The organism is Sphingomonas sp. TREG-RG-20F-R18-01, assembly GCF_022662475.1.
Classification (GTDB): domain Bacteria; phylum Pseudomonadota; class Alphaproteobacteria; order Sphingomonadales; family Sphingomonadaceae; genus Sphingomonas.
The window spans coordinates 1-54069 of record NZ_JAKNQQ010000014.1; the positions used below are offsets into that span (position 1 = coordinate 1).

Genomic DNA, 54069 nt, shown 5'->3' on the forward strand with positions numbered 1-54069 from the left:
CCGTAGATCTGGCTGCGGGCAACGTCATGGCGCCGCGCCACGTCGCAGACCCGCGCGCCCGACTGGAACGCCTCTGCGACAATCTGCTCGCGCTGCTCATCACTCCAGCGACGGCGACGCTCCGGTCCCGCCAGTATCGTTACCTGCGCCATGATCGAAACCGACGTCCTTACGTGCGACTGTAAGGACGTCCTCTAGCTCCAGCTCACAATCAGCAAGGCGGCCCCCGCCGGATGGCTACAACGAGGAAGCCGCCCGCCCCGATCTCGCCACTGTCAGTATGGCTTACATATTGGTAATTCCACGTTCGTAACTAACTGCATATCTCCAAACTTGGCACGAAACATGCTCCTGAAATCCTGGGGCGGGGGCGCTTAGGATTGAGGACAACATATATGAAACTTGCCTATCTTCTTGCAGCCGGTGCGGCGTTCGTTGCAGCAACCTCGGCAGAAGCCGCGACGCTGATCAGCGCCGATGTGACGGGACCTTCGGGAACGATCTGGACCACACGTCATACCGGTAACTACACGGTATTCCTGCAAAGTCCTGGCCTGGGTAACTTCCTGAATCCTAACGACGAGTCGATCAACTTCAACGTGGCAAATACGGGTGTCACGCGTGTCCTGCTTGCAGGTGAAGGCTACACTCCTGGCACGAACATCGACTCGGATCCGTTGTATAACCTGACGCTGAAGTTTGACGGCGGCCAGACACTGACTGGCGTTTATACCCCGGCCACGAACACGTTTGACGGAGGTACCTCGTTCGTTGACGGCAATACGACGTACTCGCTTATCGAATTCTCCTATCGTCGTTTCCTTGGTGACGCGGTGCAGCCTAATGTCGCTGTTCCAGGCGGCGACGGCAACGATTACGTCGGTAATTTCCGCATCAGCGCGGTAAGCCCTGGCGCTGTACCTGAGCCGGCCACCTGGGCGATGATGCTGATGGGTTTTGGCCTTATTGGCGCTGGCGTGCGAGCCAGCCGCAAGGGTAGGGTTGCGACGCGGATCGCATATGCCTAATCTCACTGTCAGCTAGACTTACAGGAAGCCGTCGATCTCAATGGAGGTCGGCGGCTCTTCCTTTTGTGTCGTGATTGACGCACCAGTGATCCGCTCTCGAAATGTCCGCTTTTAAGCGTTCCGAACTGCCCGTTTTCTCGCCCTATAGCTGCCGGTCGGCTTTCAGAATGATGTACGCGCTGGATCGATGCCGGAACGGCGATAGATGGTAGTTTGCGATCTGGCGGCTTCCATCGGTCAAAACACTTGCCGACCGCAAGCCACTATTCGTGGCCGTAAACGAAGCCATCGTGGGCGCCGCGGGCAAAGTCCCGAACATCGTGCCCAAAGCTGCTTGTAAAGCCGAAATACGCGATCAACCCGAACAGGGCTGCCATCATCGCAATATTACGCTTCGTCACGCTGCGGCCCGTCTCCGAAACACTCCGCATAAATCCTCCCTAGGCCTGCGATCCGAGAGTTTCTGATCCGCAATCCCCGGGTAGGTCATCTCCTGCCGCGTGACCTCGCCTCACGTATACGTTCGATTCTCGTAGATTTTATTTATAAACGGCTTCGGCAAGGAGCGCAAAGCGACGTAAGCCGTTAACGCACGATTACGTCCTGAATATACTAACAGAGCGCCGCTATAGATATATCTCACTCAAGCCTGGTAGCCCGATATGGAACAGAACCACCGTGATCGCTGTAGCGCAGGTGACGCATAACCAATAGGCGACAGGCTCGCCTCTGCGCGTAATGCCTGTTCCATCTGCACATAGCGCGCCGGACGCAATGGCGCGACCGGTGGTAATCAGCAGCCCGCTACCAATGATGACCGGCATGAGTTCCATCTGTTAGATCATACGGCAAATTGTGAAATAACAAAGAGCTACTTAGGCGGGTAAAAGGGTATGCGGCCTGCCGGCAGGTTTTCACACACTGCTCGTAAAGGGTTGACCGTGTGCAGGTAGGCTTCCAAAGTCCGACTGCGCATGCCCGGCCCGGCTTACGTCGAAGCTACGCCAGAAACGTGGCCAAAACTCATCGTATTTGAGTTGGAGTAGCTTAAATGATCGTACTGGTCCTCTGCGCCGCTTTTCTGCTGACCGTTGTCCTGGGGCTAGCGAGCATAGCGGCAAGGCGTATGTCGAAGCAGCTGGTCGAGCCGAAATCCTCGGTCATACTTCGCAGCGGATCGGCGGGGTTTTTCATTCTTACGGTTGTAGCGTTGGCGGCTACTGCAGTTGGTTAACCTAATCCACTATGAAAGCGTCGGAACTACCCAGACCGACCCAATCCGGCACAGTTCCCGTATTGTTTCAAAAACCTTCGTTGTGCTGGTCAGGCATACGCCTACACGACCTGGAACCGCGCACTTCTCGGAAGGTATGGCGCGGCTAGGGCTGCAGTTACGGTACAAACTAAACTGCAGCCCGCTCCCGTTCGCTTAAAAATTCAACGTAACTCGTTGACTCGATTATCAATTGGCCTAGCTTGTGGGGCAACCGGTCTCGTCCCCCCAATAGGTAGGATCGGCCAGGGTCGCAGTATGATTCCACTGCTGCGGCCCGCCTCCCGCAGGTGGAGAAGCTATGCCATACAGTCCCATCTGCCGAGTGCAGAACGTCTACGCGTCGTTCAACTGATTCTAGTGCAGCTGGCGAAGTCCGAGACTTGGCACAATTGCGATGGACCGCCTGGTCGATTCCGTGGCAATGACCCCTTTACGGCTTCATGAACTGTTCGATAGCCAGCTGCTTAGGCGCGTCAACCTGACCGCCGTATTCCTGCGCCCCCACGCGCCGTACTTGCTGATCGGATCGACGTCGTTGAACAGCATGACCAGGTCGGCCTAAGCCGAGATAGCCTTCAGGTACTGCGCATACATGTCGCCCATGAATTGGCTCCGCTCAAGCGTTTCGAACTGATTTTGTGGAAGCAGCGCTGTCGGCAGCTCGTGTTGGCCTCCCTCGTAGGTGATGCAGCGGATATTTGGAGCGCTCGCGCGGGCGATGTCGCAGGTCGTCTTGAGCGTGGCTACCGCATCGGTCACGCTGGCCTGCAACAGGGCGTCGCTGTACGGCCCCTGCCGGTCATGGCTGAAATACGGCGCGCCGGCGATCGCGTCGACGTGATCCGCAATCCCCGGGTAGCTCATCTCCTGCCGCGTGACCTCGGGGTAGGCGGACTGAGTGCCGAGCACACGCACCAGGTCCTTCGGGCGATCGGCGAATGCGGCTTCCCAGATCTTGAACATGTCGATGGCTCGACGCGAATAGTTCTGCCACGCGCCGTAGCCGTTGTTCGGGTTGATCTTCAGCGTGGTCGCCTGCGCGAGATTGTCCTGCGCTTGCCAGAACTGGAAATTCCAGACCTCGTTGCTGAGCTCGACGTAGATCTTGTGCCCAGCCGGCAGCGTGTCGTGCGCCTGTTTCGCGGCCCACTGCATATAGGTCGCATCGTCGTTCCACGAGTGGTTGAACCACGGATCAGCATCGGCCAGCTTGGCCAACCGCATCTGGTTCTCCAGCGCCTGACCCGGATTGTCGAGCGTCCGCGGATCGGGCCGGTTGGCTGCCGTGCGCGCCGGGCTACTGTTCGTCTCGTTCCAGTCCATGAAGCGCAGGACGGCGTACTTGCTCGAGCTGGCGATCACCTCTTTCGAAAACTCGTTACCCGAGGCGTTTTTCGCGTCGTGGCATTCGAACTCGCGGAACGGATCGGCCGCGTTCACCCCGTAAAGGCTGAACCACGTATTTTTCACCGCGCCGCCCCATGATGGCATATCGAACGTCAAGGTGTGGTCGCCCTTGACCTGATTGACGCTCCCGCTGTGCGTCAAGGCACCGCTTCCCTTCCAGCTGCAGGCGATGCTGGTCTGGTTCACCCAGCCGCCGGTCGGCGCGCCGACCGGAGCCGCCGCAGGTCCGGCCGCGAGCTTTTCGGTAAGGCTGGTCCGGTCGGACGCATCATACAGAGCGCGGATCGAGCCGATGCAGCCAAGGCGCCTGGTGACTTCGCAGCACAGGCAGCATCTGACAAAGCTGCGAAAGACGCGGCCAAGGCCGCCGCCGACGCCGCGAATGCTGCTGCTGCGGCAGTGCAGGCGGATTCCGACAAGTCCGCCAAGCAAGCTGATGGCGCGGCGAAGACTGCGCAGAAGGCTGCGGCAAAAGCCGCTGCCGACGTCGCAAAACAACAAGAGCAAGCAGCGAAGGAGCTGCAAAGGCAGCCAACGACGCGGCCAAAGCAGCGGCTGCGGCCGCGAAGGACGCCCAGAAATCGACCGATGCTGCTGCTAAAGCCGCGCAAGACGCAATCAATGGCAATGGCAAAGGCAACAACGGCAACGGTAAGGACAACGGTGGGCCCAATGGCGGCTGATGGCCGAGCTCGCGTGGGCTCAGAGCAGGATCCGTTTGCGTTCCGGACACCCATAGAGGGCCGGATGCGCATCTTGACCGGGCGAAACGACTTGCGCGCAGCGCGTCTCTATAAAATCTTCAAACCTGGCTTCTTCGCTCGCAAAGGTACGTCGTCTTCAATTCATCTTCTCAACATTTCCAAGTCCGGCGCCAAAGCTCACGCGGAGCAGCCGCCGCGCGAGGGAGATCGAGTGATGATCGAATGCGACTTTCCCTTGGGAGAAGCTCGTGTTCCTTGGGTTTCGGCCAATCGCTTTGGTCTACAATTCGTTATTCCGCTAAGCGAGAACAGTTTGGCCCAAGTGGTGGGATGACGATCCGGAAGAAAGGTTGATCTGACATAGTCGAGACTGCGATGCTCATGAAGGTAATGACCTCGGGGATAGCTACCCCCTTAAAATGTTCCTCTTTGCTGACGCTTTCATGCAACTTTCGGGATTGCATCCGCCAAACTCTGCAACACTGGCAGAGGTGGCATGCGCCCGGCCGGGATGACCGCTTCTGAGCGAAGCCGTCGTTCGGTGAGCCGGACCTGAATGACTAAAATGTCCCAAAACACGGTGAAGAGGCCCCTCGCCGGAGGCGAGGAGCCGTCGGGTCAGATTTCGGTGTTCTCGGCAAGGGCAAGTGCGTCTTCCACGTCGATGCCGAGATAGCGCACCGTGTTCTCGATCTTGCTATGGCCGAGAAGGATCTGGACGGCACGGAGGTTGCCTGTCGCCCTGTATATGATCGAAGCCTTCGTTCGGCGAAGCGAGTGCGTGCCATACTCGCTTCGCATCAGACCGACGCCAGTCACCCATTCATCGACAAGCCGTGCATACTGGCGGGTGCTGAGGTGCCCGCTATGATCAATCCGGCTGGGAAAGACATAGTCGTCCACTGCGCCGCCCCGCCGTTCAAGCCACGCCAACAGGCTGGTCCGAGCGTCCGGAAGCAACTCGAACTGAACCGGCCGACCGGTTTTCTGTTGCATCACGATTGCACGCGTTCGGATCTGTCCGCCGCTGACAAGGTCGCGGATCTTCATCTGCACCAGGTCGCAGCCCCGGAGTTTGCTGTCGATCGCCAGGTCGAACAGCGCCCGATCTCGCAAGCGGCGGCGCTGATTGAGGTAAAATCGGATCTCCCATATTTGCTTCGGTTTCAGCGCGCGCTTCGCGCCGACGGTCCGTCCGGCATTCCAGACTGGGCGTTTTGTCGCGGTGGGTTCGGTTTCAGGCATCTCCATGATCATTCTCCGATGGCCAGAATGGCCGTCCGAAGAACGCTTTGGCGCCTGATAAGCAGGAATGCCCCGAGGCACCTGCCGACCAGATCTCGCCGTTCCCCCGTGACGGCGCAAACGTCCTGTTCTGACAGGAGCCGCCGACCGAGCGTCGTGAAGCTGCCAATGTCGGTCGTCCCGCAGATCGCGAAAGCCTGCTGTAACCGGTCACTTGAGGCACTCGCAGCAGTCCGGTTTCTCCATGTCCAACTGGTAATTTCGGGAAAGCACATTCGGGAACACATTTTGGGAAAGCGCCTCGACGAAGCGCCTGGAAAGGCTGATCCGCCCCCAAGGCTTCCCATCGGCCCTTTCAGTTGAGAAGGTCGATGGATTAGTTTGACGCTATGAGGAGCGCCCGCGCCAACGCGGTGTCCCGCCCGGCTTTTAGATCGGCTGTTAGGGCCGGCACGATGAGATCCGGCATGATCCCCGCGTCCGGCTGCGGCGTGTCGGGCCAATAGGCGATCAGCGGCAGATCCACCTCGACGCTTGATCCCGGCAATCCGACGAAGAAGAAGGCGCCGCCGTTGATGCCGCGACGGTTGCCGCCGGTCTGCTCGCCGATGAGCGTCCCCAACCGATGCCGCCGCATGAGGCTCGCGAAGCCGAAGGTGGCTGAAGCGTTCTTCGGCCCGACCAGCACGGCGACCTTGCCTTGAAACCGTTGACCGGTGGGCTGGATGGTGTCGGTATCGGAAGCGTCGCCGGGGCGGGTCAGGGTGTAGAAACCGGCCGCGTCGGGGCCGATCACCGACTCTCCCCAATCCTTGAAACTACGATCCCAAGTCTTGAGGTGCGGGGCCAATCGATCAGGTATCTTGCGATAGCGCACATGGCGGGAATAGCTGTCGGCAGACAGCGGCGCTTCGATTAGGCGGGAGATGATCGCCGACCCGCAATCGAGCCCTCCGCCGTTGTCGCGAACGTCGATGACGATGCCCGAGAGATTGCGGTCGACCGCGGTGTCCACGCTGGCGTCGATGAAGCCCCGCCAATCCCATTTATCGTGAAACACCGCCCAGGTCGGCATGGTGAGGACGCAGACATGGCCACGCACGTCGAATGTCCAGCCATAGGGAGAGTCCGTAAACGGACGCCGCAACGCCGCGTCCCGCGCCGCTGCGGTCATCAACGGGCAAGTAATCATGACGGTTCTGCCATCGGCTCGGACCACGACACGCGCAGAGGGGCGTGACGATGGGAACAGCAATGCCCGCAGCACGTCGAACGCCGGCTGATCGGCATCGCCCGGTATGCCGAGGTCGGCTACCTTGCGCGCATCGTTACTTCCATCCGTGCGGGCATAGGGAAGCATCTTGGTCAGGATGTCGCGCGCGCCGATGCCGTCGATCGCGACGACTTCGCTTCCAGCCGGCAGATGGTGCCCGCTGCCGAGATCGGCGGTGACGATCATGCGCCGGTCTAGCCATACGAAGGCGAAGGGCAGTCGATCGGGCTTGCCGAACAGCGCCGATGCGACGGCGGGCGTCTGGTTGGCGGGATTGGGATAGCTGTGGCCGCACCGGATGCTGGCGGTAAAAGCCGTGAGTGCCAGATAGAAGTCTCCCAAGGTGCGGGGCGTGCCCGCGAACCGATCCAGACGTTGACGTCCCCGCTGGAATTCCAACGGAGTCAGGTAGCGGTAGAGGCCAGGATGCAGGCTGGCGTAAGCATCGAACAGGATGGCTATGTCCGCCTGCATCGCCGCAGGTGCCAGCAGCTCGTCGGTTGCCTTGGCGGGTGCCGGCAAGAGGGCGGTGGCGAACAGTCCCGACGCTCCCATCAGGACGTGGCGGCGATCGAGATATGTCATGCTGTTGCTCCGGGTGGGTATGCCCCACACCGATGCCGATCATGTTCAGGCCATGCGCTGCGAATCCGGGTGTCCCACGTCGTTTTTGCCCTTTGAGACGCGGCGATAGGCCGAGGGCGTGACGCCGAACCGGTCCTTGAAGACGCGGTTGAAGGTCGCCTTCGATCCGAAGCCGGCATCGATCGCGAGCGTCAGGATATCGCCGTCGGAACCGTCCAGAAGCCGTGCGGCGACCTGCTCGACGCGCAGGCCATTGATCGCCTCGGCGAATCCCAGCCCGAGGCCTTCGTTGAGGCCGCGCGACAGATAGGCTGTGTTTGTCCCAAGCCGGCGAGCCAACCCGGCAAGGTCGAGGTCGGGATCGCGCCACCATCCCTGATCCTCGATCCGGCGGATCCATTCGGCCGCGATCGGACGCCAGTCGCGCTCGATCGGCTCCACGATAGGCTGCGGTCGGGCGTCTGCCTGCCGCCACCCCTCGATCGCGAGATAATTCCCGACGATAGCCAGCAAAACATAGAAGCCGAACATGTCGAAGTAGGAGAGCGGTGCGATCAGGGTATCGGCGACCAGATATGCAGTTCGCACGGCCGCGATCACGGCAAAGGCGATCAACACCGCCTGCACCCGCTTGGCCGCAGCGAGATCCGATCGGCGCGCCATCAGCCAACCGCGATGCTGGCGCAGGGCACGCAATGCGGCAACGGCATAACCAGTCATCGACGCGACCAGCAGCACTGCCAGGATCGGGTCGAGCCAGGGACGTTGTATCTCCCGGTCGAACGTACCTCTCAAACCGAGCGGGAGGCAAAAGGCCACAGCCTGATAGGCGAACTGACCCACGGGCAACGCAGCGTGCCAGCGTTGTATCGGCCGATCGAAGATCAGGGCGTTCAGATGAACATATAGCAATGGCCCCATTGCCAAGGGTACGGCGAACGGCGCGAAGGAAAGCCACGGCCAGCGATCGTAGAAGCCGGCATAGCCGATGGTGAACGGCGTCAGCATACCGCACAGGACGATCAGCAACGCGCCGAGAGAGCGTTGCGCGGCCCCGTGACGCCAGATGATGATGGCGGTAGCCAGCACGAGCATCTGCACTTCGAACAGACCGAGGATGAGGGACATGGGACTGATGCTCACATGACTATCAGCCTCGCCACAGTGGCAACGTCAATGGGGGATGGGCTTCACCAAGGATGACAGCATCCGGCCGAAGCTGGCGTTGGGGCAGCCTGGCTTGATCGACGGCTTAGTGCGAAGTCCTTACGGCAGCGGTCGACCACAGTCGGTCGTCCAGCCGAACTGCGTCGATGGCCGCTATCGCCATAAGCGGACGTAATCCCGAAGCCGATCGAGCCGTCTGATTTCCCTCGACCGCCAATGAGCCTGCACCTTTAAGTCAAATATCAGTCGATTTTTACTTATCTTGACGCTCGAACTGAAGAGCCGTAGATTACGCTATGCCCAGCCGTGTCGGGCGATTTCCACTGATGTCAACCGGAGCCCCGGGGGGGGGGGGGGATGGGATGTCCAGTCTGTGCGGGCTATGGCTGCTATTTCTCGGCCTAGCGGTTCCCTTCGCGATTTATGCTATAGCGGCCCTTGTTGGCGCTTTGCGACGTTCGCCGGGAGACGGGTCGGAACTTGACGATCCTCAATTATTATTTATGACTCCGGCATGCGTCCGGGCTCTGGGACGCTGCGCGCGCTTAGAGCGCCTGTCGAAGCTGTCGCCAAAATGGATCGGCAAACGTCTCAGACGAGCCCGCTTTCCCGATGGGGAAGAGCCGCCCTCTGAATGGCAGTACTCTTCATGGCCGTTGCAGGCGTCGCTTATTCTAGCGGCTAAATGGCATGAACTTCGGGCACTTCAATCCGAGCTTGTCGATCGATCTGGGCAGGTCACACAACGCGATGCTGTCGATGACGAATTGCCATTTCACGAAGAGGCGCTTCGAAAACTTGGACGTCGCGTTGTGCTACTCCCCGCAGCCCTCGCCCTCATCTTGTTGATCCTGTCGCTCGTCGCGTGGCGAGCGGCGGCTGCGTCGGACCAATGTAAGTGCAGTGGCGGGGGACCGATTACCGACATCACCGTCATCCCGCCGCCGCCTAGTGCGCGCTTTGAGACCGTTGAACTTTCGACTGACATGATATTTGACTATGATCGACCGAAAGCGGGAGAGGAAGGTTGGAGGAGTTCATTTCATGAAGCAAACGCAATCAATCAGTTGAGAAACCTATTCTCTGGTTTTGGCGGCATAGTCATCAAGTCAATAAGCGCGCATACCGATCCCATTGGCGGCAAGCAAAAGAACGAAATACTTGGAAGTCGTCGCGCAACTGAAGTTGCTCGCCTAATAGACAAGATAAAGACCGAGCAACGTTCTGACATCAGCTTCCTGGGTCAGCCCTCGGCGGTATCGAATGTCACAACTAGCGGACCAACGCCTCACGACTCCGATTTCTGGAAATTCTGCTTTGGAAAGTACTATCTGTCGCAACCTCTCGCGCGCCCCCTCCAGGATCTTGATGCACGCTTCAACGACGATAGAAGAATGCCCTGCCACTTGGCAAAGGCAGATACTATATATCCGGCGTGCGCCCGGATCGATGTCCCAAAACCGAACCGACGTCCCTCTGTAGGCTACGCTCAAGCAGCGGAGAACCTGCGCGAACTGACGGAATGTTTGGCACCGATGCGCCACGTTGCGATAACCTTCAGCTATCAACGCCTCTTGCCACCCACTCAACACTGAAGCCTTGATTCAAAGGACGCGCGTTATGAGCCTCCACAAAACCCTGACGGGAAGATTCAAGTTCGCGGCTGATGAAGCTGGTGGCTCGAGCGCCGCCCAGGCTGAGTTTGATCTGATCTTCAATCTCTTGACCCAATCATACCGGGGCGTCGTTCTTAGTCCCGTTGCTGGCAAGAATGACGTGCCGCCGTCAGCGCAAACACTCCCATTCACGGTCGTGCTGAGCTTTGAGGAGCGCTCCGGCGTCAATCTCATTGGGAAGATCGAGGCGCAATTAAAGTCCCTGTTCGACAAGCTGCTCACCGTTGCAACAACAGTAGGCGGCCCAGTAGGAAATAGCGCGTTGCTGATCAAGACGCTCGAGGCTTTCCTATCGCAGAACCCTAGCGCTCCCGAGGCAGCCGCCGTCAAGGATCTCAACCTCGACAAGCAAGGCGACGCCAATTGGGATGACATTGCCCCGCTACTTCAGAAGATGGGATCGGGCAAATATCAACCGCTTCAGATCAAGGAACTCTCGCAGGCCAGCTGGAAATCCTTCCTCGCCAAGCTGAAGGCGAAATATCAGGCACCCGCCGCTCCTCAGGCTGATCAAAAAGCGTCGGGCGACAACACCGGCACGCCTACACCAGCACAACCTAGTCCTGGCGCGCCGCAAGAACCCTTCCATCTCACCCAACTACTGGGATGGTTAACCACCACTGACGACGACAAGACCTCCTACGGGTTCGACATCGAAGGTGTTTGCCGATTTCCCGACAACGCCGTGCAGTATGGCAAGTGGGCGCGGCTCGACGTCTTCGGCCCCGACGGCAGTCAGTTGCTGACCCACAGTGTCGACAGCGTGACGCTCGCAGCTTGGCTTTTCAACACTGGGCGAACCGACCTGGAAGTCCAGGTAGTTCTCACGCCTGAGCTTCGGGCAGCACTCGCTACACCCGCCGCGAAATCGAAAAAATCGACTACCGTGAGCGGTCGGTTCTGGTTGTCCGACGGCCAACTAGTAGGAACCCGGACCGTCGCGATCTACGTTAAACCGGAAGTCGCCCGCTTTGTTGACGAGTGCTGCGCGCCTGACGAGCTTGAGTTCCGCAGTAGTTGTGGGGACGTCATCGACGACCTGCCCATCCTCGAAGTGCCACAGGCTCTCGCGGTGACACAGACGGATCCGTCCGGCTACTTCGAGTTCAGCTACGCCAGCGATGCACCCCTAACGGCCGAATACGCCCTGATCCAAATAAGCGGCGTTGCCGTTCCAATCGCGCTGAAGCTTATAAAAAGCCAAGACGCCAAGCGTCCAGGATCATTTTTTCAAACGCCGGTCCTCCTTCAGATCGAGCGACCTCTTGTCCTACCTGAACGGGGAAAGCCCATTGCGTGGCTTGATGACGCGAACGATGATTGCGGGTGTCAAGGCCTGACCTTCGACGATCCAAACCGCACGCTTGAGGAGTTCAAGGCCGACATCGTCGTGCGTACGACAGATCCGATGGTGGTGCGTGCACGGCTGGCAATCTCGGATACAACTCCTGAGCATCTTCCTGCGCCAAACGACCCGCTCCTCCGGCCGAGCGACAGCCCGCTCAATCGAAATTTTCGAACTGCGGTTTCCAGAGAGGACCAAATCGAGTGGGATGAGAATCCGCTCGTTGCACAAGCGATCACGATCTCACACGGGCGGATCCTCACCATCAGCCAGGTCTGGCGGGCTGATGGATTTTCCCTCGGCGATCTACGCTATTCCCTCCCTCTAGCCCCCCTTCAAAAGAAAAATATCGCCGTTATCGATTGGGATCGCAGTGATAGGCTCTCGATGGATTCCAGCCAAACCTATGAGGAACAACTCAACAATCTTGTCGGCCGCGAGCGTGATATCTCTGAAATCACTAACAGCGCGCTGAAAGAGTCGATCTCCGGGCGATCGGATTCCGGGCAGAGTTCGCAAAGCGGCGGAGGTGGCATCTCGCTCGGCTTTCTCGGCTTTGGCGGAGCGTCTGGCGGATCCTCGAGTGCTTGGTCCAGCTCAAATCAAGACTCAACGCGTGCGCTTGCCGCCAATTATATGAACCAGTTGCGCGACCAGACCGTCCAGTCTGCAAATGCCCTTCGCGCCCAGCGCGTGACGATGGTTCAGCAGGTAAATCAATCAGAGTCGGCCAAAGTTGTCACCGAAACGGTGGCCAACCGGAACGCGTGCCACGCAATCACGGTGCAATATTTCGAGGTGCTGAGGCATTTCAGGGTTGATCACGAACTGAGTGATGTCCGGGAATGTCTCTACATACCGCTTCCGATCAGCGCCTTCACAACCGAGAAGGCTCTGCGCTGGCGCGAACCTATCGAGCGATATCTGCCATCCGCCTTCGACGGTGCGATGGATGCCTGCGCAAGACAGCAGCGGCTGCTAGAGGGCCAGCAGGAAATCTATGCCGACGACGAACTGACCGGACTGTCGATCTCTTTTGGCCTAGTCCTCGACTTTCCACTTCCGCCAACAGCAATCGCGGCCGCGACGATGTGGGATGCGTTCCTTGGCATGACCGTCGCGCCCGCATCGCCGCTGCCCGCCTTGTTTGAAAGCCTCAAGGCGGTAGCCGCGGGCGATCAGCCCAAGTTTTTCGAGAAGAATATCGCGCCGGTCGTGGCCAAGAAATTCGCCGCCAGCCTTCGCGTTGTTGGCGTCGTCAGCGGAGGCGAGATCGATCTCGATATGGTGCCGAGTCTCGTATCGAGCTACGGTGCCGGCGAGCATCACGAGATCATCTTCTCCGAACGCACAAGCCTCGCCGCCCGCCATATCACTCGCCGCAGCCTGACAGCGATTAAGATCAAGACGTCTCTGGCGATTCCCGAGTTCGACACTGTCTCTGTGGAATATGCGGATGTATCGTTTGTCACAAAGAACCTGAGCAGCGCGCTTGCCGAAGGCGCGAGCGACAAGGACAGTCTACGGACGAACAAAGAGGTCGAGTTCCCCCTACCGCTAAGGGCGCACGAACTGGCCGATCGAAATCAGGAGGATAAGCTTACCGCCGAACGGCTGCTTGCGCACCTTAACGGCAATGTGGAATATTATCATAAGGCGATTTGGTGGACGATGGATCCAGATCGCCGGTTTGCGCTTCTCGACGGATTTATCGCACCGAACGCGGGCGGACGCAGCGTTGCGTCAGTCGTCGAAAATCGCCTCTCTGCCATCGTTGGCAATTGTATCGTAATGCCGGTCGCGCCCGGAATTCGTCTCGACTATTTTGATGATGGGGCAAGCGATAATACCGATCAGCATGAGCTGGGTGAGAATTGGCTGCTCGCTCGCTACCGCCCATTAATTCCGCGCCAGTCAACCCGGATTTCGGTCCCCACGCGCGGCGTGTTTGCTGAATCAGTGATGGGAAGTTGCAACGGCTGCGAGAAGATCGACAACACTCGCAACTGGGAATATTGGAAGCACCCGCTTCCCGACGAACCCACCGCTATCGATCCGGTGTCGCTAGCGTCGCGCGCCAAGGATACACCGGTCGCACAATCCCAACCGCTGCCGACAGCAACCGTCATCAATCAGGTTGCCAGTGGCATTCCCCAGGCGCCTGATCCGGCGGGCATCGCCGCCGCGATTACCGGCGTCCTAAATGGGGGTTTCCGAGACGCGACTGGCTTGGCAGGCACACAACAGAACTCCCGCGATGCGCTCGACCAATCGTTCATTACGACCGAACGCTTCGGCATGGAAGCCGGCAAGCTCTCGGAAGAGCAGGGCAAGCTGGCATTCGAGGCCGCAAAGATGGTCTTCTCCGCCTATACCGGCCAGAAATACACGCCGGGCGATATTAGCGGTGACGCGAATGACAGCGCCAGCATCCGGCAAAGCATCGCCGCGGATGCGGCCGCCGGGCGGATTACCAATCAACAGGCGCAAGATCTTACCGGCGAAGTGCATAGCCATCGGATCAAGCGTCTGGCAGGAAACGAACCGTCATTGCCAAACGTGCCCGAGGTCCGCGAGGCTATCGCTCGTGGTCGCGACGAGGGATCGCCTATTTCAGTAAGACATGGGAGTGCCAGTGTCGAAATTGGCGCGCCAACCCGTCCTGCCAAAGAAGGCAAGGGCCGAAGTTCACTGTGGCCCTTCGGCAAACGGTCCCAGGCTACGGATCGTAAAAGCCAAGTGAATGCTGAGAAGCTTCCGACACTCAAGATTGAGATCGTCACCGCGATTCGCGACATTGGTGGGGCGTTCGAGGTCGGTGAGAAGTCTCGGCAGGTCGTACTTCTCGACTGTGAAAAACGCACGCTGACCAAACTGCCGATTGCTCATGGAAAGACCAACATTCTCGGCTTGTCACTGGATTCGGTCCGCAACAACTTTAAGTCCGACCTGTATGATGCGTCCGGTGAAACCTTTAGCCTTTCCTTCCTGGGCCAGACCGCCAGCGGCGTGCGCTTTATGCCCGACATCGATTACAGGCTTCAACTTGTCTTGGACGCGCGGACGCGTCGTGTGCACATCGAAGGAAGCCACGATGGCTTCCCAAGCTATTCGATCCTTGTAAACGGCAAATCCGTGTATGATTTCGAGCAGAACCTGTTCGTTGAATCCGCAACAGAGTTGCTCGGAACCAGTGATGTCACCGTCGACCGGGAAGTGAGTTTCTGAATTGGCATCGCTCACTCGCACCCTACGTTGCTGTCTCACAGCTCAGCATATCTCGCGATCTTTCTACGTGGCGTCGTTTCGCTTGAGATCGTAACAGCAGGCGTGAACTTGTGGTGTGGCGGACAACGTCTCCATGGGACTGTGGGGACGCAAGCTACCAGTTTAGTCGCCGATCGAACGAGTCCAGGCGGTGGAACGTGTGTCAGCGACTCTGGCACTGGCGTGCGCTGCTGCGCTGCTCACTTAGTACGCTTAAGCTTCTCAGTGTCGGCTTCTGGCGGGTGCTGCCATTTGTCGAGGGTGCCGGGAATGGCGGCTAAGTCCCATTTGACGCCATTGGGGACAAATCGCTCGTTCCCAAAAACGATTCCCGCTAGAAGATCGCCGAAAAGGCATTCTCAATAATTACGCAGCTTTGCCTCGCACCATGAGGACGCCTTCGAAGAGCTTGGCGACACGCTCGTTTGGCGGAACGGCCAAAGCCGCGCTGATCGCGGCCTGATTCAATCCAGGCCGACCCGTTGCACGAGCGCCGTTGGTCGCAGCAGGTTCTGAGTGTGTCGCGGCGCCTCGCATCGACGAGGCGTCGTCGGCGGGAGCCTGCGTGGCCTCGATCACCCGAAGGCTGTTAGCAGCGACGGCGGGGTCGACGCGGATCTGGGGCATCTCCGGGGCCGGTATCTTGGTTCGCGCCGAAAGCTTCTTCTCGGCATAGTAACGGACCTTCTTTCCATAGGTCGCGTACATGCCACGCCGGAAAACGATCAGATCGTTCTCCGGCAGCAACTCGACTTCCTGAGGGAGCATCAGCGGCCGGCGCTGATCGGAGTCCGAGGTGGAGCCGCCGCCGCCGCCCCACGTTCCCATCGAGCGCGACCGCGCCTTGAACGTGTAGCTGCCGAGCTGGTCCGAGATCTTCTTCGCTTCGGCCAAACCGGCTGGACGAAGAACAAGCCGGACCGCGCAGTTTCGCTCGATGTCGGCCGCCACCTTGTCCCCATAGACGCCTTGAATCTGTTCGAGCGACTGGAACGCCGGCAGCATCCGCAACCCGTAGCCGGCGACATAGCTGAAGGCGTTCGCGAGCACGGTGCATTTGCCGAGGCTCGCGAACTCGTCCAGGGCGAGCAGCACCTTGATCTGATGCTTGTCGCCCTTCGGCAGCTCGCGGACGTTGCGATCGATGAGTTGCTGGAAGAGCAGGCCGTAGATCGGCGCAACCCGCTCCAGGTCATCCGGCGACACGCCGAGATAGAGCGAGATCCGCTTGTCCCGAAAATCGCTCAGGTCGAAATCGCTCTCTGAGGTCGCCGCATCGACATACGGGTTCAGCCAGCCGTTGATCTTGGACGTAACCGACTGGCGCAATCCGGAGAACGTGTTCGCCGACGAGCCGGTATAATCCTTGATCGCCGAGACGCACCCTTCCGACAGGGGCTTTCCGGCCTTCTTACGATCGGCGATGATCTTCGGGAAACGCCGCTGGGCGTCGCTGGCCGCGAACTGGCGGTACACCTCGCCGAGCGTAAAGGGGAGGGCGTCGTCCCCATCGTCGACGGTCGCCGCGATATAGGCGGTGATGCCGAGGAACGCGGTTCGCGCGCCCTCGGCCCAGAACTTCTCGCCCGTGAGCGGATCGGGATAGAGCATCGCCGCGATCTTCTGAAGCTCGTTGATGACCTCCACCGGATCATACCGGTTGATGTAGCTCAGCGGGTTCCACCGCACGGTGCGGCCGGTGGGATCGAGCGGGTTGAAGAGCAGCACCTGCTGCCCAAGCACCTTCAGCCGATACCCCGCCGTGTTGTCGTAATTCTCCTGCTTGATGTCGAGCACCACTAGAGAATCGAGCCAGTCGAGCAGGTTCGGGATGATGACGCCCACCCCCTTGCCGGCGCGCGTCGGGGCTTCGAGCATCACATGCTCGGGCCCGCCGAAGCGCATCACCTTGCCGCCGAACTTGCCCAGCACGATGCCGGCCGAGGCGAGCATCTTGCCGTTGCGGACTTCGCCGACCCGCGCGAAGCGTGCCTCACCATGGAGCTTTTGCCGCGTGAACAGCGTCGAGAAGATGATGACGACCGTCAGGACGATGCCGATCCCGAAGCCGATCAGGAACGGCTGATAGACGATCGGATAGCCCTTCAGCGCCCACAGCGCGGCCGGCACCTTGCGCCACGGGGTATGGGCATTGAGGAGGTGGGCACGCCACAGGACGGCGAGGGCGCCGATCGCGGCGCTGACGAACATGCCGATGATGCCGAGGAACGCGATCGCGCCCCGCTGCGACCCTTCGTCGCTTCGCACCCATTTTCCGTTCATGCCGGCACCCCTTCAGTCGGTCGGCTTGTTCGCCGGATCGAACCATACTTCGGTCATGCGATAGCGCGCCGGCTGGCCCTCGCCGGGTGGCAGGCGGTGCATCTGCACGACGATATCGACCAGCGAGCGCAGCAGCGCCCGGATGTCGTGGCGGTCGAGATCGTTGCCGCCTTCCGATTCCTTCACCAGCAGCGTCAGCTGCTCGAGCGCGCCCTCGGCCGTATTGGCGTGGACCGTGGTGATCGAACCGGGATGACCGCTATTGACGTTGCGCAGGTAGAAGAAGGCGGTGCCGTCCCGCAGTTCCTGCAGAAGGATGCGATCGGGCCGCATCCGTAGCGCCGATTCCAGCAACTCCTTGGCGCCCGCCTTCTGGAGGCTCTTCCCATCCTTGGCGTACATCATGTGGACGTGGTTGCGCTGGGGTACGACGAGCTCGCGCGTGTCCTCGATCGTCAGGATCCGCTCATAGTCCGGGATCAGCTTGATGAGACCCTTAGAGAAGCTCGTCTTGCCGGAGCCCGTCGCGCCGGAAATGAGGATGTTCTTGCGGGCTTCGACCGCCAGCTTGAAGAAGGCGCGCCAGTCGCCCGCCTCGCGCAGTCGCAGCAGATCGGGGTCGACCTCCTCGTACAGGCCGTGCGCGCGGACCTCGCTGAACAAGCCGGCCCGCTCGAAATCGTCGATGTTCATCGTCACGCCCGACGCTTTGCGGATCGTGATCGAGATGAAGCCTTGCTCGACCGCCGGGGGAACGACGACCTGTGCGCGCTCGCCGCCCGGCAGGACCGAGGAGCAGATCGGATATTCGGAGTTGATGTCCTGCTTGGTCAGCCCCGCGATCAGCTTCGCCAGCGTCATGAGGGCCGCATTGTCCAGTGCGGGCTCCTCGTGCCACTCCCAGCCGTTTCGCGTTTCGAGGCCGATCATCCCCGGCTCGTTGATGACCAGCTCGGTCACATCGTCGCGCAGAAGGTGCCGTCGGATCGGCTCGGCATTATGCTCGTAGATCAGCGACGTCGGACTGGATGCCACGGCTTTAGCGCCTCAATCCCACGTCATAGACCGAGCGGAAATCGAAGTCCTTGGCGACGAAGATCGCCGCGGAGTCGCCCTGATTCTTCTTCAAGATCGGCTTGATGTTCATGGTTTGCTGAAGGACCGTCTGCCCGGTTTGGCCGGGGACCTGCGTGGTGTTGCTCCCCTCGTTGGCAAGCGCCCGACCGGCGATCTGCGAGGCATCTTCCAGAACCGAGATGACGAGCCCAACGCCGAAACGTGCCCAGAACTGGGTATCGACGCCGCCTGGCAACCCGGCCCGGCCAAGGCTATCCGCTGCCGGCGACCCGAGGTCGATCGCGACGCCGCGCGGCGTCAGGGCGCGCGTCCACAAGACGAACAGGCGCGCTTGCCCCTGCGTGATGCCGCCGGAATATTGCCCCAGCACCTTGGTCCCCTTGTCGAGTAGGACGATGCGACCGTTCTCGGAATAGACATCGTGGTTGATGACGCAGGACACGAACCCGGCCTGCGTCGAGTTGATCGCCGTTTGGAGCGTGCAGGGGATGACCGTGCCCGCACTCAGCAGAAGGTTGCGGTCCGCGACCATCGTTGCCCGGACCGTCTGGATCGCGGCATGGCCGAGCTGATCGCTGAAGTCGGTCGTGCCCTTGCCCGCCTCGGCCGGACTGTCTTCGCCCGGCGCTCCGAAGCCACTGGCACCAAGGCCCCGCCGCGCGACGGTGGATTGTCCAGCGCCGCGCGGCTGATCGTCAAGCCCCGTTCGCTGTTGTGCGTCCGCACCAGGCGCGGAGGCGGGAGGAGCGGCCGAGGCCATTCCGGTGTTGCCAAAGGCCATGATCGGCGATCGCCGCGCCGCATCGGCCATGGCACGCGCCTGGTCGGCCCGTCGCTGCTCGGGAGATTGCTGTCCGTTCGCCGTGGCGGAGGCTGTCCCGCTCGTTGTCGGCACCGGATTGCCGTTGGCATCGGCGACCTGCGTCCCCGCCGCTGCGGCGATCGGCCGCCCGAAGATATCGGTCTGCGCCGCGCCGGGCTGGCCGAGTTGACCCGCGAGCGCCGCTCGCTGCGCGTTCGGCGATCCCATCACGTCGTCCACGGCACGGTCACTGGCCTTCGCAGGCTGCGCGGCAGCCGCGGTACTGGCCGATTGGTGAAACGCAACATAGCCTATCACGATGCCGCCTATGGCGCCGAGCAGGCCGATCCCCGCACCGATGAAGGCGAGGTTGCCCCACCCACCGCTACGCGCGACCGGGCTATCGACCTCGCCTGGAGCAACGGTGTCGGCAGCGACATCGCCCCCGCGGTCAATGACGGTCCCGACCATGTTACTGCCCCTTCACTTTGCGTTCGACGACATTGGAGACGGTGCCCGTTCGATCGCCGCGATCGTTGCGCAGCGGCGCCTCGTTGTAGATGCACAGCACCGTCGCCCCGCGCCGGAGGCGCAGCTGCCGGTAGACCGCATGGATCACGACGAAATCCTCGCGAACATCGTAAGGGACGATCGTCTCGGTCCCGTCGACGTCGACCGCGAAGATCGAGGGAATGTCGGCGTGGCCTGGATAGCGCAGCACGGTGAACTCGCCGTTGTCGGAGACCTCAGTGGGTTGCAGCGCGACGTCGCCCTGCACGGTATAATTCATATTCCGGGTGCCCTCGATCACGGCATGGTCGAGCGCGGCGGTGGTGATGGTCGTCTCGATCGCCTTGGCGGCCTGGGCCTGGGCAATCTGCACCTGCAACGCCGCCATCGCCCGTTCCTCGCGCGGATAGCGGAACCGTACGCCGTACATCGTGGCGCCCGTCCCTAGTGCGAGGTTGAAATGATAGGTGCGCGGCACGCCGCCCGCGTTGGTGACGACGATCAGGTTGGTGCCTCCAGCCCTCTCGCGGGGTTTGAGAAAGACGATATTGCCTACGGGCGCGATCTGCCAGGAGACGGTATCGCCCAAGGCGGCCTGCGTGACCGTTTCGCCGGGCCCGAACTGGATCTCGATCGCGTGCCGGAAACTGCCGACGATCGTTACCACCTGATCCGGATCGTAGTTGACGTTGCGAACGCGGACGTCCTTGGCCCCAGGAACAGGGGTCTCCGACGCGAACGCGGCGTGTGGCGCGAGCGTGACTGCCGCGGCACCCAGAACCGAGAACGCGACGAGGCGGTGCCACACCGCCCCGACACCGCGCCAGAAGCGGTTCTTGGCGCCATCCTCCGTCAGCACCAACTCCGTCGTCGGCGGTGACAGGCGCAGATCCAGCCTTTTGCGGAGCGCAGGCATGAAGGGGACGGCGAGACGGTCGCCATTGTCCGACGTATTTGGCTGATCGCTCATGTCACGCCTCCGGGTCAGAACGATAATTCACGACCTGGAAGCCGAGCGGATTGAGATTCCGATCCTTCTCATGCTCCGGCGCCGTCGTGTATCTGAAGGTCAGTATCGCGTTCCAATTTTGCGCGATCGGCGTGTTCTGCCCGAAGGTGATGATCTTCGTGAAGCGGACCTGCGCCACGGTAGGACTGAGGAAACTGATCGTTCGGATCGAGATCGAGACGAAGCCCTTGTCGCCGTAAATGTTGGAAGGCGCGTTCTTGTTGTTGGCCTGAACGCTGTTCAGGTAACGAGCGCTTTCGGCGGAATCGCTGGTGAGCATGACCGTATAGGCGTTCTCGCGCGCAGCATCGTTTAGCCAGCCTTCGCGCAACCGCACATATTGCGAGATGAAGTAGCGGTTGACCGCATCCTCATAGGTGCGCGGCTGCGGCCCCTTGAGCGCGGTCACGACCTGCGTCTCGCCCGAGCTCTTGTCGACCCTGATGACATAGGGCTCGACAGTCTTCAGCGGGCTGAGCATCGCAACTGCCGCAACCGACGCCACAGCGAGCGTGCACGCAGCCGCCGCAACGCCCCAGGCGAGCCGCTTGGACTGGATCGCCGCACGCATACGGTCATATTCCCACGTCCTCGATGTCTCGTAGTATTTCTCTTTATCTTCGGCCTTCACCGCGCCCATGGCGTCGATCCCTTCAGCAGGAGGAGTAGGTCGGCGCGACGTCCTGCGCGGACGTGCGTGGCGCCGATCGCGGGATATTCATGGCCCCAGGTCCGATGGGGGCGGCAGGCGGACCTCCGGCACCGGGCGTAGGGGGCGGTGCGGGAAGATGCGCCGGTGCTGGCTCGCGTGATGGCGGCGCCACCATCGACTGCCCTGCGCCCTGCTGTGACGCCGGCAGTGGCACCGGCAAGCTCGGCAGGATCGACCCGTAGAGGTTGGCGGGACGCCGGTGTTTGCCGTCGCACACCGAGACAGGTCTGATATGAGTCCCGGTGCAGCCGCCAAGAACAAGCGTGCCGATCGCCACGATGGTCAGCCTTTTCATACGGTCTCCGTTCGTAAGGTCCCGCGCCCGGCGGTTCTGTGTTTCATGGTTCTGGACTGGCAGCCGGCCTAATTGGACCGAGAGGCCGAGCCGCCCGTGCCGCTTCCTACTGCGGGGGGACGGTTCGCCTGCGTCGCGCGCCGGAACATGAGCCGGTTGGTCAACATGTTCGCCCCGGTCTGCAGGAAGCCATGGCCGCCAGAGGACGCACCCCCCGAGATGCCCGCAGCGATGGCCGGCGATTGAAAGAAGAAGATCGTGCCGACGATGTAGATCGCCGCGCAGGCGATCGTCGCGACCAGCATCACGGCGGCTTTCAGAACGATGTATCCGTTGTGCGCCATGACGAAGGACGAGCCGTCTTCGGGGATCGATCCCATGATGCCGTCCATCGCGGCTTCCTGGAGGCCGGTGATGAACTTCGTCATGATCGCCATGACGACCATCAGCAGTATGAAATTGACGGTCTGCTTCAGCCACCCGTCGAACAGCCAGCGGGAGGAGTTGAAAAGCAGACACGCCAGCGCAAGCGGTGCGAGCGCGACGCAGATCGCAACCGACAGCTTGGCAAAAATGACGATGCAAAAGCCGATCGACGCCGACATAAACGCGAAGATGTAGAGGACGGCGACGCACAGATAGGTGATCAGGGTGGCGCTGAGCTGGATCACGGGTGTGCGAAAGTCTGTGATGCCCTTCTGCTCTTGCGATTGAACTTTCAGGTTCGCGTTGACCAACTTCTCCGAAAGCTTGCCAGTATCGGCGACATAGGTATCGAAGGTGGTGCCCGGGTTGGTGACGGGCGTGCCCGATCCAGCCGCGATGATCTCGCTTGGCAAGTTGGTGACCACGTTCACCACGAACGCCGAATAGCCAACCGCACTGGCAGCCGCGAGGGCGAACCCGACCTTGCCGGCTTGGAATACCAGCTCGCGAAGTGGAGCCTGGATAGCCCCTCGTAGCACGGCAAAGCCGAGCAGCAGGAAGTAGATGATCGCCGCCAGGGCCAAAGGCGCTGCAACGAAACTGACGAGCCCCGCCCCGAAGCTCGCAACCGAGGTCGCTATGGCGGTCTCCACATACGAATACATCGTCGTGAACAGCGTCATGATGTTGGGTGGGCCGGCAGCCATTGGATGAGATTCCGATCTTCGGCGATCAAAGCGCAGCGATTAAATCTACTTCTTGCGGATCGTGTTCTGTTTGAAGAAGTCCGCCTCTTCGTTGCCGGCCTTGGTCTGGGCGACCGAGATGGTCGCGTCTCCGGTTGTCGCGCACATCTTGGCCTTCTGATCCGCCGGGAGATGGCTGTACTCCCCCGCATCGCACTTCGCCTGCCACTGCGAGAGGAGTTGCGGACTGGCGATCAGCTCCTTGGCGGTAGGTACTACGACGTTCTGTTGGCATCCGCAGACGACGAGCAACGAGCAGAGGGATAGTATCTTGCGCATGATTACTTCCTGATCGTGTTGGCACTGAAGAAGGCTGCTTCATCGCGACCGGCCGCCACTTGCGCTGCGCTGATCTGCATGTTCGCCTGACCGGCCTGCGCCATCTGGATCGCCTGCATCTTGAGCATATCGTTTTGAAGCTGTGCCTGTTCGACCGAGATCCGGGCTTGGAGGTCCATCACGTCCTTGGGATCTTTGGCATACGACAGTTGCTCGCGGAGCTGGTCGAGGCCTTGCATCCGGGTCTGGGCGATGCTGAGCGTATTCTCGCCCAGCGCGGCCGTGGCGGCCGATGAGCTGATCGCATCCTTGAGCGCCTGGTTGTAGGCTAGGTCTGCGTCGGAGGACGACGTTGCCGGCAGCGCGTAACGAGACTGGATGCTCGATGCGAGCGAACCGAGCGAACCAATCTTCGACAGGTCGCCACTGAGCAACGTCAAGGCGTCGATCGTCGTGTTGGGCAGGATGTTGCGCACCTGCGCGTTGAGCAATTGCGGGGCGAGCGCGTTGACGTTGGTCAGCTTCTGAAGCGAGCTGAGCGTTGTCGTCGCCGTCTGGATCTGCTGCTCGCCCTGCTGGATCATTTTGATCGTGTTCTGGACCTGGGCGAGCGCTTGCACATAGGTAGAGGTGTCGAACACAGGGATGCCCTGTGCAGCGGCCGGCGACGTAAACGCGACGATCGCGACCGGCGCGGCTGCAACCATGATGATGCGCTTGAGCGACATGTCAGCTTCTCCTTTGGTTGGCATAGAAATGCGGCAGCCACGCCGCAGGATCGTTGCCCGCCAGGGCAATGGCCTCCTCCATGGCGACGAGGGTTTCCTCGCGGCCAGAAAGCACTTTCAGCTCATTGGGCATCCCGCCGAGATCGAGCTTCGCAACGATCGAGGTATGCCCTTGCTTGACCAGAAAGGTCCGGCTTTCCGGCGTCAGATCCTCGCGGATCAGCCGATACTCCGCATCCGTCAGGCCGAGCCCGTCGCAATAATCCGATCGCTTGGCGTCCGAGTTGGGCAGCAGGATCTTTGTGGCGGTCTGCTCGATGATCGAGTGCGCGATCGGCGACCGCAGCGCATCGGCCGGTGACTGCGTGCCAAATACCATGAAGGCGTTGCGCTTACGGAAGGTCTTGAGACCGTCCTGCGCGAACGCCCGAAAGGCTTCGTCCTGAAGCGCCTTCCAGAACTCGTCGACGTCGACCACGACACGCTGCCCGTCCAGCAGCTCGTCGACGCGGTGGAAGAGATACAACATCGTGGGCGTGCGGATCTCAGGGTTCTCCAGGAAGTCCGTCATGTCGAAGCCGATGAACCGCGCTGACATCGACACCTCGTCCTGCGGACCATCGAAAGCCCAGCCGAGCGGGCCGCCCAGACACCAGCGCTCCAGCCGCGCACCGATGCCCTCGGCATCGGCGTAGCCCAGCATTTCGCGCAAGGCGCTGAACGAGCGCGACGGCGCCGGCAGCCGCATCACCGCCTCGATACCCTCGTCGATCAGTCGCTCTTCGGCGACGCTGAGCGGGCGGTTTTCCCGGCGTACCAGGACACGGATGAACTGCCGCAGAAACGCAATGTCGTGCGGCGACGGTGTCAGACCCTTTAACGGCGCGAAGCCGGTGGGCTCGCCGTCGCGCAGCGCCAAGTAGGTGCCGCCACACGCGCGGACGAAGATCTCGGCACCGCGGTCCTTGTCGAAGAACACCTGTTTCGCGCCGGTCTTTTCGAGCTGCGCTTGCAGGAAGTTCTGCAGCACCGTCTTGCCGCCACCGGTTGGCCCGATGATGAGCGTGTGGCCGATGTCGGCACGGTGAAAATTGAACCAGAAGGACGAGCCTGCGCGCGTCTTGAGCAGCGTTACCGCGTCGCCCCAGTGGTTTCCAGACTTGCGGCCTGCCGGGAAGGTGTAGAACGGGCTCAAGCCTGCGAAATTGCGCGTGTTGATGACCGCGGGGCGCGCGCGCATCCGAAAATTGCCGGGAAGCTGCGCCCAGAAGGCGGCCTCAAGCGCGACGTCCTCGCGCGCCATCACCATGCCTGTATCGGCCGCTGCCGATCGTGCGATCGACAAGCGCTCCAGCAGCCGCTTCGGGTTCTCGTCGATTACCGCGATCGAGAGGTGATGCTCGCCCATGGCGAAGCGGTTCGCCATGAGATCGTCGACGCCGTCGAGCAGTTCCTCCGCCTGGCTGACGCCGGCATCGTCCGAGGAGACCATTTGCTTGTATTTTTTGGTGAACCGCTCGCTCGCGACCGACTTCACCAACGGCGCGAAACTCTGGGTCAGCACGAACGGGAAGTCGAGCGTGAGCAGGCTGTTGAACTGACCGGTCCGCGTGCTGGCGACATACTCGCGCACGCCGAACATTCCGAGGAAATGCGACTTGTGCGGAAGCCGAATCTCGGCCGCCTCGCGACCGAACACCACGCGTGAGGCATACAGGGCTTGGCCCAGCCTGCCGTCGAGCAGCGGCACGCGGATGCGGTCGCCGGTCAGGATGAAGTGAAGCACCTCCATCGGTCGTGAAAATAGAATACCGTTGTGCTCATACATCGAGAGCGGCTCCGGAACGACATCAGCAAGCAGCGTTTCGAAGTCGCGGCACTTGTCCGCCATGATCGTGAGCGCGCGATGGTCGATCTCGGCTTTCGCTTTTCGCCTGGAGAAAAGCCGCGTCACTTGTTCCCCGGCCATGCTCGACGGCCGGACGATGATCGTGACGTAGAACTCGTTGTGGTAGAGGACCTTCTCCTTCAGCGTGTCGGCGTATTTCTCCTGCAAGGTTCGCGCGAAGTCGGAGTGGAAGTCGCCGCCGAGAACCGGGTCTGTGGCTGTCCGCACGAGATGGGTCCACAGCGCTACGCGATCGTCACCGATCGAGCGCCACGCGATGTTGAGCTTGTTATGCCAGGTGTTGAGGTCGCCGATATCGCTGGTCTCGAACGGCCGCCCATCGACGCGGTACATGCGCATGAGCGAGCCGTCTTCGAGAGCAACCAGCGTGTCATCGACGTGCCGCGTGTAGGGAATGAACTTGATGTCATCCGTCTCGCGGACAGCGATCTTCTTATGCTTCAGCCTGGAATCAGTCATTGCCGAAATGCTTCCGCTTCACGCCTTTGGCGAGGCGGACGGGAGAGTAGCTCCCGCCCCCCCAGAACTTGCGGTTCTTGGATAGAAAGCCGGTCTGGAACCACAGGCCCCACAGCCGGAACGCATTGAAATCGTAGTGACAGATCATGCGCGCCGGGAAGTAGAGCGCGCCGAACAAGGCCAGGGGGTAAAACGGATTGTGGAAAATCCCCCAGATCACCATGCAGACCATGATGATCGGCAGGATCGCCTCGAGCGGCAATCCCATGAACACCGATGGTCTGGTAAGGGCGAGGAACACCTTATCCTCGGCAACCTTGTCCTCCATGTTACGCCGATCCGCCCATCCAGCCGACGATCGTCGCTGCCGAGAATATGATGCCGATACCGATCAGCACGGTAACCGCTTTTCCCCAATCCATCCGACCGGTCAGCTTGGCATAGCCGACCGCCATGACGGCGATGACGCCGACCACCGACGCGACGGTGGTCATCCACGTCTTGATGGTGTTGAGGCCACCTTCGATCGCGGTTCCATCGGCAAAGGCCGGCTGCGCGATCGAAATGAGGGCGAGCGCACCGACAAAGCCGATGACCTGCCGCGCGCGGGCGTCGGACAACATCCGGCCCATGCCTTGAGTGAACTTCATACGGGTCTCCATGGCTTGGGGTTTACCTCTCGAGATCGTGGGTGGGGCGGATCGGCTCGACCTGCCGAACAGGCGTCGGCTCGCGGACCGAAACATCCAGGCCGCGCCGCAGCACGTCCGAGATCATGTGGCGGCTCTCCAGGCTCGCGGACGTCATCCGGTCCGCGTCCCCGTCGAACGCCGCACCGAGATGCTGCTCCATCGCCGCCTGCGCCTGCAGCGCGCCCGCGAGGCGCGGTTCGGCGGCAATCCGTTCCGCCCCGCCATGCAGGAACAGTTCGGCCAGTTCGTCATTTTCGTGACGTCGCTCAGGCGCGGCCTGACGAAGGCGCTCCTCCCGAACGATATGGGGTTCCTCTTCGGGCTGTCGCTCGGGCGCAGCCATCGCTTCTTCTGCCAGGCTGTGTTCGGGTTCGGCGGCGAGCGCGCCGCCGAGCGGCACGTTCGCACCGGCTTCGCTGGCGACTTCGTGCCGGTTGAGCCCGGAGCGGACGATGTAGATCGCATCGGCGATTTCGCCGTCCCACGCGCCGTCGCGCGCCATCTGGCGCAGACCGTCGGGTTCATAACCGGACCTTGTGAAGGCGCTGACCAGCGTCGGGCTTTCCAAGGCCCGCTCCAGCGCCCCGTTCAGCGCATCCCTGTTCAGATCGATACGTTCGGCCTGAACCTCCCTCCGCAAGGGGTCCATGTCCTCGCTGACGGCCGCGTGGAGCGCCTTGCGATCCTGCGTGTGGACGCTCAACGTCAACAGGAGGCGCTTGTCTGTGTCGGACAATTCGGTGCTGCTTCCGCTTGGCAACGGCTGAGGCGCGCCGTTCCTCTCCGCGTCGGCCGACGGCGCGAGGGCTGTCGCCTCCGTCGCCCCGACAGCCGCCGTCGGAGCGACGGGTTCGACAGTCGGCGCCGGCTTCTCCGCCACCTCACGGTCGCGTCGTGCAGCATCGGCATGACGCAGCTCCTCCATTCGCGCCTGTTCGTCGAAGCTCGGCTCATAGCCTCGCACGGTCAGGCCTTCGCGCGACGCCGCCGTCCACACGGCCTGACGAAACTCACGCGAACCTTCGACGTCGATCCCCGCCCAGCCATTGTGCTTGGCGATCGTGACCAGAGCCGAGACGGTCTCGGGATCCTCGTTTCGAGCAATGATGCGATCGCCGGCAATCTCGATCGACGGGTTCTCCCGATCCGTCGGCAGGAACATGCCGACGCGGCGCTCGCTGCCGTCGGACGGCTCGATGATCCGGACCTGATAGCGTGTCGCCAGCTCGGGCGGGATCTGGAACCCAGCCTGTCCGGCTTGCGTCTCCGCGTCGAGGCCGCCCCGCGCAACGCTGTTGTCCGCGCTCATCTGAAGACCTCGACGGCGCTGGAAGCGATCTGCCCCACCACCCAGCTATCGTTGTCGGCCGCTGGCTTGGCCGGGCTCACCGTCAGAACTGTCGCGGACGGCGAGCCCGGGATGGGCGGGGGCGTCTGGATCGTCCCCATGTGGCTCGCGGCCGACCAGATGCGACCGACATAACCATTGCGGAAACCGCGCGTCAGCGTGCCGGTGTTGTAGAGCGAGTAGGTCGCAGAGATCGCGTCCAGCCCCGTATAATGCTGGATCGCGAGGTCATATCCCGCCCGGAGCATCGAGGATGCGAGCCGCAGGTTCGTACAAGGATCGAAGGCCTGCTCGATGCTGACACCCAGTCGCGCGAAATTGGCGGAGTTCACCTGAGCCAACCCGACATCGACCGTATAGCCGGCCGCCATGTACCGCCGCACCAGCGCAGCACCGTCGGCGATCGACGCGGCGTGGACACGCGGCCCCTTGTTGATATTGATCGCCAGATCGTCGCCGCCGCTTTCGGTCACGACGAGGGGAACAACCGCCTCGGTCGCGATCTCAGGCGCGCATTGCTGCGCAAGCATCGTGATCGCGGCGATGGCGTGGATCATTGCTGCGTCACCGTTTGGTAGCGGGTGTCGAGCGCGTACCGCGACGTTCCGCCATCGGCCTGCGTCACGGTCAGGTCGTAGCCGTGCTTGGCCTTTTTCATTTTAACGCCGACCCCGGTGCAGGTCGGGAACGAGCCGCCGATAGCGAGGTCGTTCCAGAGTTTCGTGATCGGCGGGACGCACTCGACATATTTCGTCGGCGAACCAGGTGTCGCGAGGCAGAGGACCACCTGACACCCCCAGTCCGACGCGTAGGCGGGTTGTGGGGCCGCGACCGCCACGACGCCGGCCACGCAAAGCGCGATGGCGCCAGTGGCGCGGCCCAGCTTGGTCATCAGATATCGGATCATGAGCCACCTCCATGCGTTGCGCGCCACTCTTCGGTTGCGAACACGTCCCACTGCGCCGGTGCATTGGCGGCAAGGGTGAGGGCTGAGGCCGGCGCGGTCGGTGCGGGGGCCGCCTCAACTCCGGCGGGCGTCGGCGCGGACGGCGCGTCGCCTTGTGCGACGGTGATGATCCAGTCCTCGTCGCCTTCGATCGGTCGGGTCCGGTCGATGACCTGTCCGGGTCGCGCGAACGCCACATGCCAGTGGTTCGCGTGACCGCGATCCCCCGGCCCGAGCAGCTCGATGATACGGATACCGCTCTGTGCCATGAGCGCCCGGATCTGCTCGCGGTCGATCGCGTGGACGCCGCCTGCGGGAACGAAATCGACCGCCTGGCCGAACTTGTGCCAGCTATACCGCGCGCCGTAGCTGGCGTTCATTGGGCGGAGCGTATCGGTGATCCGCGAGCCAAAGGCGCGACGAACGAGGGCTGCGACGTTCGACGCCGAGGGCGCGCGCACTGAGCCGATAGAAGACCGGTCGTCGTCGATGTGAGAGAGCGCGCAGGCATCAAAAACCGTTGCCGGCGTGATACCGTAAGTCGCGAAATCACGGCCGCGGATCGCCAGCGGCCCCGCCTCGAAGTCCGCGCCCAACGCGAGCAGATCACGCACCGTCGCCTCTGCGTCAGCTGCGTTGCCCGGCTGCCGAACGAGGACCGCACCCGAACGAACGGCGACTGCGAGCGACGCGGGAGACGGCGTTCCGGCCCCGGCTAGCCCGGCGGCACAGAGTTGAATTGCCTTCGCTACGATACTCGCCGGAAGCACATCAATGCACCAATGCTGAATTGAACCCAAGCAGATGTCAGCGACTAGAGGAAGTCGACATCAAAAGGTTAAACCTGAAGCAGCAGGCAAACAACAACACATCTGGAGCGATCCAGTCGCCATTATGGAGTGATCCGGGGTAATCTATTGCGACTAAACGCACGGTATTGCACGATGACCGTACGAGATGTGTTTCAAACGGCTTTAGGTAATTGTCGGCTAGGCCAGCACCTAGCTGATTCAGTTGTCGAGTGGTTTCGAGGTGACTGGGACGAGGGTGGATATACGGGCCATGCGCTCTTGAAGCTGCAAGCTATATCGGGCGGGTTGGCGCTCTTGATCGCCATCGGCTTCTGGTATCGGCCGTTCGACGACAAGCGGGCTGGGAGGCGCGGTGAGGTTTCGGCCTGCAGCGTCGCTGCGACGCATGACTTCTGCGATGCCGTTGCCGGCCTATCGACGGCGCTCCGCAATCCCTTCTTGCGGGTGGACCGAACCAGCATCCTGCCGCCCCGCGATACGCCAGGGGCCGTCGATCCCTCTATCACTCAGGCGAACATCGGCACGACGATCTGCCGACCCGGCTATGCCCGATCGGTCCGCCCCTCCTTCGCGGTTACCGCGCCCGTCAAACGGCGCTTGATGGACGCGCAGCATCCGGGTGGGTCCTTCGCCGATTACGAACTCGACCATCTGATCCCGATCTCGCTTGGCGGCGCGGCGCTCGACCTGCGTGATCTGTGGCTCCAGCCCCGGCGCGGCCAGGCGAACGCGGCCGACAAGAATGCCTTGGCCTATGTCTTGTGGCGATTGGTTTGCGAGCGCCGCGTGCCGCTTCGGACAGCGCAGCAGGCCATCCGGCGCGACTGGACGAAGGCCTACGACACATACGCGACGCCCGAGAATGTGGCGCGCTACCACTTTGCGCACCGCCAAGAGGAGCGCGACTAGGCTCGCACAGGCCCGCCGGATCCGATCCGAACATCAACGAAGGAGGAAATCATGCCACAGAATATTGCCGAGTTCCGGATCATCGGTCGCATCGGCAAAATCACGGCGCGCGAGAAGGTCACCTATGTGAGCGTCGCCGCCAATTATAACCGCCGCGACGGCGACGACTGGAAGACCGACACGCTGTGGAACAGCGTCGTGTGCTTCTCCAATGTCGGACCCCAGGTCGAAGCAGCCGGGAAGGGTGATCTGGTGCATGTCACCGACCGGGTCCGCGAGAGCAACCACGGCGAAGGCAACGAGGTTTCCTACCGCACCGAGCTGATCGCCGACACCTTCTCGATCCTGACCAAGGCCGAAGCCGAGCATAGCTGATTGGGGGTCGGAAGCGGGTTGCCGGCACGGCTCCACCTCCGCCGCGTTGCGGTCGAGCCAGCGTGGCCGTTCCAACTCGGTCGGGTGACGATCCTCGCTTGGTTGCCACCCCGGACGAAAGAGATCGTCGCGCCGCGCGCGGCCCACCTTCTCATGCCGACCATCCAGAGTGGAGGATGCCGCCTGTGCCTTCGGTGATATTTTCCGGAGGCTAAAGTGACCGAAACCGACCAACTTCACAGGACCTGGCCGATGACGAGACTACCGCTCGATGCCGAAACCCGAGCCAAGAACATCGTCGAACAACTCGGCGGGGTGTGGCGCGGCACTCGCGGCGAATGCCGCTGCCCGGCCCATGACGATGGCTCCCCCAGCCTGTCCGTTCGCCTCGGCGATTCGGCGATCCTCTTCCACTGTTTTGCCGGCTGTACAGCGCTCGAGGTGCTGAAGGCGCTTCAGCGCCAAAAGCTCCACGACCGTTCTGCGGTGGCAATGCCGGAGGGCAAACCGAAGCGCGACATGGGCGCGCTCGCCCTGCGTCTCTGGAACGCCAGCGTGCCGGTCTCGGGCACGCTCGCCGAAGCCTATCTCGTCGCCCGCGGCCTCTCCGCGCCCTATCCCAAGGCTTTGCGCTTCAACCCGGCGACCATATTCGGCTCCGGTGCCGACAGACGCGTAATGCCCGCGATGATCGCCGCAGTCGAAAACGACCTCGGACTGGTTGCCGTCCAGCGGACCTTCCTCGATCCTGTCGATGTGCTGCGCAAGCCCATCCCAAAGCCGAAGGTTGCGCTCGGACTGCTCGGCACAGCAGCGATCCGTCTTGCGCCCGCTACCCACGAGCTGGGCCTTGCCGAAGGGATCGAGGACGCCCGATCGGCGACTGAATGGTTCGGGACGCCGACATGGGCGCTGGGCGGTGTCGAACGGCTAGCCTTCGTCGCGATCCCGGAGAAGGTCCGCCGGGTGATCGTTTACGGTGACCGAGGCCGCGCGGCCGACCGCCTGCTGGAAAAGGCACGCGATCACCTGACAGCGAACGGGCGCGAGCTCATCAGCCGCGTGCCCGAGGATCATGACGACTGGAACGACGCCTGGCGCGCGCACCAGCGGAGCGCATGAAACCGCAACTGCGGCAGCTGAATTACGCGGATCATGGGCATGTTAGCCGAGCCGCATCAACTGGGAAGGGTAGGGGGCGACGAGCCCCTTCAGATCGTCCCATGGTGCCGATAGCCAGTGATCATAGTCGTCGTCGTGAAGGATAACTGGCATCGCCTTTGGATGGATCGGCGCGACGATCGCATTCGGCTCTGTGGTCAAGAACCCATAGGCATTCCCGCGCTCGGTCGGTCGCCAGATTCCGGCAAAGGCAAAAATCGGGCGGCTAGGCACGTCGAACCAGTGCAGCGGCTTCTTTCCGTCCTCGCCCGGCGCGACCCCGAACTCGGAGAACGCTGTCACCGGCACCAGGCAACGACGCCCCGGCGTTGTCAGCATCGACCGCCAGAAGCTCGAACTGAGATTGCGCACGTTGGTCACGTACTTGGTGAGCTTGACCGCTGGATCGCGCTTGCTCGGCACCTGGGTCGGTACACCCCACTCCATCCGCTCGATCTTCCGGTCGGCGCCGTCCTGGATGACCACTTGGCCGTAGAACGGCGTCTTCTTGCCCGTCGGAAAGATGTCGGGGACCGGATACGTCTCGTCGGGCTCGTAAGGCGGGCGGATGCCGAATGTAGCGGCGATCTCCGTCTGCTTCGCGGTCAGCCTGTATCGATTGCACATCCGAGCACCCTTTCGGTGCCGGCAAGCTCCGCCCGCCGGCCCTCTGGCCTTAGAGCTTGTCCTTCAGACCCTTGGCGGGTGTGAAGGAGACCTTCTTCGATGCAGCGATCGTCATCGCCTCGCCGGTCGACGGATTGCGGCCCTGGCGCTCAGGACGATCCTTAACCGAGAACTTGCCGAAGCCGGCGATCGAGACTTCTTCGCCTTTTGCGGCCGCGCTTGCGATCTGGTCGAACACGGCGGCGATTGCGGCCTTGGCCTCTGCCTCGCTCGTGCCTGTCGTCCCAGCGACGCCCTTCGCCAGTTCTCCGATGTTCATGCTACTTACTCTCCCTAGTGGATCTGGCCGGACCTTAGCCGTGCCGAGCGCCGATACAATGATGCTCCTCGACGATGCGCATGTCGCGGGCGCCCGCCTGATGGTCCGCAAACTGGCTAATCATGACGTGGTCGAGGTGTATCAGCCCGGGTGCGGACAGGGGGCGATCGCCGAGCTGGCGCCCGAGCCAACTCAAAGACTTCGGCCGGGTCTCTAATGCGCGCTGCGCTCTCGCGTGACGCGCGGATCTTCATACAGGTCGCGGATTGCGCGCAGGCGAAAGACGTTCCACCAGCGCTGCCATCGATGCTCGGCCGCATCGTGGATCATATGGCAACGCTGGCAGAGCGCCGCGAGATTGCCGGGCATGCTGTTGCCTGGATCGTGATCGAGATGCGCACAAGCCAGCACGACATAAGTCGTTCGTACCGACGCCAGAATGAAGCCGCCCTTGAGCGCGATCCGCTTGCCACGGCCGGAGCGCCAACACACGGCATCGGCATCCCACCAGCGACCATCGCCAAGATGTGCGACCCGACGCATATGCGGCCTCGAGCAGTGCTCGCAGCGCGCGCCGGCTCGATCGAACCGGATCACGTCCGACAGCTGGCGCCAGTCGATCGGGTAAAGCCAGCGGTTTTCAGGGCGGATCGGCATCTCGATTCTATGAGTCAGCCAATGGCAGAACGAAAGCGAAATCTTCTCGGTTTGTTTTTGGTCTGTTGTGTAACCGTTCTAGCAATCAGTGCCATGCCACTTACACGTACCACGCGAGCGATACCGGCAACTCGAGGAGCAAGCGGCACGGACGACGCTTTGTGTGAGTTTGCGTACACTGGTCGATGCAGCCCGAGTACGCTTTTGTATTCCCCTAACCAACCAGGGCCGCGCACCTTGAACCGATTATGTCGACTTACGGCGTGAGGTCGTATATAACCGACCATATTGTCCACATGGACGCTAATATGAGACCCTAAATGCGATCGACGGTTGCTGATACCCTGCCGCCACGCGTGAGGCGGAGCTTGGCGAAGCTAGGTGCCGATATCGCTTTGGCGCGCAAGAAACGCAGCCTTACGGCGGTTATGATGGCCGAACGCATCGGTGTGGCTAAGAGCACATATCTCAAACTGGAAAAAGGCGATCCGACCGTCGCGTTAGGTACATACGCCATGACCTTCTTCGTTCTGGGTTTTGGCGAGAGCCTTGGAGATATCCTCGACGCTAGGAACGACGAGCAGGGTCTGTTGCTCGACGTGGAACGCATGCCGCAGCGCGTCCGCAGACCCAAGCCGCCGGTTTCGCTGTGAGGCGGACGATCGGCATCCAGATCGGCGATGAAGCTCGCAGCGTCGGGTTGCTGCACTACAATCAGCAAGGAAGTCGCGAGAGCGCGGGCTTCGAATATGATGCCGGCTGGCTCGCCGATCCCGACCGCTTCGCTCTCGAGCCCGCGCTGCCGCTCGTTGCCGGCCCACAGTTCCACCGCAAGGTGGGCACCGGTTCTGTTTTCCATGCCGCGATCGCGGACACCGAGCCAGACGGCTGGGGCAAGCGCGTTATTCAGCGCGACCATGCCAAGCGGCGGCAGGATGCCCGCCGCCGCGGTGAGGAGGTCGATGCTCGAGCACTGAATGGCCTCGACTATTTGTTGGCGGTCGATGACGTCAGCCGAGTGGGGGCGCTACGTCTTGTCGACGAACAGGGGGTTGCTCAGCGCGCGACAGAGGATGGTCGCCGCACCACCCCACCCCTCATAGAGCTGGGTCATCTTTTGGCCGCCAGTCGAGCCGTCGAGACGAACACCGAAACCGCAGCCGATCTGGCCTATCTACGCGGTCGCGGCACTTCGCTCGGGGGACTCCGCCCCAAATGCACCGTCGTCGATGACGAGGGCCATCTGTCGATCGGCAAGTTTCCGAGCGTCGCCGACGAGCGCTCGGTGACGCGGGGGGAGGTGCTCGCGATGCGGCTCGCCCGCCTCGCCGGCATCGACGCGGCCGACGCCCGACTGATCGACAGCGATGGCGACGCGATCGCACTGATCCGGCGGTTTGATCGGCCTGAAGGGGGCGGGCGGCTCATGTATGTGTCAGCGGCCACGATGATCGGCGCGGAGCCCGGCGACGCGCAGGAGCATGCCTATACCGAGATCGTCGATGCGCTCCGTGTGAACGGCAGCGCCCCCACCGCCGATATCGAAGAGCTATGGCGCAGGATCGCTTTTTCGATCCTGATCACGAACGTCGACGATCATCTGATGAACCACGGTTTCCTGCACGTCGATCATGGCCTGTGGCGACTGGCGCCAGCGTTCGATATCAATCCGTTTCCCGAGCGGTTACGTGAGCTTAAGACGTGGGTATCAGAAGAAGCCGGGCCTGAAGCAACCATCGACGCTCTGATGTCCGTGTTGCCGTACTTCCGCATTGCCCCGGCACGCGCCAAGGAGATGCTGGCGCAGGTCGACCAAGCTGTAGCAAGTTGGCAAGATGAAGGACGTGCACTCGGCATGACCGGCGCCGATCTCGACAGCTTTGCCGATGCTTTCGAGCACGGCGAGCGCGCCGCGGCTCAAGCGGTCCTGGCATGATGAGGCTCAAGGTCGCGAATTGCAGACGCGATAAGAAACCGAAGATGCGCCTGATCCACATCGGTGATTGGCGATTCAGCAAGCTATCGCGCTTACGAACGGTCGCGATCAACGAAACTGAAGGTCTGCATCGCGGGTGAGATGGGTGGAAAGCAGCCTGTCCGCTTTAGAGCGTTGATCGCGGTAAGCTGCCGTTTGTTCAGATGATCGAGCAGGTCCCTAGACGCGGGGAACAGGCAGGCAGCCTATACGGGCGTTATCAAGGCGTCGCCGACCAGCGAACAGGCCGGGCAGTCGTTGGCAAGCCAGCGGCGCGACGCCGTCCGACCCCCAGCAGAATCTCGACCGACGAGCTCGCAAGCAGCCTCACTCCAGACACCGCCACTCGCCAAAAGACGATCCGACTTTGCCAGCCACAAGTCGTGATGTGATTGCACTGGTGGATCAATTAACGCCCGAAGCGCTGCGTCGGCGATGAGATCGACGACGAAGCCGAGTTCGACAGCGCCGTAAGGCGTGAAATGATTGCCGCACGCGGGTTCCTCGATGGTTGCAGCTCCCGCCGGCCAATGGCAGGCTTGGAAACTAGGGATGCCCGTCGCGCCAACTCCACAGCGTAGGCACCCGCCTTCGACCGCGATCGTCACTGCATGCCCTGCCGCAGCTCGGCTTTCGGTCCATCCGTAGACGATGGGCGTTGCGCGTCCGTCGACGACATGCCACCGGTTGATCGCGCCTTCCGCATCCCAGCTGCCAGTCATGGAGACGATCAGATCGCTTTCGGCGAGGAGGTTCTGATAGCCGCCGACCAGCGCGTGCGCTCCGACGTCATGTCCATTGATCGACAGATGAGGGAAGTCCTTCTGAAACCGGCCCGCCAGCTCAAGCGCCTTGCTCTTGCCGACCGATCCGGCCCCAAGTTCATGCCGGCCGAGATTGCTCCAGTCGAGATCATCAGGATCGACGAGATTGCTGGTGCCGACCCCCGCCCGGACCAGCCGCGCCGCCACAGAGCTGCCGACCGAGCCGCAGCCGATGACCGTAACAGTTTTAGCGAGAAGCGTGGGTGTGCGGAGATCCTTGCCGCGCCCATGGATCCATGCGGCGTCGGCGCGCGAGACCTCGGCCTTGGAAACGGGCGCGGCCGAATAGAGTCTGGACGTGGCTACCGCGGTAGGCAGCCCCTTTGGCGTAAAACCCTTCAAGAGCGGCTTCTCCACGCGGCCGTGCCGCGCCAGAGACATGCCTGCCGCCGTGGTTGTCACGGCAATTAGGCCCGGGCCGCCACGCCCGTCGGCACCGATCAGCACAAGCACGTCTTTGTTTGCGCTGCTGGCGATTCCGGCGAGAAGTTCGACGTCCTCCACACCGGCCCCCTCAGCGAGCACCATCAGGTCGGCGCCGATAGCCGGATATTCAGAAGGTAACGGCCCCTGAGGAAGCCAGACGAGAGCCGCCGGCTCGCTATGGTACTTCTTCTTGCCCGGCAGCTTGCCGAAGCAATTGGCGAGCCAGCTGCCGAGCTGCTCGTGGGTTTCGCCAACGATGACCATCTCGTGTCCGCGCCAAACGCGAACCTCGCGCGACGGCCCCGCCGGGTTGATCAGGCTGGTAACCTTCTTACCGCTGTCACGGGCATAGAACCAATAGGTGAGGAACTCTTCACGGAAGTCGCGCTCGACAATGTCGCCTTTGATCAATTCCTCAATAAGGCGGGCCGAGCGGCCGAGCAGGTTCAGTCCGACGGAGCCCGGATCCTCGGCGTCCACCTCAGCCATGATAGGCAACAGACAAAGAACGCCGTCGTACTCAATGTGCGGCCAAACGAGCTGTCCCGGTGAATCGACGAGGGCGGTGCGGGGATATCCGGCGGGAAAGCTTGCACCCACGAGCAGGTCGATCTGGCGGGTCGTGCCGTCGCTGCACACCATGTCAATCCGCCAGCCGCGCTCAAAATTCCGATGTCGGTATGCCGCATCGATCTCCTCCGGGTTTAAACGGCGATGCGGTGCCGGGAGGCGCTCGCGGAGCGCCGCCTCTAAGCTAACGACGGCGCGCTCGAAGCCCAACGGACCGTAGCCCGCGACGTTACGCATGCCGGCTGGTCGACGAGACCACGGCAGCGCTCGTCTGGCTCTCGAGGCCGATGAGCGCTGCTGAAGCAGCGATCGGTGCCGCATAGGAGGTCGCAGCGCGTGCCTCGTCCTCGCCGCGCTCGCTGAAGTAGGTCGTATTGTAGGTGTTGTCCCAGCAGGCGAGCGCATCCTTGCGGCTACAGTCCGCGTCGAACAGCGGCGCCAGCCAATCGAGCGCTTGGCTGAGTTTGTCGCGAAACATCCGTGCCTTCGGGTCGTCAGAGCCGTTGGTGATTGTATCGTTCGGGGTGACGGGATGGGCGACTGTCAAATTGCCGTTGAGCCGGTCGCGGATCGCTTTCATCGTGTCGTGAAGCGCACGATCCTCGCGGCCGTCGATCCGCTGGCATTCGATGACGAGCGCGGTGATGCCGAAACCTGACAGGATGGAGCCGCTCCAGCTCGTGCGGCTGCGGGCATACTTCTTTATCTCCCTCACGAGCCGGCGAAGCTGGCCGCCGTCGGCGCTCATCTTGCGCGCGTCGTCGAACCAAGCCGTCACGTCGCGTGCGTCAGAGCGCTTCCATCCACCTGATGAGGCGAGCTCGTAGACGGTCGTGCCGCCATCTTCCACCTTCCGATATACTGGTACGTCGACGTGGTAGCCCTTCTCGTAGAAGATCCGCACGCAGTTGCCCCGGACCTCGGGCGCGCGCTTGAAGCTGCTGTCATCGACTGCATCGCGCACCATCTGCCGCGCCTGGAGGGAGGTCATCTCCGCTCCACGATCGCCCACAAGATCAGACTTTTTGAAATAGACGCCATCGTCGATGTCGTAATCGTTGTCAGGGTGCCGCAGCATCGTCTTCATCGCATAGGAGCCCTGCTTGACGAATTCGAGCGGGGCGGGCTTATCGGCCTTCTTCAGCCCGTTGCGCAGACGCGTACGGTTGGAGTCGCGGCGGCTGCGCATCGAGTCCTGCTCCGCTTGCGGGAGGGTCACCTCGTCCCGATGAAACGCGCGGATATCCTTGTCGCAGTCGTACATAATGATTCCTTTCAGCGGGTGGTCGAGCTTGCTGTGCGGAGAGTGCGGGCGGGGTCGAGCGGAGGCAGGGAACCAAGCATCGTCCGGATGAGCTGGCCGTCCCCGTCCATCGGATCGTCGCAGGCGCTGCGCGTCGCGTCGGCATCGGTGTGCGCCTGTTGGACCAGGCGATCCATGGCCTCGACGCGGCTGTCGTCGAGAGCCAGGTAGGGCAGCATGCTTGCCGGAACCGGCTTGTTCGGAAAGCGCACTCTACGGATGGAGCGCCCGCATTCGCTCATCGCGTTGGCAAGGAGCCGGGCCATGTTGTCATAGGCGAACTCCTGAGCGGAGATGCTGAGCGGCCCGACGTCGGCGCCAAGACGCCAGCCAAGCATCGAGCGGTGAACCTTATCGCCGACGATGTGCTCGCCCTCAGGCCGGGGGCAGGTCCCAAGCGAGAAGATCTCGATCGGTTGGCCAGGCGCGGCGTTGGTGAGCGCGTCGGTGAACCCGACCATGATCGGATTGTTGGCCCAAAGCCCCCCGTCGCAGAAGACTTGCTTACCGCCGCCCCCGCCGCCCGGCTCGTCGATTGCTGCCAGGGAGCGGAAGATCGGGGCAGCGCTAGAGGCGAGGCAGATGTCCGCCAACGGGTAATGATCGTCGCGCGGGCCGCTCTTTGCGGTCTTCTTAAAGACCCATGCTTTGTGCGTGCTCATGCGGATGGCTGGGATCGCCATCGAGATGCCGCGGTTCGCGTACACCTCCGCGAGCGTAATTCCGCCGAGTACGTCTCCCAGTGCCTTACGTAGAGCCTTGTCGCCCTCGCGGACGTAGCGGCTGCCCGTCAAAGCGCGGAAGATCGCGCTGAGCTTGCCGTCGATGCGATGCGGGAAGATCTTGGCACCATGATCCCGGTAAAGGGCGACTATCTCGGTCATCGGCACGCCGATCGCGGCAGCGGCGCCGACAATCGCGCCGGTGCTGGTGCCGGTTATCAGGTCGAAGCCAAGGCCGAGATCCAGCGGCGGTCCCTTCGTCCGCGCCGCGTGCTGAGCTAGCAGGCGCTCCAGGAAAGCTGCGGTGTAGATGCCGCGCATGCCTCCCCCGTCCAGACTGAGCACCCGATAGGGCTTCGCCGCTTCATCGTTTCGGTAGGGCGTTTTACCGCCGGTGGCGTCCATGAGGCATTGACCCGAGTCGTTAATGAGCCCATAAATGTTACGAGAAAGCCGATGTCAGAGCAAGTTTTTTTATGTATCTTTGCAAAGTGAGGGTTGGTTAGTGGCGGTACCCGTGAGAGCTCAGAAGGGTAACGTCCCCCGATGGGGCGTGCTTCGCCGCCTTGAGTTCATTGATTTCCGTCTTTTCTGGACCGGTCGGCTAAATCGGAGCGACTTGAGTGAGCTCTTCGGCATCTCGGCGCCGCAAGCCTCGTCCGATATCGCCCTCTATCAGGAAATGGCGCCCGACAATTTGGTCTACGATCGTGGGCAGAAGGTCTACCTGCGTCTCCCGGGTTTCAAGCCGGCAATGATCGATGAGGTGGTGGACCGCTTCCTCCTCCAGATCATTGCGGTTCGCCGAGGCTGGCTCAAGAAGACGGATACCTGGTTCGACGAGCTGCCCCCGCTGGAGGTCGTAGCGCTCCAAACGTTGCCCACCGATGCCGCCGTTCTGCAGGGCGTGCTGGACGCAATTCGCGAGAAGGCGGAGGTGGAGGTCCATTACTCGTCAATGACCGGTTCGGCTGCAACTCGTCGGCGCATAGCGCCTCACGCGATGGCGTCCGGCTGGGACCGCTGGTATGTCCGGGCGTGGTCGGCCGAGCACAATGACTTCCGCGATTACGCTCTAGCGCGGATCTCCAGCATCGGCGACTCGCGGCCCCGCAGCGTCAATCCGGTGAGCGACCTCGAATGGCATCATCGAATAGAACTGGAACTGGTTCCGAACCCGGAGCTCGACCCGGATCGCAGGAAGGCTCAGGAGATCGAGCACAAAATGGTTGATGGGGTGCTCAAGGTGCCATGTCGCCTCAGCTTGGCCTTCTATCTAATGGCAGAACACAAGCTCGACGTGGAGGCAGGGAAGCTCACGCCTTTTCAGCAACCTCTGGTGTTAAGAAATCTTGCGGAAGTGCGGCAACGCCGCGAGGTCGCTCGCGAAATGGCTAAGCAGGCGCTTGCCGCCGCGGCTGAAGCGTGAGCGGCTCCCCCTTCATGAAGTCATGACCGTGGAGGCTGTTCTGCTGTTCGGCAGTCAGGCACGCGGTGACGCGCTGCCGGGCTCGGACGTCGATGTGCTTCTCCTCACCGCGGAGGAGCGAACTCGTCACGTCGCAATGGGGACCATCTCCTTCTATCTATATCCATGGTCGCACTTGCTTAATGCTGCAAGGCGCGGCGATCTCTTCGCATGCCACGTCAGTTGCGAGGCAAGGGCGCTCCATGACCCGAAGCATCGGCTTGATCGGCTGCGAGAAGCTTTCAAGTTCAAAGCTTCCTACTCTGAAGAGATGGCGCGGGCGGGGGAGCTTGGCTGGTTTATTGTCCGGTACGCAGAAACGTTGCCAGATGCCGTCGTCGCCAAACGCGCGGCGTGGTGCGTGCGCACAATGCTGATCGCCCGTGCGGCCGAGCAGCAGCGCCCAATATTCGCGGCTTCGGAGCTTGCGTCGTTTAGTGGTTGCGGTATCGTCATAAAGCTTATCGTCAACAAGGATCAGCCATCCGCGGCAGAGGTGTCGGCCGATTTGCTCCAGACATTCCTTGAGTGGTTCGGTATCGCTGATCCGTTACCTAAAGGAAATGTCGACGCCTTCCGAGAGCTTTTCCGCAGTACCGGCAATCGTGTCGCCGAGCAAACGTTACGCACAGGCGAAAGACAGGACCCGTATATCGTTCCCCTAAACAGCAGAATGCGAGGTCGCGTCTGAAACCGAACCGATGTTTCGCAGCTTGGCTCAGGCTCGGCGTCCGATCGGCAGCTGCGTATTTAGTGTGCCAAATTCGCTCAGATGAATAGCCATCTGCTTGTGGGAGGGGTGCCGAGAGGCTCCTAACGTCCATAACTGGGTCGAGGCGCCATCACGCATAGCGTACATGATGACGGAAAGGCCGCCTCGCAGGCGTTCGTGCTTATTTTTCTGGGTAGTTGCCGAAGCTAATGCCGCAAACTGCCGTTTGCTCTGACGCTCGTTCATTCGAGGCAGTGACGATTGTCACCTGTTCAGGTTTGGACATAATACGCACAGGCCGGCTAAGACACTCACACGCAAGCGATGAAGTTGGAGGATAATTTGACCGAAGCTAGTGCTCGGCGCTCAGCGGCCGGATGATGTTCCTTGTCAAGCCCGAGATGCTGCTGCCGAAAGGCGAATCCGTTTCGATACTCGTCGGTCCGAACGGCTCCGGAAAGAGCTCGTATCTTCGCGACCTAGCGACTCTGCACCGTTACGACCGGAGCGTTACGGTAGTCTGCAACACGCCGCACGACCGCTTCAAAGGAGTGAAGCGGGTCAAGCGGATGTCCCTTGGTCGGCTGAACGGTTCGCCGAAAGCGGTTGTCAAGGACGCGATCGCCCAATCGCTAGACGCCGACGACTCGCGGTTCCACTTCATCAGCGCCATCCTGAAGCAGTGCGGGTACACACCTCGCTTCGGTTTCCGTCTTAAGCCCGCGAAGCGGTACGGGAGACCGGTGGACGAGGTGCTTCTCGACGCAGGCTTCGGATCTCCCAATCGTGGGCTTCGTCGAGTCGATCCCGACGACAAGGAGAAGGCCGTCCACTTCCTGACGCGGTTCGATCCGTCAGAGACCCTTTGGATTGACACGACGGGCTCGCTTTACGAGTTTAGCCGGGCGCGGGAGTTCGCCGCGGTTCTTCGTTGCGAGCGCGCGCTTCGCTCGGAAAGAATGCTCACCGGGATCGAGGTCTACCTGGAGCGGTATGACGATGGCGAGCAGATCGAGCTCCAGCACGCGAGCTCCGGGCAGCTCTCGCTCATCTCGACGCTCCTCTTCATCATCGCGTCCGCGGGCAAAAACCCGATGATCGTCATTGATGAGCCCGAGAACAGTCTGCATCCAAGTTGGCAGCGCGACTATGTCGGAAAGCTGATGGATGCGCTGACCTACCGCAACGCCACGGTCTTAATCGCAACACATGCGCCCATGGTCGTCACCGGCGCGCTGGCAAGCAATCAGAAGCTGGTCAAAGTCTATGAGGTTCTGAAGGGTCTGCCGAGCCTGTTGGACATCGATCCGGAGGGTAGCCCGGCAAGCGGGATCGAGGAGGTGCTCTGGCGTGCCTTCGATATCGTGACGCCGGCCAACCACTTCGTCAGCGAACGGATCGTCGCCGCGATGACGGAATTCGAGGAGGGCAGAAGTTCGAAATCGGACTTTCTGGCGCTAGTCGACGACCTGGATGCGCAGAGTTTCGACGATCGCCAGAAGCGGTTCTTCGGCGCCGTGAGAGATCTCGCCGATGAGGTCGAGGCAGCTCACGACGAAGCGGACGCAAGCGATGCCTGATCCTTACGAGCCCGGGCTCGACACCTTCGAGTTCACGCAACAGGAACAGGCTGTCATCGAGCAAGCCATGGCAACGGCCAAGCCTTGGGATTGGAAGCCCAAGGGCGAGCTGGGCGAGGCGTTCAAGGCGATCAAGAACAGGATCCGTGAATTCCACTTGGTTCGGCATAATCACCGGTGCTGCTACTGCCGGCGGGATCTGAAGGGCGGCGGTCACTTCATGATCGATCGGGAGCACGTGCTGCCGAAGTCGATCGAGGCGTTCAAGCTGTTCGCCTTCACAAAGTGGAATCTCGGCGCGTCGTGCAAGCGGTGCAATATGGAGTACAAGGGTAGTAAGATCGATTTTGTCGTTACAACGGACGACGCGGACGTGCTACAGGACGGTGCCAACTACCGTTTCATCCATCCTAACTTCGATCGCTACAAGGACCACATCTCCCGGGTGGCATCAGAGGATGACGACATCGTCGTTGTGCGGTTCACGAAAAAGGAAGGCAGCGAGAAGGGCGCCTTCACCTACGACTACTTCAACCTCGCCGGGCTCGAACGGGAAATCCTTGACGAGGCGCAGGGCGCACCGATCGTCGAGGAACCGAGCGAAGCCGGCTACAAGGTCAGGCTGCTCGCCGACAACCTTGGCCAGTAAGATTGTGTTGATGGCTGCCGAACATGAATGAGCGGCCGGTTTATGGAAGTCGTGAAGGCAGTCCGAACGTCACATTCTGGGTCGATACATCGCGGCATCATCAGCTGAAAAAGTGCACTCAGCCGAAGCCGGCATACGCGACTTGCTGTCGTTCCAATCGTCAGTTGGCCGTCAAGCCGTGGTGGGCACGGCCAGACTGATCAAGTCATCCAACTTTCCGTCGAGATCCTCAGGCTTGCATCTCAACCAAGCCGCGGCAACATCGAGCGTGATGAGCTTGGCCCGCACCGCGCGTGCGACGCGGGCACCGAACGTGCCTCGGCGACTGATCGGTACGCCCGCTACGGGGTAGTAGTCGTTCGTCCAGTCCTCCCGCACCAGCCATTGTCCTACTGGGCCCGGCATCCGAGTGCCTCTCACATCGCTTAGGTCGAGTTCGACTCCTCGCCGGTTCTTCACCACGTTTGCGAGGTGGAGCCTAGCCGCGGTAAAGCTCACGCCGTACCGGTCCATAAGGACCGCGATCATCGTCGCGTGGTCGCTCAGCTCTTCGTAGAGCTGTTCCACCGCACGCGGAGGGGCGAGGAAGGCAATAGCGAATGCGTTGGCCCGAGCCTCCACTTGATCGCCCGAGAGCTGCTGCATCTCCTCATAGGTGTCGACCCGGACCCGTCCGAGGCGCGCCGGCGGGTCCCAGAGGATGTGCCCGAGTTCGTGGCTCGCGGTCATGCGCCTAACCCAAACGTTCTCGTTATAGCCTTGCGTGTTGAGCACGATGCCGCGCGACTGACCGTTGGCGACGGTGGCACCGGCAAACCTAGTGCCCATCTCGGCCTGCACGAGGGGCATGCCGAAGCGGCGCAAGACATTTCTGACGCTGCGAACTGGCTCGTGCTCAGAGAGGCCAAGACGCATCCGAGTCAGCTCCGCGAGCCTGTATCCCTTCTCGTAGACTGGGGAGTGGTAGTCGTCGTCCCAATCCTCGCCAATCGCGACTTCCCGGACGTCGCCAAGTGCATCCGCGAGATAGTCCTCGCGTGCGATCACCCAAGCGGCTTCTGCCAATTGCAGGACGAGGGTCGGCGAGAGCGCTGGCGCACCACCCTTACCGTCCGAAAGCGTGCGAAGACGCACTCCCAGCTCTTCGTCGCCGCCCGCCCCCGGAACAAAGCCCAGCACCTGCTCGTCAAGCGCTAGGGTCTGCCCCAGCCGTTGCAAATCGCGGATAGGCGTGACTTGCCCTGGCGTCTCCGCCTTCGCTACATTCGCTGCGGTGAGCGCCGCCGCGCGAGCAAGCTGCGCCTCATTTAGCCCGAGCTGTTTGCGGCGGTCACGTAGGGTCTTTGCCGGTTCGTCCCGCGCCGAGGTGATCTGGAAGCTGCCCTCGTCCACTACCGCCCTCAGCGCATCCAGTCCAAATACGTGAAGCACCTGCGCCGCGTTCATGCGAAGCCCTGTGGCGCCTGCCCGATAATCGGCCACTTGCGCTTGGCCGCGGACGTAGAGCCGATCGGACGTGAGCGCGCGCTCGTCCCACGTATCTCCAGTCGATGCCGGGCCGAAAATCCGATCGAGCTCACGATGGCCCACCCCGCCGCTCAAGCCACCCACTCCGGATCTCGATCGCCAAACCGGTAGGCCGTCATGGTCTCTTCGCTGAAGCCGTAGGACCATACACCATAGCCCGACGACCGGAACGCATGCGCGACGGCGGTCATTTCGGCCACGGAACTCGGTCCGTAGCGCCCCGAGGCGCCGTTCAAGGCGATGACGTTTTCCCCGCAGAACAGCAGCTCCCCTCCGCAATGAGCGTCTGCGCCGCCCGTGAGATTGCTGTGCTTGATGACCTTGCTTTCCAGCTCAGCGCTCGCCGCGTCGTCCTCGCGCGCATGCACCACGTCGTCGGGTCGCACTACCCACAGCTGGGTGGCGGGCGGTTTTGGATTGATGAGCGGAGTTGCTCCCTTCTCAGCGCCCGCACCGTCAACCCACTGGCGCACGCCGTCTGAAAGATCGAGCGCCACTAATTCATCGCTGTTTGCTACCCGACTCATGTCACAGGCCTTTGCCGGATATTGGTTGCGAAATCGATCAAACGCATCCGCCGTCTTCGACATTCCTGGCATGCTCCTCTAGCTTGGTGGCTCTGCCCGTCGCGGTCGCGTAGATCAAGTGGTCGTAGGGAGGTGGTATGCCGGCTGCTAACCAGCGGCGCTCTCATCTGGCGCCGTTCCAAACCGTTACCGCCTGAGATCGTGGTCGACGAAGGGGCAGAAGCTCAGAGCGTGCTGGTAGCATTAGCAAGTGTACTCCGTTGCTTAGATGAGCTGGAGAGCACATTAACAAGCTTTCGCTTGCGGGAAGCAAACCAGTTAGCCTGAATGGCGGCTTGTGGGTCACCGCTGTCGTAGTCCTCGAGAGGTCGACCACGACAGAGGTCTCCGCTACCTTCATCCGCATGCTTGCGAGATTTGATCAGACCGTCGAACTCGATTTCTACCGGGACGGGGCCGAACTCTTTGCCCAAGCGCTGAATGAAGCCGTGCTTATCCGCCTTGAGGCGGCCTTGGCCGCCCTTCCAACCAACGTTCCCGGCGTGCGGATCGTAGAGGGACGGCATCTAAAGACGTTCCTCGAATCTGCTGGACCGATCGGTGCGATAGCAGCCGCTGCGCTAGGACCCGAGGCTCTTCCGGTTCGAGCGATCCTGTTCGACAAGACGTCGGAGCGGAACTGGGCGCTCGGCTGGCATCAGGACCGCACAATCGTGGTAAGGGAGCGGACCGACGCTGACGGGTTCGGGCCGTGGACGGTGAAATCGGGCTTGATTCAAGTCGAGCCGCCTTTTGATATCCTCGAGCGCATGGTGACTTTGCGCGTGCACCTAGATCAAGTGGATGCGAACAACGCTCCGTTGCGCATCGTTCCTGGTTCGCACCGGCTCGGTCGCTTGAGTGAAGCCGAAGTGCAGGGCGTGGTGGCTACATCCGGCGAGCGGCTCTGTCTAGCCGAACGCGGCGACGTTTGGCTCTACGCTACCCCGATCGTACACGCCTCTCTGGCTGCCGATCCCCCAGGTCGCCGTCGCGTGCTCCAAGTCGATTATTCGGCTGATGCCGCGCCACACCCACTCGCCTGGCACGGCATATAGATGGGAGATTGAGCACGCGCGTCCGAACGGTCCTGTTAGTTTGTAGCCAGAACAAGCTGCGAAGCCCTACCGCCGAGCAGGTGTTCTCGCGTCGGGAAGATCTCGAAGTAGACTCCGCCGGGACCAACCATGATGCCGAGAACCCGCTCACGGCTGAACTGGTCAGCTGGGCCGACCTGATCTTCGTTATGGAGAAGGCGCATCTGAGCAAGCTGCAGCGTCATTTTCGGGCAGCTCTGACAGGCAAGCGCGTGATTTGCCTCGATGTGCCGGACAATTTTGCGTTCATGCAGCCGGAGCTGGTCCGGCTGCTCGAGACGAAGGTGAGCAGGCACCTACCCGCACGCCCCATGGCAACCAAGAAGCGGTCAAAATCGGAACATGAATGAGCGGCGGTTTTCGGGAAGCAAGTAGGCCGGTCTGAGTGTCGCCTATTGGGTCCAACGCGGTCGCAAAGCGGCCGGTCGGTTCCCGCCCACAACCGGCCGTGACAATACATTGTCCTCAACGCAGACATTCAAGCCGCACGGCCTGCCACTCAAGGCAGCCTCTCACGCATCATTATGATCTGTCGGACTTATTGCTCACGCCAGGGCGCCCGGCCACCACGGACCGAGCGCCAAGCGTAGGGCATTTAAGACTTAGTAGTCATAGCGGCGATCCCAACGGTTACGGCCGCGGTCCCAGCCATCGCGCCGGTCGTAGCCGCCGCGCCAATGTTCGCGTTGCCATTCGCGGCGACGCCTTTCTTGCTCCCAACGCCGATGCGCAACCCAGCGCTGGCGCGCATAATAGCTTCTACGATCATCGTATCCATGGCGACCGCCGAAACGACTATCCCGATAGCCATCGTCGGAACGGTATTGTGCATTCCAGCCGCCATAGCTTTGGGCAGAAGCGACGTTCGGCACGACTGCAACCAGCGCGGAAAGGCCGAGCGATACGGAAAGGACTAGCTTACGAAACATCTCCAATCTCCTGAACGGCGGATAGCCGATAAGGTGTGCATGCATGCTTGCCGATGCGCCCGGCCTGAATGACACTGGCAGCAGTTGTTCAGTTTATGGGAGGTGATTGGCCGATCCGCGGCGACATCCGCTTGCGCCCCATTTGTTGCCGTTCGTCTCGCCGCTTCGATTGCCTGTAAGCCGCCGTTTGTTCTAAGTCATTGCATGCGTTTGCTTCTTCTGAGTGTTGTAGCCCTGTCGCTGTCGGGAGCTGAAAGTCGCGTCAGCACCGCTCCCGAGCCGGTTCGCTATACGCTCGCGCCCGTTCTCTCGGGCGGGGTGCTCACAGCGCTCCGGGTACAGGTCCGCTTCCGTGTCGATCCGTCGGGCATCTCCGATTTCGAATGGGCCAATGGTTGGGCCGGTGAGCGCCGCCTGTGGCAGTGGGAGCGGGACTTCGCAGTCGCGGGCGCGACGGCGGTCGAGAAGAAGGGCGATGGTCATTGGCGGATCAGGGCCGCGCCCGGCGCGGAGTTGACGGTGAGTTACCGCATTCTATCCGCCTACGATCACGATCCAACCGTTGAGGACAGCGACCAGCCGCGGCCCGTCATCCGTCCGCGCTGGTTCTACGCGGTTGGCAACGCGTTGTTCGGTTATCCGAACGGCCGCGACAGTTCGCCCGCGACCTTTGATTGGTTCGGCGCGCCCGGTATCGGTTTCGCATCAGACCTCGAACATCTTGCTGGGCAAGGCCGCCGGGCCACCCGGCCGGGAACCGTCGCGGATGCCTTGGAGAGTGTCGTCATTGGCGGCCGCGACCTCCGGACTTTCCCGGCGCTAGATGGCTCCGGGGTGCGGGTCGCGACCGTCGGACGCTATGCGTTCACACCGGAGCAGCTCGATGGTCTCGCCCGTCGGGTGATCAGCGTGGAGCGGACATTCTGGAACGCGGACCAGCGCGCACCTTTCCTGGTGACGGCCGCTCCCATCGTCGGCAGTCCGACCGCCACCAGCTTCGGCGGGACCGGGCGTGGCGACGCGTTCGCCCTCTGGATTGACCAGCGGACGCCGCTTGATCGCATGAAGTGGCTGCTTGCTCACGAATATTTCCACACCTGGAACGCGGTGCGGCTTGGCACCACGTCAGAGGACCAGGCAGCCCGGCCGGCGGACTATTGGTTCAGCGAAGGTTTTACCGACTATTATGCACGGGCACTCACGGTGCGCGCCGGCTTGATCTCGCCAACGGAATTCGCAGCGCAATGGAACGAGATGCTGGCGGGGTATGCCGGATCACCGGTGCGAACCATGACCGGCGAACGGGCGGCCGCAGCCTTCTGGAACGATGAGATGGCGCAGAAGCTACCTTATCAGCGAGGTGCGATGCTGGCGGCGATGTGGAACGCGCGGTTGCTGGCCGGCAGCCGAGGTGCGACAAGCCTCGACACGGTACTGCACGCTCAAATAGCCGCAGCGCGTGCTTCAAAGGTGTCCGCGACTTCGCTGTTCCGTGCGCTGGCCGCGGACCGGGGATTAAATATCACCCCTGATGAGACCCGCTACCTCGTCAAGGGCGAACCAATCGTCTTGCCAGCAGACACGTTCGGCCAGTGTGCCACTGTCGTCACCGAACAGCGCCCATCCTTTTCACGAGGGTTCGACGCAGAGGCAACCGCTGGTGCCGGCAACGTAGCGACCGGGGTAGATCGCCGTCTTCCAGCCTTTGCGGCGGGTCTGCGCGACGGGATGAAAATTCTTGCTCGTACCGAAGGTGAACCGGACAATGCCTTGGTACCCTACGCCCTGTTGGTGGAGGATAACGGTAAACAGCGTACGATTCGCTATCTGCCGCAGGGGCAAGAACGTGTGACGGTTCAGCAACTGCGCATCGACGCTCCAAACGCTCGCGAATGCCCGCGCACGCTGAGCGGCCTAGCCAGCTCCCGAGCCGAATAAGTTCAACTATCCGTGTTGCAATTCGCTTCTGGATGCGAACGGTAGCTATCGCGCAACCGATTCTGTCGGTGCCGTCGTGTGATTGGTGTCGACCAGGGTAATGGACTCCGTCCGCGAGGTCCATTGTCGCGGCTGCAACGCTATCACCGATAAGCACTCAGTTGCAGGAGGCAGCACCTTGCCGATCAGGCTTACGGTGGCATGATTGCCCAATGAAAAACTGGACTATGCCTTGGGCGCTGACCATCGGGATCATGGCCGTCCCCGCCGTTGCAGCAGATCCTGTCGGTGACTGGGCGTTACGTGCTGGCGCGACAACGCTGATGCTGGTCAAGGTCGATCGGACGCCTTCCGGCTGGAAAGCCGTCTGGAATCAGCCGACCGCTTATGTCGTTTCGCCGACACGCGGCGAAGAGTTCCGTAATGTTGCTGGTCCGGTCGTTCGACGCGAGACGAGTAAGGCGCGCACCTTACCTGATGGCGGCATCGAGTTTCTCTTCCCGCCAGCGCAGCCGGGCTGGCCGTCAGACCGCATTACCGTCAGACCGCATGACGACGGCACTGCGCGGATGGTCTGGACGGCGTTCGCAGGCACGCCTTATCGACTTACGCGCGTTCAAACGGCTGCCGCACTCGGGCCATGGAACATCAGCAGAACCTACAAAGCCGATCTTGAGCGCGCTAATGATCCCGAAGTAACAGCCATTTACCAAGCGGATCAAGCAGCGCGGAGTGGTGGCTCGCAGATCGATTGGTCGAAGGTCGCGGCGGCGGACGCAACTCGGCGCGCGCAGATGCAGGTGCTGCTTGCCGAGGACCACGTCGCCAGCGGCGATGACTACGAGCACGCCGCGTTTATCTTCCAGCACGGTGATCGACCAGAGGACTATCTGCTGGCGCACGCTTTGGCGGTAATCGCAACGGCGCGGGGCAGCCGAAACGGCGCGTGGATCGCAGCGGCCTCGCTCGATCGCTATTTAACATCAATTGGCAAGCCGCAGATTTACGGCACGCAGTTTTCTCCTGGTACAGTGGATGTCACGCAAGAGCCGTATGCGCGCGACATTCTGTCGGACGCTATCCGGGAGGAAAGCAACGTACCTTCCCTCAGGGATCAAGCGGCGGAGCTGAAGCGAATGAATTGAGACAAGCCGTGAAGGGGGCTTCGTCGCGGCGGGCATCGATGCGCCGCTCACTTTCGACAAAGACCGGTCGTTCTTGCTGCTCAAAGCTCCTTACTGGTCGTATTGAAGCTTTCTGGCCGGATCGAGTATGGCAATCCTTCACCATCTCAGAAAACTTTAGCTGCCGACCGTCATGAACCAATGGCCGGAGTTGGGCGGTCAGTGGCCTGCCGGGAACGGTGAGATTGGGTCTTGCCAACCGCAAAGCGGACCGGCGGTTAGCGCTCATACCAGGTCGTTCAGGCTGGCGACCCGGGCTTCCGAGAGCAGGCATTCGTTAAGGCGCGATCTTTCCCATTTCTCCGTCTCCGACATGCCCTTTTGGGAAAGAGCGATCGGGAACAGATTTTGGGAAAGCAGGTGCCCCGGACGACCGTTGCCGCGGTCTCCTGACCGACAGTCTAGTTATGGGTTCCTTTTCGGGCACGGGCCCGCGCTTTAAATCGCCAGGATGAAAATCTTAACCGCCATGTTGCTGCTCCCGATCGCAGTCGGTGCACAGACCCCTACGTCGCAAGGCCATCAGAGTGAGACTGCAGTAATGACAGAAGCCGCCAACGTAATCGCTGTAGATCACACAGGCTTCGCGGTGTCCTCGTTGGACGAAGCCGTTCGCTTCTGGACCGAAGCGCTTGGCTTCAAGCTTGAGCGGCGGTCGGAGATGGGGGGCGACTTCCTACGTCAGGTGACGGGTGTCGATGATCCGAACGTGAAAACGGCGACCGTAAGAGCACCAGACGGTTTCTTGATTGAACTGCTGCGATATTCCAAGGGGCGCCAGAATGGGGCCGTGCCGAACAGCGGGGGTGCGATCGGAGCCGCCCACCTGGCTTTGACTGTGAGAGATATACACGCTGCCATCGCCCGCATTGAAGGCGCAGGATGGAAGCCGAAGGGAAGTCCGCAGTCGATCCCCGGCGGCCCAAGGAAGGGAACGCTGGTGGCCTATGTGTCAGGCCCTGACCATATCACGATAGAATTCATGCAGCCTCCGGTCAACTGACTGAGATACCCATCCCGGGCTTTCAGAGCCATGTTCCCACGCTACCTCCCTAATTTCTCAGAATGGATACTGATCTATGATGCGTATGCTAAAGCTTCTTTGTGTCACCGCAATGTTCGTGCCTGTGACGCCCATTGTCGCGGCTCAACGTGCTAAGCCGTCCAGCCGAGGCCAAACGACTAACGCGTCGGAACAGAAACGGGAATGCCGGCTCGAAGTCGATGGCAAGGTAAAGGTTGCAGGTCGCTGCTGGGTCTATCCAATGGGAGCTGGCGACTACACCCTGAACACTCGAGATCATGGCAAGCCACATTACCCACACTTCGCGATGGTGTCGTCGAACGGTGACGGCACGGCCGATGTGACTTGGAATGCTGATCCTACCGATGATCGCGCTTCCGATTCGCTCGGCAAGGCTCGCAAACGCGGCGGATGTTGGGTGAATGAGCAAGTCCGCGTCTGCGCTCGATAAGCGCCGCCACGTCCGCTTTAACCTAGCTGCTCCCCCGAAAGCCACCTGTCCGCTCCCCACCACGTCACGACGTTCACAGCCGCACGATGAGGCACCAAGAGCGGTCAAAATTCGTCGATGAATGAGCGGCCGGAATTGGGGAGCGGGGAAGGGGGCGTGGATGTCCGGGTATGGGTCATCTGAGCATCAAACGGGATCGCTAGCGTAATCTGCAGCCGGGAAAACCTGTGCGAGAGCCAAGCCTGCAATACGTGCAGTTGCAAGAAGCTGATCCAGCCCATGCCCATTGCGCGCCTTGGCGGAGAGTCCCGACATGGTCGTGCTGACGAAGTCGGTCAGGCGCCGGGCATCTTCCGGATGGCGGGCAGCGATATAGTCGCGAATCACGGCTTCGGCGGCAAGGCTGATCTCACAGGCAGCTTCGCGCGCGTCGCCATCCTTCGCGCGGATGCCCTCCACCACCATGCATCCGCTCGCCATTGGGTCGGCGGTATAATAGCGGGCGGCCTCCTCGAGCACCGCTGCGAGGCAGGCGCCCACGGGCCGGTCGTCCCGCAGCAGATTGGCGAAGGGAATGGCGCTGGTCGCGTTATAACGATCGAGTACGCGGGCGTAGAGACCGGCCTTGCTGCCGAAGGCGGCGTAAAAACTTGGTGGGTTTATCCCAAGCGCGGTGGTGATGTCCGAGACGCTGACCGCGTCATAGCCATGCGCATGGAAAAGCTGCTGCGCGGTACCAATTGCTTCTTCGGGATCGAAGCGTCGGGGCCGACCCCGTGCCCGGGATTTATCTGTAGTCATCATTACAAAACACCTTGACGAGTCTGATCGAGCATTTATGTAGCGAGCCATACATTAATTCTCAAGGATGCACATCATGGCCCCGTTACAAGCAAAGTCCGTTCTTGTACTGGGGGGTAGTCGCGGTATCGGCGCAGCGATCGTCCGGCGCTTTGCCGCGGAAGGTGCATCCGTAATCTTTACCTATGCGGGGTCTCTAGCGGCCGCGGAGCGGCTTGCGGCAGAGACCGGGGGCAAAGCGGTGCAAACCGACAGCGCTGACCGCGACG

The 54069-nt window shown here is 61.5% G+C and carries 50 protein-coding genes; 21 read left to right on the plus strand and 29 right to left on the minus strand.

The features are described 5' to 3' along the window. The first annotated feature begins 395 nt into the window (after positions 1–395). Positions 396–1028 (plus strand): PEPxxWA-CTERM sorting domain-containing protein, encoded by a 633-nt coding sequence (locus tag L8K25_RS20115; protein ID WP_242140781.1) that lies wholly within the window; start codon positions 396–398, stop codon positions 1026–1028. A gap of 1834 nt (positions 1029–2862) precedes the next feature. On the opposite strand, the gene L8K25_RS20120 is transcribed toward L8K25_RS20115, so the two are convergent. After that, positions 2863–4218, minus strand: coding sequence for a hypothetical protein (locus tag L8K25_RS20120; RefSeq protein WP_242140782.1), 1356 nt, complete (start codon positions 4216–4218; stop codon positions 2863–2865). Between the two features lie 240 nt (positions 4219–4458). On the opposite strand from L8K25_RS20120, the gene L8K25_RS20125 reads away from it, so the two are divergent. Then, positions 4459–4749, plus strand: a complete 291-nt coding sequence (locus tag L8K25_RS20125; RefSeq protein ID WP_242140783.1) for a PilZ domain-containing protein — start codon at positions 4459–4461, stop codon at positions 4747–4749. Between the two features lie 284 nt (positions 4750–5033). On the opposite strand, the gene L8K25_RS20130 is transcribed toward L8K25_RS20125, so the two are convergent. From L8K25_RS20130 to L8K25_RS20140, 3 genes are all read right to left on the minus strand, one after another. Further along, a complete protein-coding gene (locus tag L8K25_RS20130) occupies positions 5034–5666 on the minus strand; it encodes a tyrosine-type recombinase/integrase (protein ID WP_242140784.1) in 633 nt (210 codons plus the stop codon). A 370-nt stretch (positions 5667–6036) separates the two neighbouring features. Beyond that, positions 6037–7518: a S41 family peptidase gene (locus L8K25_RS20135; RefSeq protein ID WP_242140785.1), complete on the minus strand. Its 1482-nt coding sequence runs from the start codon at positions 7516–7518 to the stop codon at positions 6037–6039. Between the two features lie 45 nt (positions 7519–7563). Further along, positions 7564–8646, minus strand: coding sequence for a helix-turn-helix domain-containing protein (locus L8K25_RS20140; protein WP_242140786.1), 1083 nt, complete (start codon positions 8644–8646; stop codon positions 7564–7566). A 401-nt stretch (positions 8647–9047) separates the two neighbouring features. On the opposite strand from L8K25_RS20140, the gene L8K25_RS20145 reads away from it, so the two are divergent. Then, positions 9048–10280 (plus strand): hypothetical protein, encoded by a 1233-nt coding sequence (locus L8K25_RS20145; protein ID WP_242140788.1) that lies wholly within the window; start codon positions 9048–9050, stop codon positions 10278–10280. 25 nt (positions 10281–10305) lie between these two features. After that, on the plus strand, positions 10306–14934 hold the full coding sequence (locus L8K25_RS20150) for a hypothetical protein (protein ID WP_242140789.1): 4629 nt from the start codon (positions 10306–10308) through the stop codon (positions 14932–14934). A 405-nt stretch (positions 14935–15339) separates the two neighbouring features. On the opposite strand, the gene L8K25_RS20155 is transcribed toward L8K25_RS20150, so the two are convergent. From L8K25_RS20155 to L8K25_RS20225, 15 genes are all read right to left on the minus strand, one after another. Next, positions 15340–17256, minus strand: coding sequence for a type IV secretory system conjugative DNA transfer family protein (locus L8K25_RS20155; RefSeq protein ID WP_242140790.1), 1917 nt, complete (start codon positions 17254–17256; stop codon positions 15340–15342). 12 nt (positions 17257–17268) lie between these two features. After that, on the minus strand, positions 17269–18291 hold the full coding sequence (gene virB11 / locus L8K25_RS20160) for a P-type DNA transfer ATPase VirB11 (RefSeq protein WP_242140792.1): 1023 nt from the start codon (positions 18289–18291) through the stop codon (positions 17269–17271). Positions 18292–18295: 4 nt separating this feature from the next. Then, positions 18296–19606 (minus strand): type IV secretion system protein VirB10, encoded by a 1311-nt coding sequence (virB10, locus tag L8K25_RS20165; protein WP_242140793.1) that lies wholly within the window; start codon positions 19604–19606, stop codon positions 18296–18298. A 1-nt stretch (position 19607) separates the two neighbouring features. Then, entirely contained in the window at positions 19608–20615 is a 1008-nt protein-coding gene (locus L8K25_RS20170) for a TrbG/VirB9 family P-type conjugative transfer protein (RefSeq protein WP_242140794.1), read from the minus strand. Between the two features lies 1 nt (position 20616). Beyond that, on the minus strand, positions 20617–21294 hold the full coding sequence (locus tag L8K25_RS20175; RefSeq protein WP_183937160.1) for a type IV secretion system protein: 678 nt from the start codon (positions 21292–21294) through the stop codon (positions 20617–20619). Between the two features lie 435 nt (positions 21295–21729). After that, a complete protein-coding gene (locus L8K25_RS20180; protein ID WP_242140795.1) occupies positions 21730–22794 on the minus strand; it encodes a type IV secretion system protein in 1065 nt (354 codons plus the stop codon). A 45-nt stretch (positions 22795–22839) separates the two neighbouring features. After that, positions 22840–23112, minus strand: coding sequence for a hypothetical protein (locus tag L8K25_RS20185; RefSeq protein ID WP_037533493.1), 273 nt, complete (start codon positions 23110–23112; stop codon positions 22840–22842). 2 nt (positions 23113–23114) lie between these two features. Further along, positions 23115–23840, minus strand: coding sequence for a type IV secretion system protein (locus L8K25_RS20190; RefSeq protein WP_242140796.1), 726 nt, complete (start codon positions 23838–23840; stop codon positions 23115–23117). Between the two features lies 1 nt (position 23841). Then, positions 23842–26208, minus strand: coding sequence for a VirB4 family type IV secretion/conjugal transfer ATPase (locus L8K25_RS20195; protein WP_242140797.1), 2367 nt, complete (start codon positions 26206–26208; stop codon positions 23842–23844). Continuing rightward, positions 26201–26536 carry a VirB3 family type IV secretion system protein gene (locus tag L8K25_RS20200; RefSeq protein WP_242140798.1) on the minus strand — a complete coding sequence of 112 codons (336 nt, stop codon included), beginning with the start codon at positions 26534–26536 and terminating at the stop codon, positions 26201–26203. Before L8K25_RS20200 ends, L8K25_RS20195 begins: the two co-directional genes overlap by 8 nt. A gap of 1 nt (position 26537) precedes the next feature. Further along, complete coding sequence (locus L8K25_RS20205) at positions 26538–26858, minus strand: TrbC/VirB2 family protein (protein WP_037533360.1); 321 nt, start codon at positions 26856–26858, stop codon at positions 26538–26540. A 22-nt stretch (positions 26859–26880) separates the two neighbouring features. Beyond that, positions 26881–28209, minus strand: a complete 1329-nt coding sequence (locus L8K25_RS20210; protein ID WP_242140799.1) for an LPD7 domain-containing protein — start codon at positions 28207–28209, stop codon at positions 26881–26883. Continuing rightward, positions 28206–28805, minus strand: a complete 600-nt coding sequence (locus L8K25_RS20215; protein ID WP_242140800.1) for a lytic transglycosylase domain-containing protein — start codon at positions 28803–28805, stop codon at positions 28206–28208. Before L8K25_RS20215 ends, L8K25_RS20210 begins: the two co-directional genes overlap by 4 nt. Next, positions 28802–29155: a hypothetical protein gene (locus tag L8K25_RS20220; RefSeq protein ID WP_242140801.1), complete on the minus strand. Its 354-nt coding sequence runs from the start codon at positions 29153–29155 to the stop codon at positions 28802–28804. Before L8K25_RS20220 ends, L8K25_RS20215 begins: the two co-directional genes overlap by 4 nt. Further along, positions 29152–29808 carry a muramidase gene (locus tag L8K25_RS20225; RefSeq protein WP_242140802.1) on the minus strand — a complete coding sequence of 219 codons (657 nt, stop codon included), beginning with the start codon at positions 29806–29808 and terminating at the stop codon, positions 29152–29154. The genes L8K25_RS20220 and L8K25_RS20225 overlap by 4 nt, the downstream gene beginning before the upstream one ends. 456 nt (positions 29809–30264) lie before the next feature. Between L8K25_RS20225 and L8K25_RS20230 the strand changes: the two genes are divergently transcribed. From L8K25_RS20230 to L8K25_RS20240, 3 genes are all read left to right on the plus strand, one after another. Then, positions 30265–30915 carry a hypothetical protein gene (locus L8K25_RS20230; RefSeq protein WP_242140803.1) on the plus strand — a complete coding sequence of 217 codons (651 nt, stop codon included), beginning with the start codon at positions 30265–30267 and terminating at the stop codon, positions 30913–30915. 51 nt (positions 30916–30966) lie between these two features. Further along, on the plus strand, positions 30967–31290 hold the full coding sequence (locus tag L8K25_RS20235) for a single-stranded DNA-binding protein (RefSeq protein WP_242140804.1): 324 nt from the start codon (positions 30967–30969) through the stop codon (positions 31288–31290). Positions 31291–31542: 252 nt separating this feature from the next. Continuing rightward, complete coding sequence (locus L8K25_RS20240) at positions 31543–32412, plus strand: toprim domain-containing protein (RefSeq protein WP_242140805.1); 870 nt, start codon at positions 31543–31545, stop codon at positions 32410–32412. Between the two features lie 42 nt (positions 32413–32454). Here the strand turns inward: L8K25_RS20240 and L8K25_RS20245 are convergent, their stop codons facing one another. After that, complete coding sequence (locus tag L8K25_RS20245; protein WP_242140807.1) at positions 32455–33078, minus strand: SOS response-associated peptidase family protein; 624 nt, start codon at positions 33076–33078, stop codon at positions 32455–32457. Positions 33079–33127: 49 nt separating this feature from the next. Further along, complete coding sequence (locus tag L8K25_RS20250; RefSeq protein ID WP_037533376.1) at positions 33128–33397, minus strand: HU family DNA-binding protein; 270 nt, start codon at positions 33395–33397, stop codon at positions 33128–33130. Positions 33398–33455: 58 nt separating this feature from the next. On the opposite strand from L8K25_RS20250, the gene L8K25_RS20255 reads away from it, so the two are divergent. Next, entirely contained in the window at positions 33456–33614 is a 159-nt protein-coding gene (locus L8K25_RS20255; RefSeq protein WP_242140808.1) for a hypothetical protein, read from the plus strand. Here the strand turns inward: L8K25_RS20255 and L8K25_RS20260 are convergent. Further along, positions 33611–34054: a hypothetical protein gene (locus L8K25_RS20260; protein WP_037533379.1), complete on the minus strand. Its 444-nt coding sequence runs from the start codon at positions 34052–34054 to the stop codon at positions 33611–33613. The genes L8K25_RS20255 and L8K25_RS20260 overlap by 4 nt on opposite strands. Positions 34055–34422: 368 nt before the next feature. Here L8K25_RS20260 and L8K25_RS20265 point away from each other — a divergent pair, with 368 nt between their 5' ends. Both L8K25_RS20265 and L8K25_RS22835 read left to right on the plus strand, forming a co-directional pair. Next, positions 34423–34707 carry a helix-turn-helix transcriptional regulator gene (locus tag L8K25_RS20265; protein WP_242140809.1) on the plus strand — a complete coding sequence of 95 codons (285 nt, stop codon included), beginning with the start codon at positions 34423–34425 and terminating at the stop codon, positions 34705–34707. After that, entirely contained in the window at positions 34704–35990 is a 1287-nt protein-coding gene (locus tag L8K25_RS22835; protein WP_242140811.1) for a type II toxin-antitoxin system HipA family toxin, read from the plus strand. The genes L8K25_RS20265 and L8K25_RS22835 overlap by 4 nt, the downstream gene beginning before the upstream one ends. A 245-nt stretch (positions 35991–36235) precedes the next feature. Here the strand turns inward: L8K25_RS22835 and L8K25_RS20275 are convergent, their stop codons facing one another. From L8K25_RS20275 to L8K25_RS20285, 3 genes are all read right to left on the minus strand, one after another. Continuing rightward, positions 36236–38086 carry a ThiF family adenylyltransferase gene (locus L8K25_RS20275; RefSeq protein WP_242140812.1) on the minus strand — a complete coding sequence of 617 codons (1851 nt, stop codon included), beginning with the start codon at positions 38084–38086 and terminating at the stop codon, positions 36236–36238. Next, positions 38079–39038, minus strand: coding sequence for a cyclic GMP-AMP synthase DncV-like nucleotidyltransferase (locus tag L8K25_RS20280; protein ID WP_242140813.1), 960 nt, complete (start codon positions 39036–39038; stop codon positions 38079–38081). The genes L8K25_RS20275 and L8K25_RS20280 overlap by 8 nt, the downstream gene beginning before the upstream one ends. 86 nt (positions 39039–39124) lie before the next feature. Further along, entirely contained in the window at positions 39125–40279 is a 1155-nt protein-coding gene (locus tag L8K25_RS20285; protein ID WP_242140814.1) for a patatin-like phospholipase family protein, read from the minus strand. Positions 40280–40493: 214 nt separating this feature from the next. Between L8K25_RS20285 and L8K25_RS20290 the strand changes: the two genes are divergently transcribed. The 4 genes from L8K25_RS20290 (at position 40494) to L8K25_RS20305 (ending at position 44283) form a co-directional block, all read left to right on the plus strand. Next, on the plus strand, positions 40494–41303 hold the full coding sequence (locus L8K25_RS20290) for a WYL domain-containing protein (protein ID WP_242140815.1): 810 nt from the start codon (positions 40494–40496) through the stop codon (positions 41301–41303). Positions 41304–41325: 22 nt separating this feature from the next. Continuing rightward, a complete protein-coding gene (locus L8K25_RS20295; RefSeq protein WP_242140816.1) occupies positions 41326–42033 on the plus strand; it encodes a nucleotidyltransferase domain-containing protein in 708 nt (235 codons plus the stop codon). 398 nt (positions 42034–42431) lie between these two features. After that, positions 42432–43634, plus strand: a complete 1203-nt coding sequence (locus tag L8K25_RS20300) for an ATP-binding protein (protein WP_242140817.1) — start codon at positions 42432–42434, stop codon at positions 43632–43634. Continuing rightward, positions 43627–44283, plus strand: a complete 657-nt coding sequence (locus tag L8K25_RS20305; RefSeq protein WP_242140818.1) for an HNH endonuclease — start codon at positions 43627–43629, stop codon at positions 44281–44283. Before L8K25_RS20300 ends, L8K25_RS20305 begins: the two co-directional genes overlap by 8 nt. A 171-nt stretch (positions 44284–44454) precedes the next feature. On the opposite strand, the gene L8K25_RS20310 is transcribed toward L8K25_RS20305, so the two are convergent. Together L8K25_RS20310 and L8K25_RS20315 are read right to left on the minus strand one after the other, a co-directional pair. Further along, positions 44455–45885: an ImmA/IrrE family metallo-endopeptidase gene (locus L8K25_RS20310; RefSeq protein ID WP_242140819.1), complete on the minus strand. Its 1431-nt coding sequence runs from the start codon at positions 45883–45885 to the stop codon at positions 44455–44457. Beyond that, a complete protein-coding gene (locus tag L8K25_RS20315) occupies positions 45882–46400 on the minus strand; it encodes a hypothetical protein (protein ID WP_242140821.1) in 519 nt (172 codons plus the stop codon). Before L8K25_RS20315 ends, L8K25_RS20310 begins: the two co-directional genes overlap by 4 nt. Before the next feature lie 272 nt (positions 46401–46672). Here L8K25_RS20315 and L8K25_RS20320 point away from each other — a divergent pair, with 272 nt between their 5' ends. Beyond that, a complete protein-coding gene (locus tag L8K25_RS20320; protein ID WP_242140822.1) occupies positions 46673–47434 on the plus strand; it encodes a phytanoyl-CoA dioxygenase family protein in 762 nt (253 codons plus the stop codon). A gap of 8 nt (positions 47435–47442) precedes the next feature. Further along, a complete protein-coding gene (locus tag L8K25_RS20325; RefSeq protein ID WP_242140824.1) occupies positions 47443–47823 on the plus strand; it encodes a low molecular weight protein tyrosine phosphatase family protein in 381 nt (126 codons plus the stop codon). A 252-nt stretch (positions 47824–48075) separates the two neighbouring features. On the opposite strand, the gene L8K25_RS20330 is transcribed toward L8K25_RS20325, so the two are convergent. Then, positions 48076–48447, minus strand: a complete 372-nt coding sequence (locus L8K25_RS20330) for a hypothetical protein (protein WP_242140825.1) — start codon at positions 48445–48447, stop codon at positions 48076–48078. Between the two features lie 159 nt (positions 48448–48606). Here L8K25_RS20330 and L8K25_RS20335 point away from each other — a divergent pair, with 159 nt between their 5' ends. The 4 genes from L8K25_RS20335 to L8K25_RS20350 all read left to right on the plus strand — a co-directional run bounded on the left by L8K25_RS20335 (position 48607) and on the right by L8K25_RS20350 (position 52999). Beyond that, positions 48607–50340, plus strand: coding sequence for a hypothetical protein (locus L8K25_RS20335; RefSeq protein WP_242140826.1), 1734 nt, complete (start codon positions 48607–48609; stop codon positions 50338–50340). A gap of 212 nt (positions 50341–50552) precedes the next feature. After that, positions 50553–51485, plus strand: a complete 933-nt coding sequence (locus L8K25_RS20340) for a hypothetical protein (protein ID WP_242140827.1) — start codon at positions 50553–50555, stop codon at positions 51483–51485. Between the two features lie 580 nt (positions 51486–52065). Then, entirely contained in the window at positions 52066–52527 is a 462-nt protein-coding gene (locus L8K25_RS20345) for a VOC family protein (RefSeq protein ID WP_242140828.1), read from the plus strand. 76 nt (positions 52528–52603) lie between these two features. Next, positions 52604–52999 (plus strand): hypothetical protein, encoded by a 396-nt coding sequence (locus L8K25_RS20350; protein WP_242140829.1) that lies wholly within the window; start codon positions 52604–52606, stop codon positions 52997–52999. A 186-nt stretch (positions 53000–53185) separates the two neighbouring features. Here the strand turns inward: L8K25_RS20350 and L8K25_RS20355 are convergent, their stop codons facing one another. After that, positions 53186–53803 carry a TetR/AcrR family transcriptional regulator gene (locus L8K25_RS20355; protein ID WP_242140830.1) on the minus strand — a complete coding sequence of 206 codons (618 nt, stop codon included), beginning with the start codon at positions 53801–53803 and terminating at the stop codon, positions 53186–53188. Between the two features lie 73 nt (positions 53804–53876). On the opposite strand from L8K25_RS20355, the gene L8K25_RS20360 reads away from it, so the two are divergent. Continuing rightward, a partial coding sequence (locus L8K25_RS20360; protein WP_242140831.1) for an SDR family NAD(P)-dependent oxidoreductase occupies positions 53877–54069 on the plus strand: 193 nt, incomplete at its 3' end.

Excerpts from the sequence above, each read along its gene's own strand:
- L8K25_RS20130 (WP_242140784.1), bottom strand. The coding sequence starts at position 5,666 with ATGGAGATGCCTGAAACCGAACCCACCGCGACAAAACGCCCAGTCTGG.
- L8K25_RS20210 (WP_242140799.1), bottom strand. The coding sequence starts at position 28,209 with ATGAGCGCGGACAACAGCGTTGCGCGGGGCGGCCTCGACGCGGAGACG.
- L8K25_RS20240 (WP_242140805.1), top strand. The coding sequence starts at position 31,543 with ATGACGAGACTACCGCTCGATGCCGAAACCCGAGCCAAGAACATCGTC.
- L8K25_RS20180 (WP_242140795.1), bottom strand. The coding sequence starts at position 22,794 with ATGGCTGCCGGCCCACCCAACATCATGACGCTGTTCACGACGATGTAT.
- L8K25_RS20280 (WP_242140813.1), bottom strand. The coding sequence starts at position 39,038 with ATGCGCAGCCGCCGCGACTCCAACCGTACGCGTCTGCGCAACGGGCTG.
- L8K25_RS20350 (WP_242140829.1), top strand. The coding sequence starts at position 52,604 with ATGATGCGTATGCTAAAGCTTCTTTGTGTCACCGCAATGTTCGTGCCT.
- L8K25_RS20315 (WP_242140821.1), bottom strand. The coding sequence starts at position 46,400 with ATGTCGAAGACGGCGGATGCGTTTGATCGATTTCGCAACCAATATCCG.
- L8K25_RS20190 (WP_242140796.1), bottom strand. The coding sequence starts at position 23,840 with ATGTCGCTCAAGCGCATCATCATGGTTGCAGCCGCGCCGGTCGCGATC.
- L8K25_RS20200 (WP_242140798.1), bottom strand. The coding sequence starts at position 26,536 with ATGGAGGACAAGGTTGCCGAGGATAAGGTGTTCCTCGCCCTTACCAGA.
- L8K25_RS20250 (WP_037533376.1), bottom strand. The coding sequence starts at position 33,397 with ATGAACATCGGAGAACTGGCGAAGGGCGTCGCTGGGACGACAGGCACG.
- L8K25_RS20355 (WP_242140830.1), bottom strand. The coding sequence starts at position 53,803 with ATGATGACTACAGATAAATCCCGGGCACGGGGTCGGCCCCGACGCTTC.
- L8K25_RS20215 (WP_242140800.1), bottom strand. The coding sequence starts at position 28,805 with ATGATCCACGCCATCGCCGCGATCACGATGCTTGCGCAGCAATGCGCG.
- L8K25_RS20235 (WP_242140804.1), top strand. The coding sequence starts at position 30,967 with ATGCCACAGAATATTGCCGAGTTCCGGATCATCGGTCGCATCGGCAAA.
- L8K25_RS20195 (WP_242140797.1), bottom strand. The coding sequence starts at position 26,208 with ATGACTGATTCCAGGCTGAAGCATAAGAAGATCGCTGTCCGCGAGACG.
- L8K25_RS20155 (WP_242140790.1), bottom strand. The coding sequence starts at position 17,256 with ATGAACGGAAAATGGGTGCGAAGCGACGAAGGGTCGCAGCGGGGCGCG.
- L8K25_RS20260 (WP_037533379.1), bottom strand. The coding sequence starts at position 34,054 with ATGCCGATCCGCCCTGAAAACCGCTGGCTTTACCCGATCGACTGGCGC.
- L8K25_RS20175 (WP_183937160.1), bottom strand. The coding sequence starts at position 21,294 with ATGGGCGCGGTGAAGGCCGAAGATAAAGAGAAATACTACGAGACATCG.
- virB10 (WP_242140793.1), bottom strand. The coding sequence starts at position 19,606 with ATGGTCGGGACCGTCATTGACCGCGGGGGCGATGTCGCTGCCGACACC.
- L8K25_RS20135 (WP_242140785.1), bottom strand. The coding sequence starts at position 7,518 with ATGACATATCTCGATCGCCGCCACGTCCTGATGGGAGCGTCGGGACTG.
- L8K25_RS20245 (WP_242140807.1), bottom strand. The coding sequence starts at position 33,078 with ATGTGCAATCGATACAGGCTGACCGCGAAGCAGACGGAGATCGCCGCT.
- L8K25_RS20255 (WP_242140808.1), top strand. The coding sequence starts at position 33,456 with ATGATGCTCCTCGACGATGCGCATGTCGCGGGCGCCCGCCTGATGGTC.
- L8K25_RS20140 (WP_242140786.1), bottom strand. The coding sequence starts at position 8,646 with ATGTCCCTCATCCTCGGTCTGTTCGAAGTGCAGATGCTCGTGCTGGCT.
- L8K25_RS20220 (WP_242140801.1), bottom strand. The coding sequence starts at position 29,155 with ATGATCCGATATCTGATGACCAAGCTGGGCCGCGCCACTGGCGCCATC.
- L8K25_RS20170 (WP_242140794.1), bottom strand. The coding sequence starts at position 20,615 with ATGAGCGATCAGCCAAATACGTCGGACAATGGCGACCGTCTCGCCGTC.
- L8K25_RS20145 (WP_242140788.1), top strand. The coding sequence starts at position 9,048 with ATGTCCAGTCTGTGCGGGCTATGGCTGCTATTTCTCGGCCTAGCGGTT.
- L8K25_RS20340 (WP_242140827.1), top strand. The coding sequence starts at position 50,553 with ATGAAAAACTGGACTATGCCTTGGGCGCTGACCATCGGGATCATGGCC.
- L8K25_RS20125 (WP_242140783.1), top strand. The coding sequence starts at position 4,459 with ATGCGCATCTTGACCGGGCGAAACGACTTGCGCGCAGCGCGTCTCTAT.
- L8K25_RS20345 (WP_242140828.1), top strand. The coding sequence starts at position 52,066 with ATGACAGAAGCCGCCAACGTAATCGCTGTAGATCACACAGGCTTCGCG.
- L8K25_RS20305 (WP_242140818.1), top strand. The coding sequence starts at position 43,627 with ATGCCTGATCCTTACGAGCCCGGGCTCGACACCTTCGAGTTCACGCAA.
- L8K25_RS20115 (WP_242140781.1), top strand. The coding sequence starts at position 396 with ATGAAACTTGCCTATCTTCTTGCAGCCGGTGCGGCGTTCGTTGCAGCA.
- L8K25_RS20285 (WP_242140814.1), bottom strand. The coding sequence starts at position 40,279 with ATGGACGCCACCGGCGGTAAAACGCCCTACCGAAACGATGAAGCGGCG.
- L8K25_RS20300 (WP_242140817.1), top strand. The coding sequence starts at position 42,432 with ATGATGTTCCTTGTCAAGCCCGAGATGCTGCTGCCGAAAGGCGAATCC.
- L8K25_RS20275 (WP_242140812.1), bottom strand. The coding sequence starts at position 38,086 with ATGCGTAACGTCGCGGGCTACGGTCCGTTGGGCTTCGAGCGCGCCGTC.
- L8K25_RS20150 (WP_242140789.1), top strand. The coding sequence starts at position 10,306 with ATGAGCCTCCACAAAACCCTGACGGGAAGATTCAAGTTCGCGGCTGAT.
- L8K25_RS20295 (WP_242140816.1), top strand. The coding sequence starts at position 41,326 with ATGACCGTGGAGGCTGTTCTGCTGTTCGGCAGTCAGGCACGCGGTGAC.
- L8K25_RS20330 (WP_242140825.1), bottom strand. The coding sequence starts at position 48,447 with ATGCATGCACACCTTATCGGCTATCCGCCGTTCAGGAGATTGGAGATG.
- L8K25_RS20185 (WP_037533493.1), bottom strand. The coding sequence starts at position 23,112 with ATGCGCAAGATACTATCCCTCTGCTCGTTGCTCGTCGTCTGCGGATGC.
- L8K25_RS20335 (WP_242140826.1), top strand. The coding sequence starts at position 48,607 with ATGCGTTTGCTTCTTCTGAGTGTTGTAGCCCTGTCGCTGTCGGGAGCT.
- L8K25_RS20205 (WP_037533360.1), bottom strand. The coding sequence starts at position 26,858 with ATGAAGTTCACTCAAGGCATGGGCCGGATGTTGTCCGACGCCCGCGCG.